The sequence below is a fragment of the Flavitalea flava genome, from assembly GCF_054461575.1.
Genome location: NZ_JBTLQH010000005.1, coordinates 173,015 through 230,685, shown reverse-complemented (window position 1 = coordinate 230,685; position 57,671 = coordinate 173,015). Strand labels below are relative to the sequence as shown.

The following is a 57,671-nucleotide window of genomic DNA, read 5'->3' as shown; positions in this document are numbered from 1 at the left end:
TCGTTGAAATTTTAATAACTTCCTGAAAATAAAAAAAGTCCCTGAAAATGGGACTTTTTTTCTATAACTGTGTATTTTTTTTCCCGACTATCCCGTCCCTTTTATTGGGTTTGGGTAGTCTTTCCGAGGGATTGCATTTTTTGAAGGGTAGGAGAAGGACTGCCTCCTTTTTGCTCTATGGTGATCGCAAAAGCCTGTGCTTTCTGTGTATTCTTCATCTGTAAAATAACCTTGTCCATATTTGCGTCAAAAACTCCCAGATCCTTCGGTTTGCCGTCGATCAGGGCCCATAGTTGATATTGCTGATCCGAAGGAAGTTTGGGCATATTCTTTACAACCAAAAAGACGTTCGACGAGGTGGAATCCCAATAAATATTCGCCGAAGACTTGGGAGCAACCTGGGTTCCGACCATATTGACCACCGTAACATTTGGATCTTTCACGATCTTTTGTTCGGCCACGATCTGTTTTAGGATGCTGTCAGTGGTATTCAGCTTTTCGCTGAGTGCTACATTGGCATTCTTTAATTCTTCGTTTTGTTTATTGGAACGATAGTTAAAATAGCCGACGATTACCAGAAGAATGACGGAAGCAGCGGCTAAGAACTGCAACAAGCCTGAGGACCGACGGGGGACATTTTCATTTTGCATGGTTATTGTTTTTGATGGATTTGAAGGAAGAGTTTGCCGGGATAGCTGATTTCCCAGGCCATCGATCATTTCAAAAATCCGATCCTTAACCATTGCAGGAGGGTTCTCCCCATTCTCCCTGGCAAATTTTTCAAGCTTTTGTTCCAGTTCCAGACGATCAGCTAAAATCTTGGGATCCTGGTTACTTAATTGCTCTTGTATTGCCTTTTCCGACTCATCGGCCATGCCGAATACGTAGAGTTCGTTGCTACCATCTGATATGTAATCCTGTTCGTTCAATTTATTGTAAGTGTTCTCTTAATTGCAATAACGCATTTCTTATGCGGGTTTTTACCGTACCAAGGGGAATGCCCTGCGAATTAGCAATTTCCTCATGCGTATAACCCTTAAAATAGGCCAGGTCAACCACGACCCGGTGTTCAGGCTTTAATTTTTCCAGCACCTTCTTCAGCCCTATATTATCTATATTAAGCTGAGTGGTTTGACTGACGATACTTTTATTATATACGGTGTCCGGCAATTCCTGGTTTTTTTGGGAATTCTGATAACTTTTTGACCGCAGTGTATCGATAGAGAGATTCCGGGCGATATTCAGCATCCAGGTGAATAAACGTCCCTTAGTCTGGTCATAGGTTTCGATCTTTCTCCAGATATTGATAAATACCTCTTGAAGGACATCGCTGGCAAGCTCAGTATTATCTGCAACGATCTGTTTGATAATGCTATAGAGCGCCCCTGCGTAATTGTCGTATAGGAAAGCGAAAGCCTGATTATCCCGTCTTTTCAAGGCCAGCACAAGTTCCTGTTCAGAATATGTTATAGGTATACCCAAGGTTTTTACTATATGGATCCTCTAAGTAAAGAAATAAAATGCGTTAAAACAAGTGCGACGGGTTGATTCAGATAGTTTGACTTAACGGGCTTGGGTCGTATCCCCGGTCAGGTCAAGGCACTTTATTAATGCACTATTTTGCTGTATGCAGCGGCATCCATCAGTTTATCCAGGTCAGCAGGATCGTTCAGGGTGACTTTTACCATCCATCCTTTGCCATAAGGATCGGAATTTATCAGATCAGGGGAGGCCGCGAGGTCCGGATTTACTTCCGTGATAGTGCCTGCAACAGGTAGAAAAAGATCGGATACGGTTTTTACAGCTTCTACAGATCCGAAAATTGTTTCTGCAGCCAGTGCTTTTCCGACTGTTTCGATCTCAACGTATACAATATCCCCCAACTCCTGTTGGGCAAACTCTGTGATGCCGATAATGGCCTCATTGCCTTTTTCCAGTTTTATCCATTCATGGTCCTTGGTATAGCGTAAATTTTCAGGGAAATTCATGGCATCTGTTTTTTGTGCTGCAAAGATTACAAAAATGGATTGAATTAGAACAAGACAACGGGATTTATTTACGGCTTATCAGCTTCATTTTCAGAATCCGGATATCTTTTAAAGGGCGATCGAATGGCGACCCGTCGGTAGGGGTGCCTGCAATAGAGTCGACTATCCCGATACCCTGCACAACTACCCCGAAAACCGTATAATTTCCATCCAGGTGAGGGTCCCCGCCAATGGTTTTGTAAACAGTCCGCCTTTCCATGGGAATTTTGCGGCCTTTTAAGCGGAAAGTCTCGACCGAATCCAATCCGGCATCCGTAAATACCCGTCCCTGAACAATATAGAACTGGCTTCCGCTGCTCTCCTTTTTGGGGTTAACTTCCTCCCCTTCCCTGGCGGCAGCCAGAACGCCCTTGTAGTGGAAAAGGGAGCTGCGGAATTCTGCCGGGATCGTGTAGGCAGGCCCCCCTTCTCCCAACGGAGTTCCCGCGGCTGAACGCTTACTATCCGGATCCCCTGACTGGATCATAAAACCCTTGATGACCCGATGGAATAAAACACTGTCGAAATAGCCTTTCTTTACCAGGAGCAGGAAATTATCCCGGTGCAGGGGAGTAGAGTCCGAAAGGCGGAGGATAAGGGTGCCCAGGGTCGTGGTCACTTCAATATCCTTAAAGCGGTCTTTTTTCCGTAATCCGTTGGACAGATGTGGGTTACAGGAGAAAATAAACGTGATTGCCAAACAGGCAAAGAACCATTTGATCATTTAAAAACCGGAGGTTTCGAAATATAATAAAATATGATCTTTCATAAAATCTTCCTGTTGTTTCATATCCATCTCCGGAAGAGCCTTTAGTTGCCTGAAATGGGGCCAGCCATCCTCATCGACACCAGCCAGTTCATAGTATCCGCTTTGGCGGAAAAGGGAACAAACGGCTATATGCATAAGATCCTGTTTCTGTTCTTTGGAAAACTTTGGACGAAGTTCTCCGAATTCCTGGATTCCGACCAGGAATAAAATGGCTTCCATATCGGGTTTTTTACCGAATCTTTCTACCAGCCTGGCTTCCAGGTTCCACCACCGCGTCTGCAGATCGTCTTGTGCTTGTTGCATGGCCCAAAGATAGCCTGAATCTAAAGATTATGGATATAAGAGAAAAGCAATCCCCCCGCAAAGTGGTTTGCAGGAACCAGGTGAGGGTCACCCTGCAGGGTATTTCCTTCGTTGGGATTATCGAAATTATAGGGTTGCAGGTATTTATTCGTTTTGCCATAGGACAACAGGAGACCGACACGGAGATTGAATTTCCTTTTTTTAAGGTTTGCGCCCAGCTGCATATGCCAGATATTCCAATTGGACGTATTGGCCTGGATACCATCGCTGCTTTTATAGAGGCTGGTGTCCGCATACGTAAAATCCGTTCTCAGGGAACAGTAACCCAGGACAGAAGACGTGAGCGGGAAATTGATCCCTACAGCGAAATTGACAAGGGATTTGTGGGCATCTTTAAATTTAAGGATGGCCGCGGTTGATTCATTATTATTTCCGGTATCGGGCCGGATAAAATATTCATTCCGGGGAGTCATGATATTATAGTCGCCGATCTTATCAAAATATTCTGCAGCAAAATAAATCTGCCCCCTGGCGTTATAATCATAGGCATAACCCAGCCCCAGGCTCAGCGGCGTTTTAAACCGGGCATTCACCCCGGTTTGCCGGGTGCTGGCCAGAAAGTTTGCAGACAAGCCCCCTATCAGCAATTTCAAATCGTTTATCACCTCATCCCCATAAATGATGCCTTTTCCATATACCCGGAGGATGGGTGCTGTTATGAGCAATCCAAGATGATGGCCGGAAGCGTTATAGGATAATCCTCCTTTGAATCGTATGCCTAAATGCGTATAGTTGGCCAGGTAAGTACCCTCGACGCTGGCTACCGGAGGGAAAATGGTATCCGTTCCCTGATTATACAATGCCCTTGAACTGAAGTTTTGATTATAATTTTGTACACGGACCTGGCCTTCCACCGTAAAGCCTGCTGAAAAGGCGGAGTTTAATTTAAAGCCAATGCTTAAAAGACCGGAGGTCTCGGTGATCTGATTGATTTGCGAAAACTGTCCGATATAATATTCGGAGCCCGGGCTGTAGGAATTATCGAGTACATTAAATTTTGCATCTTTCCGCTGCGTGGTCTGGAAACTGGAAACCGGATTCCGGAGCAGCGCATATCCTATCACAAATGGATGTTTCCCTTTAATGGCAATGCACCCTGCACCCATCAGGGGAATAATGCTGGCGCTGGTAGAGGAAAGATTCAGGCCGGTTCCTATCCCGTTCTTTATCGTGGTGGATTCAAATTGATATAAATTACCGGTGATCGATGCGCTGTTCCTATTGGTATAGGCAAGTAATGCGGGGTTAAAAAAAAAGACGCCGCTATCCCTGTTATAAGCAAGGACGGATCCGGGCGTCAGAAAACCTCCCGGTCCGTAATTGAAAGACCAGTAATTGGCGTCCTGCGCCTGCACTATTGCCGGATGAAAGAAAAAAGTCAGGGATAATGAAATACAGGTTAACGGAAGGAGTAAACGTATTTTCATAGATTGTATTTTTGGCTTCTGTAAATTACCCGGAATACAGCAAGGATTACCAAAAAATATAATTTTTTGTGCTGACATTTTTCAATAAATTATGCATACAAATAATTCAACATGACCCGACCGGTTTGCAGGGCTTTTTTTCTGTCTTTGAGTTTGCTCCATTTCTGTTTTTTGTTTCCGGGTTTTCTCCGGAAGGCAGCGTCCCAGGATCTGAGTTTCACGTTTCCCTCCCAATTACTTCCGGGAACCTCGACAGACAAGTCTATCGACATCACCCAGTTCAAAGGAGGTTTTTTTGTCACCTGGAAGGAAGCGGGGAACGAAGGAAAAGTGCATGTGTCCTATCTGGGCCGGCAATATGATACGTCCTCTTTCCATGCGGATGGAATGGTACAGAACGGCCAAACGCCGTTTGGCCCGGTACTGCGGGTGTTGAATAACAGGATCTATCTTTTCTGGATTGACCGGGATGGAGGAGTAAAATATGTGATCAACCGATCGGATACGGCCTTTGATCTTATGAACGTCCACTCCCTTGTCTTCACCGGAAATCCCAAACTGGCTTATGGGATCACTGCCGCACCCTTTAACGGTAAAATACTGCTGGCTTCTCATGGCGCGGACAAACAATCACTGGCCTTTGCCCTGGTTGAACCGGGCCCGGACGGTTTGATTCCCGAATCGGCACTTGCCTTTGTAGCAGGGAGAAAATCTTCGGATTATCCTTTTGTGGTCAGTTTGAATGATACGGTGGCAAGGTTCACCTGGAGGGGTTATAAGGAACAAGTTGTTTATTCCACGGATTATAATATTCAAACCGGTTCATGGTCCGTTTCTGTTCCGGTAGCTCAGGCAAGATCGAAGACGGCACCGGCCATTTACCAGATATGGAACGGAGAACGTTTGTTTTGTATCTGGAAAGGACCGGATAATGATAACAAACTTTATTATGGGACCGCTAAAACCCCCGCCATTCCTCAAACGGCCATAGCGTTACCCGGTTATTTTTCAACCACCCAGCCTGTGTCTATCTGCAATGTTGATGGCAATAAATTCATATTGGCTTTCACAGGCGGGAATGGGAATATGTACCTGAGTTATTTCACCAATTATAATCCGTCTTCCTGGATGAAGGATCTGCTCATGCCGTCCAAAAGTAATTATACCCTGCAGGATATCGTCATTCCAGGAGCGCACGATGCGGGTATGTCGGTGCTCAACGGGGTAGGAGGATCACAGAGTGGGACGATCAACGAATGTAATACGCTTACACAGAAACTGCCCGTCAAAGGACAATTGAATGCAGGTATACGGATGTTCGATCTGAGGGTGGGCACCTACAAGGATACCCTATACACGAAACATTGTTCTTCGGACTGCATGGCCGATGCGATCGGAGGGGGATACGGAGAAAAACTTGCCGGTATCCTGGACGCCATCCGGATTTTCCTTCAAAAGAACCAGGAGGAAATCGTCCTGCTGACCTTCAGCCATTTTTGTGAAAAAGAAACTCCGGTGAAGGATTTGGCAGATCTTATCCTGAAAAGCCTGGGAAATCCGATCGTTTATAAACGGAATGGGAAAGCGTTGGGAGAAATCCCCCTGCGGGATTTAGCGGGAAAAGTGATCGTCACTTTTGAGCATTATTCCCGCCCGGACGGACTAATCGATTCCTGTACCATCGGAGACCATAGCGATGCTTTTATTAATTTCAGGAGAGAGTATGCTGCCACAAATGAATTGGCAAAGTTCCTCTCCAGACAGGAATTGTTTTTCCGCGATCTGGGAGACGGAGTTCATAACAATGACCTGGTGCGGCTGGATTGGCAATTGACGCAGAGCGCCGATGAGGCGGCCATGACCTGCAATGATTTCCAGGATGAAAATGTCAATCCGCTGATCAGTGGCGCGATGTTGCTGACCAACGTGATCCGCAAACACCAGAGTATCATTAACCTGTCGCTTGACGGCAATAAATATTTGCCGGTAAAGCTCAATGAATGGATTGCCGGTGGGAAGATCAACAGGAAAAACAAACCAAACATTATATATGTGGATGCTGCAGGAGGATGGGTCACCGACTATTGTATCGGGCTGAATAATTCGGGTCTGTACAATAAGTGAGCTCCCTATATTTTTTCGGCTACAACAGCCGTTCCATAAGCCAGCACTTCGGTAACCCCATTCATCACTTCATTGGCATCATACCGCATATTGATAACGGCATTGGCTCCACGGTCGGAGGCATGCTGCATCATATACTGAAAGGCTTCTTCCCTGGTTTTTTCGCAGAGTTCCACGTAAATGGAGATCTGGCCTCCCAATAGGGTTTGCAGGCCGCCGGCGATATTTCCCAACAGGCTGCGGGATCGTACGGTGATACCCCGGACAACGCCCAGGTTCTTTGTAATCCGATAGCCTTCAAGGGCAGTGCTGGTGGTAATTAAGTTGGGGTCGATCATAATAAAGGGTTTTGTGTGAAATTAAGATTTTACCTTATTACCTTTGCCAAAAATCTGAAAGATGTTACAGGTGGCATTTATCCGTCAGCAGGTGGAGTTTGTTAAGGAAAGACTGGCCGTCCGGAATTTTAAGGAGATCGGTTTGGTCGATACGATAGTCGCGCTGGACGACCAGCGTAAGAAATTGCAATTGGAATCGGATACCAATTTGTCAGGGATAAATGCTCATTCCAAAGAGATCGGTCAATTGATGGCCAAGGGGCAGAAGGAGCAGGCGGAGGAAAAAAAGAGCATGGTCGCGGCATTAAAGACTGCATTGCAACCAATCGCGGCAAAATTGGCTGCTGTCGAACAGGAGTTGAACGAGACGCTGATCCGGCTTCCTAACTTACCAGCTGCGGCCGTACCGCCGGGAAAAACACCCGAAGATAATGTTACCGTCAGGGAAGGGGGGAGTAAACCGCAGCTTCCGGCAGGAGCCGTACCGCATTGGGACCTTGCGAAAAAATTCAACCTTATCGACTTTGACTTGGGTAATAAGATAACGGGCAGTGGTTTTCCCGTCTACATTAATAAAGGCGCGAAACTGCAACGGTCGATGATCCAGTACTTCCTCGATTATAATACGGCAGCGGGGTATATGGAGTTTCAGCCCCCATTGATGGTAAATGAAGCCTCGGCGCGTGGAACGGGCCAGTTGCCGGATAAGGAAGGCCAGATGTACTATGTCGGGGAGGACAACTTTTATTTGATCCCTACGGCGGAAGTACCGGTAACGAATATCTACCGGGATGAGATCCTGAAGGAAAATAGCCTCCCCATAAAGATGACAGCCTATACCCCTTGTTTCCGGAGAGAAGCCGGAAGTTATGGTAAGGACGTCCGCGGTTTGAACCGTCTTCATCAGTTCGATAAGGTGGAAGTGGTGCAATTGGTTCACCCGGAGAAGAGTTATGGCGTATTGGAAGAAATGGTGGAGCATGTAGAGAAATTATTGGTATCCCTGGAACTCCCTTATCGTATCCTGCGGCTTTGCGGCGGGGATATGGGTTTTACCTCTGCGATGACTTACGATTTTGAAGTATACAGCGCGGCACAGGAAAAATGGCTGGAAGTAAGTTCGGTGAGCAATTTCGAAGCCTTCCAAACCAATCGGATGAAGATCCGTTTCAAGGATGCAGGAGGAAAAACACAGCTGGTTCATTCCCTGAATGGCAGTTCCCTGGCGCTTCCCAGAATACTGGCCTGCCTGTTGGAAAATCATCAGACGGAAAATTCCATTGAATTACCCAAAGCATTACACGCTTATTTCGGAGCGGAACGTATTTAGTTCCTTTCCCGGTGCCGGTAATTATTTCCGAAGTACATTCGCGATTTTTAATGTGTTTTTAATGAGGCAGGAATGTCTCATTTTTTTTTACGCTCTTTATTTTCCTTTAACATAAATGTTTGTGAAACCACCTAACGGAGAGGTAGAATTGATTTTATTTTTTACATATTTACAGTAATCATTAACCTCAAATTTATTGTATGAAAAAAAACATTTACCTATTTTGCTTTTCTTTTATGGTAACCCTTTCGGCGGCAGCTCAAATAAAAAAAGGAGTAACCCTTTTAGGTGGCGATATTAATTTTAACAGTTCCAAAAGTAATTCCACAGACCCGGTTAACAACAGTACCTTTAAACAGACTGGCGGCGGCTTTTCTCCTTCTTTTGGTAAGGCTATTCAGGATAATTTAATTGCCGGCTTCGACCTGTCCTGGTCGGGTGTGAAAACCACCCAGGACCAGGGGGCTACTTCCTCTGTCGTTAAGTCGAACAATTATGGCGCTGGATTTTTTTTGCGGAAATATAAGACCCTGGGCAGCGGCTTTTCACTTTTTTTGCAGGGACGGCTTGGAGGGTATTATAATAAACAAAGTAATGAAGGCAGTACGCAGTTATATAATTCCGAAGGAAAGGGCTATACCATTAACCTTGGCTTTTATCCTGGGGTTGCCTATCTTTTGGGCAAACATGTTCAATTGGAAGCCGGCTTTCAGAATCTTGGCCTCATAGGATATACGCATTCGAAAACGACCGTGACATCCCCGGCAAACAATAGCATTTCCTCCTCAACTTCCGATAATTTTTCTCTGTCTTCCGGTTTTGGCAGCAGCCTCAATAATTTTACGGCGGGCTTGCGGTTTTTGCTGGATTAAACCTTCAGTAAGTATTCAGGTCCAAGCCACAAAATGTCCTGATGGGAGTACTTACCGATCAACAGAAAAATCAACATCTGCTTTGGCGGGCCGGTTTCGGGCCGGCTACCGGACAATTGAATGCTGCAGCGGCCTCCGGCCAGCGGGCCATTATGATGTCTTTATGGAAGGCTTCATCCCGGCCGGCAACTTACCTTGATGTAACCGGGGATACGGAGACAGGGCCGGCCATGGGAATGGTAAATACCGGTACTATGCAGGGGAAGGATGGGAAGTTATCGGATGAGGAGAAAAAACAACAACGCAAACAATCGCGGGAAGAAATTAAGCGGCTGAACCTGGCCTGGCTGAATGAAATGGTGAATACCGATGCACAGTTAAGGGAAAAGATGGCTTTATTCTGGCATGGCCATTTTGCTTCGCGCAATGAGAATATTTTATTTCAACAACTTTTACTGAACACGATCCGCCAGGGCGCACTTGGAAATTTCGGAGACCTTTTGAAAGGAGTCTCCAAGAGCGCCTCGATGATCAATTTTTTAAATAACAATCAGAACAGGAAGGATCATCCCAACGAGAATTTTGCCCGGGAAGTGATGGAATTATTCACGATGGGCAGGGGCAATTATACAGAACAGGATGTCAGGGAGGCCGCCAGGGCTTTTACAGGCTGGGGGGCGAATCCGGGGGGTGAGTTTGTTTTCCGCAAGGGGCAGCATGATAACGGGCAAAAAACACTGTTAGGGAAAACAGGCTATTTTGACGGGGATGATGTTTTGAATTTATTATTGGAGCAAAAACAAACGGCCCTGCATATCACAGGTAAGCTTTACCGTTACCTGGTTGATGAGCAGATCGATGAGGCCAGGGTGGCCTGGCTGGCTGACAGATGGTATCAGCATAATTACGATATCCAATCCCTCATTGAGGATATATTCCATAGCGACTGGTTCTATGACCCCCGGCATTACGGCAGCAGGATCAAATCGCCCGTCGACCTTCTCGTCGGGACACGTCGACTACTTCCTATGACAATAACGTATGAAGAGGTCCAATTGGTCATCCAGCGGTTATTAGGCCAGTTATTATTCTACCCCCCGAATGTTGCAGGTTGGCCTGGTGGGCTGGATTGGATCGACAGTTCTTCGCTGATGTTCCGTTTGAGCCTGCCGGTACTTATATATGGAGCCGAAGAGTTTCAACAGAAACCCCGGGATGATGACGATATGATGATGGGAAGAAAGGATCCCCCAAGGCACCAGATGATCAATGCGTCAATCGATTGGACGGCTTATTTAAAACGGTTCGAAAAGATCCCGGACGATAAGTTGTTCACTGCCATCAGCTCAGTGGTGCTTCAGGCCAAACCAGGAATGAGTGAGGCTGTTCTGAAAGAATATACGATCGCGGGCAACCGGGAGGATTATATTAAAACGGCTACCATCCGGCTGATGAGTACACCGGAATATCAACTATGCTAACATCGTAAACGTATGAATCGCAAAAAATTTCTTCAGGCCGGTTCGCTGGCGGCGACCTCCTTTCTTTTGCCAAAATTCCTGAAAGCATTTGAGGAACCGCTTGTTATTCCGGGCAACAAAGTATTGGTGGTGCTGCAGATGAACGGAGGCAATGACGGATTAAATACCGTGATCCCGGTTCGTAATGACCTTTATTACAAGGCCCGGCCAGGCTTGGGTATTTTAAAGGGTAACTCTCTTCTGGTTACGGAGGATGCCGGTTTGCATCCTGCCCTGGGCGGATTAAAAGGATTGTATGATGAAGGAAGTCTGGGTATCCTGCATAGTGTAGGGTATCCCAATCCGGATCGTTCGCATTTCCGGAGTATGGATATCTGGCAAACGGCCAGCGACAGCAGGCAATATTTATCTACTGGTTGGTTAGGGAGATACCTGGATGCTCAATGTAATCAATGCGAAAGGCCGACCCAGGTCCTGGAAATAGACGATGTGGTGAGCCTGGCTTTAAAAGGGGCACAGATCAAAGGAATGGCCTTAAAAGATCCCCGGCGGTTATATACGACCAGTCACGAAAAATATTTCAGGGAACTGGCTTCCGGACACCAGGCCGCTCCCCTTGACGGACATTTTGCAAATGTGGTTAAGCCTATTGATTATCTCTATAAAACGATAGCCGAAACGGTATCCAGCGCCGATTATATTTTCGAAAAGAGTAAAATACGACCCTCTCAGGCCAGCTATCCAAATACCGAAATTGGCAAAAATCTCCGGAACATTGCGTCACTGATTTTTTCCGATATCAATACCCGGGTATATTATCTTTCTCTGGGAAGTTTTGACACCCATGTGAACCAGGCTGCGCAGCAGCAACGGCTTTTTACGGAACTCAACGATGCAATAACGGCTTTTGCAGGAGATCTGAAGGCCAACCATAGGCTTGATGATACCCTGATGCTAACCTTTTCCGAATTTGGCCGCCGGGTGGCACAGAATGCGAGTGGGGGAACAGATCATGGCACTGCCAACACGATGTTCCTGATCGGCGGAGGATTACGCCAAAAAGGCCTGATCAATGGACTGCCGGATCTGAATGATCTGTCAGAAGGAGATCTTAAATACCAGGTTGATTTTAAGGATGTATACGCTACAGTTCTGAGTAAATGGTTGGGGGCCGACGATAAAGCCATTTTAGGCAGGCAGTCTGCTTACCTTGATTTTATTTAACCCCCTGTTCCGTTTACCAGCCTTGTTTAGCAATGCCGGCTTTAATAGCGGCAAGAGCTTTTTCTTCGCCTAAAAGAGTAGTCAGTTTGCTGCCTTTTCCGTCATGTCCCTGTGCCATATAGGCTCCTTTAGCAGTTTTCGTAATCACTGCATCCACGATAGGTACATTCTTCTCTTTCGTTTTTACGTTGTAAGCTGTGAGTGTTACAGTTGACATAATTAATTGATTTAATGCCTGCTATTGCAGAAATGGTTAGCACAAAACACTGTAATATTACAGATTTTGGCTGACTAAGTTTGAAAAATATTTTTGCCCTTCTCTTTTGCCCTCCCACTGGCGCCCCTGGGGCTTATACATCCAGTTTCGCATATTTTGCATGGGATTCGATAAATTCACGCCTTGGCGCTACCTCATCTCCCATTAACATGCTGAAAACGCGGTCGGCTTCAGCAGCACTTTCGATCGTTACGCGTTTCAGGGTCCGGGTATCGGGATTCATGGTCGTATCCCAAAGCTGGTTTGAATTCATTTCACCAAGCCCTTTATACCGCTGAATGTTTACACTGTCTTCTTTACCGCCGGACAATTTCTCTACCCAGGCTTTACGCTGTTCTTCATTCCAGGCATAAGCCTGTTCTTTCCCTTTTTTCACCAGATAGAGCGGCGGCTGCGCAATGTAGATATAACCCTGCTCTACCAATTCCTTCATATACCGGTAAATAAAGGTCAGGATCAGGGTGGCGATATGACTGCCATCCACATCGGCATCGGTCATGATAATGAGCTTATGATAACGCAGTTTGGCAATATTCAGCGCCTTGGGATCTTCGGTTGTTCCTACGGTTACCCCAAGGGCAGTGTACATATTCCGTATTTCCTCATTCTCATAAATCTTATGTTCCATGGCCTTTTCCACGTTCAGGATCTTACCTCTCAAAGGCAGGATAGCCTGGAAGCTGCGGTTCCGGCCTTGTTTGGCCGTACCACCTGCCGAGTCTCCTTCGACCAGGAACAGCTCGCAGCGGTCAGGGTCACGGTCCGAGCAATCGGCCAGTTTTCCAGGCAACCCGCCTCCGCTCAATACACTTTTACGTTGCACCAGTTCCCTGGCCTTTTTAGCGGCAGCGCGGGCCTGTGCGGCCAGGATAACTTTCTGGATAATGCTCTTGGCTTCGCGGGGATTCTCTTCCAGATAATCGTTCAGCGCCTTTGAAACGGTAGAGTCAACGACTCCGCTTACTTCATTGTTGCCTAACTTGGTCTTGGTCTGTCCTTCGAACTGAGGTTCCGGAACCTTTACCGAGATAATGGTACTCAGTCCTTCCCGGAAATCATCACCTTCGATCTCGACCTTGGCCCTTTCGAAAAGGCCCTGTTTGTCCCCATAGGATTTGAATACCCGGGTAAGCGCGCGACGGAAACCGGCCACATGGGTGCCGCCTTCTATCGTATTGATATTGTTGACATAGGAGTAGATATGCTCGCTATAGCTGTCATTATAGGTCAAGGCCACTTCGACGGCGACGTTTGTATTGTCGTCCTTACCTTCCACGAATATGACTTTTGGGAGGAGCGGGGTGCGGCCGGCATTCTTATCCAGCATTTCCACGAATTCGACGATCCCTCCTTCGCTGAAGAAGGTCTTGGAATAAGTTTCCCCATTGTCATCTTTTTCCCGCAGGTCTTTCAGAATGATCCGAACGCCCCGGTTGAGGAAGGACAGTTCACGCAGACGGCCTTCAAGGATCTCCTTATTGTATTCGGTCGTAATAAAGATCGAGGCATCGGGCCAGAAATGAATAGTAGTTCCGGTGGTCTCACTGGTACCAATTGTCCGGACCGGGTATTGAGGTACACCGATCTTATATTGTTGTTCGAAAAGTTTTCCTTCACGCCGCACAATGGCATGCAGATCGCTGCTAAGGGCGTTTACGCAACTTACCCCTACGCCATGCAGACCTCCGGAAACCTTATAGGTATTTTTGTCGAATTTACCTCCCGCGTGAAGCACAGTCATGACCACTTCCAATGCGCTCTTTTTCTCCTTTGACATGATACCGGTAGGTATCCCCCGCCCATCATCATCCACGCTGACGGAATTGTCTTCGAAAATGGTTACGAGAATGTTCTTACAATAGCCGGCGAGGGCTTCGTCAATGGAGTTATCCACAACTTCATATACCAGGTGATGCAGTCCTTTTACACCGATATCTCCGATGTACATGGCAGGACGTTTCCGGACGGCTTCCAACCCTTCCAGGACCTGGATACTATCTGCTCCATATCCATTGGTGGCGGGGTTAAGGATTTCCTCTGTTGTTTCACTCATATTTATACTGGGAATCTTGTAGTTAACAATAAATTAATAAGGTTGGCAAATGTACGAAAAATAAGGGTTTCCACCGGTTTTAATATCCCCATTTTCAGGTTAAATGTATGAAATCCGGGAATGCCTTTTTTGGTGATGAAAAGCACCCTGTAAACTACCGGGAAGAGCACCCTGAAATACATCTCAGGAAGTACCCCGGAATGGTTCGGAAATGCTTCGGAAATGCTTCGGAAATGGTCCCGGAAATGGTTCGGAAATGGTCCCGGAATATCTCCCTGACATTTCAAAAAAAGGGCTGGAAAATGGTCATGAAAAGAGAGATGGTTTTTTCTGTTTTTACCATGGTTGCCTGGTCAGGGTTTCGTCATCCTACTGTCATAATCTTCCAATCCTAAATCTCAGGGGCCATTATAGGCGTATTATTTTGATAAAATCGATGATTCATCTGTAAATTTGCCCCCTTATGTACGAGGCTCCGGATATATTGATGATGGCTTATAAGCAACCTGTTATGCAGGATCAGCTGCTTATGTTGCAGGAAAAAGACCGACAGATACCCGGATCCGTTCAGTACACCATCAAAAGGTATCAGAAACATCCCCAGTGGAATATGGACGATATGGGGATGATGGTTTACCATTATAAAAAACTTGAGCCGGCCGATAATTTCCTGGAACTCCGGTTTTGTGTGGCGGGTAATGTCTACTGCCGCAAAAAAGAGATCGAATGCGATACCTGTAAATTACAGGCTTCCCCTTCCTGTGCCGAACGGATCGAAACAGTAGACGTGCTGAGTTTCCGGTTCCTTCCGGTTCATTTATCCCAATTTGCAAAGCCCCGCAAGCCTGAAAACAGGTTAGAATACAGACAAGACAGCTCGCTCAGTGATAACCTCTTGAATTTCAGACATCCCTCTTCATTTACCAAAATCCTGTCGCTTTGCGGAAGGACCCGTATGCTGCTCGAAGCACTGCTGAATCATAGTTATACCGACAGCCTGGAGAATATTTATACCAATGCCCAATGCCAGATGCTCCTTCTGTACAGTCTTGAATGTATGGTAGGAGAAAAAGAGGTAGAAGGCTTTCAGTGTAAATTCCTGGCCAATGAAGCAGACCGCGACAAGATTGTCAAAGCCAGGGAAGTCCTTCTTCAGCATATTGGTGAACCCTTAACGATCAAGGAGCTTAGCCGTAAAGTGGCTATCAACGAATGTTACCTGAAAAAAGGCTTTAAAGAAATGTTCGGGACCACGATATTCGATTTCTATCAAAGCCAGCGAATGGAACACGCCCGTTATCTCCTTTATGAGAAGGGGCTGAGTGTTACCGAAGTTTCGGTCATGCTGGGCTATTCCTCTATCTCCCATTTTTCCACCGCATTTAAGAAACACACGGGTCTGAAGCCCTGCGAGCTTTTATTGCATTGATGCTACCCTGCATTCCCGGCTATTACTTCTTTCTGTAAAATTGAAAAGATCTGCAACGTTCAGTCTTAAAATAAGGTCAGCTTATAAACCTTGTTTATGAAAATGCACTTTCGTTTTTTGATTTTGGTCTGTCTGGTGGCCCTGAATTGTAAAAAAGAGAAGAACCACCTGGTTTTTTTGAAGGCGAGGCTGGTAGGCATACGGGATCTTAACTGTAAACTTCCGATTTTGGATTTTTCCGCAGATTCAATGTCGATACGACAAATTACCCATGTAAACACGAATACATTTATAGCCCTCAACCTGCCTGCCAGGGACTCGATACCAAATACTGAATTGAACGTAGCCGTAGCCGTCCCTGACTCCAGGGAGTTGGTAGCCTGTATTACTTTCGGGCCAAATTATCCGGAAATAGAGATAGTTGCCCTAGAATAACAGTAGCCTCAGGCTCTATTTTTTTGCCTTGTATCAAATAATTTTTTAGTTTTATAAGGAAACGAAATGAAGTTTACTTGTATAACCTTATTTTTACTCCTTAATAATAATTATCTGAAATGAATAAAGGCGATATTTATCAGTGGTATCAGGACCTGTTGGACCCTTCCCCTGTTTTAGTCCATGAAATTGCCCAATTGGAGGGAGATATCCTGATCCTGGGTGTAGGCGGAAAAATGGGTCCCGGAATGGCCAGGTTGGCGAGGCAGGCTGTACAAAAGGCCGGCGTTAATAAAAGAGTAATCGGCGTTTCCCGGTTTTCAGAACCTGGATTACAGGAAGAACTGAATAAGGCCGGTATCGAAACGATTGTTGCGGATCTGTTGAACGAAGATCAGCTTCAGGGGTTACCGGAAGTAAAAAATGTGATCTATCTGGCCGGTACTAAATTCGGGACAACGGGTAAGGAATCATTCACCTGGGCGATGAATGCCTATTTGCCCGGCCGGGTTGCGGAGAAATATAAGGACTCCCGTATCGTAGTCTTTTCAACAGGCAATGTCTACCCATTATCCCCTGTAGTCCAGGGCGGTGTTACGGAAGCTTACCCTCCCGGGCCAGTCGGAGAATATGCCCAGTCCTGCCTTGGCAGAGAACGCATCTTTCAGCACTTCTCCGCTAAATATAATACACCTCTGTTGATCTACCGGTTGAACTATGCCAATGATGTCAGTTATGGAGTGCTGCTGGAGATAGCCAGATCCGTGAGAGAAGGCAGACCTGTTGACCTCGGTATGGGACAGGTGAATGTGATCTGGCAGGGGGATGCGAATGAAATGGCCCTGAGGGCCCTTCTCCATTGCCAGGTCCCGGCTAAGCTGTTAAATATTACTGGTCCGGAAACGGTTTCCGTGCGGTGGCTGTCGGAAGAATTCGGGCGGCTATTTGGGAAAACACCTGTCCTGTCTGGCGAAGAACAGCCAACTGCCTTGTTGAGCAATGCTGCAGAGTCATTTCGTCTTTTCGGTTACCCGGGAGTGTCATTAAAACAAATGATGGAATTGATCGTGGAATGGACAAACCAGGGAGGAGCGATCAAGAACAAACCAACACATTTCCAGGAAAGGAAAGGCCAGTTCTAACTTTTAAAATAACCCTACTAAAGAAAATGCCATCAACAGGACTACATTCCACAGGAAAATCTTCCGGCGTTTACGAATTATTACAGGCAGGTACGGTGATACCGGCGCACCCGTTGGCTTTGCGGGAGGATTTACAAATAGACGAGGCCAGGCAGCGCGCCCTGACCCGTTATTATCTCTCTTCCGGAGCAGGGGGGGTGGCTGTTGGCGTACATACGACACAGTTTGAGATCAGGAAACCGGAGATCGGTCTTTTGGAGCCTGTGCTGAAGCTGGCTGCGGAGGAGATTGAAAAGGCCGGCTTGAATCGCCCCTTCATAAAAGTGGCGGGGATTTGCGGGCCGACGGACCAGGCTCTGGGCGAAGCCAGGTTGGCGGTACGGTATAAATATGACCTGGGTTTGGTAAGTATGGGAGGACTGGCGCATTATTCTGAAACCCAATTGATTCAACGGGTAGAAGCGATTGCAGAGATCATACCTGTATTTGGATTTTATCTGCAACCAGCTGTTGGCGGTAGAGTATTGAGCTATGAATTCTGGAAAGCATTTGCTGACATTCCTAATGTGAGGGCCATAAAAGTGGCGGCCTTCAACAGATACCAGACCCTGGATGTAGTGCGGGCGGTTTGCCATTCGGACCGGGCTGATGAAATAACACTCTATACCGGGAATGACGATAATATAGTTGCGGATCTGCTGACTCCCTACCGGTTTTCAGTGAAAGGAAGAATAGTGGAAAAAAGATTTGCAGGTGGGTTGCTTGGGCATTGGGCTGTATGGACCAGGAGTGCCGTAGATCTTTTACAGGAAATCAAACAATGCCAAGATAATAATAAATGCCTCCAAAATAATAATGGGGATATAGAGGGATTGCTTGCGAAGGGCATCGAAATAACGGATATGAATGCGGTCCTGTTCGATGTGAACAACACTTTCCGCGGTTGCATTGCAGGAATTCACGAGGTTTTGCGCCGCCAGGGTTTACTGGAAGGAATATGGTGCCTGAATCCGGAGGAAAAACTCTCTCCGGGCCAGATGGAAGAGATCGACAGAATTTATTTATCCTATCCCCAATACCTGGACAAAAAATAAAGTAGTTTCCCTAAAAACTGCCTGTTAATGAAAAATTGTAGATGGTTGAAAAGTAGGCTGCTGTTTATAATAACCGCTATCCTTCTTCCTGTTCTTTGTTTTTCGCAGCGGGAACAGAAATCTGGCCGGAAACAGGGCAGCCGGCCATCCTTACGAAGGTTTTATTTTACCGGGCCTGCCCAGGGAACGTCCTACCATATTACCTATTATGCAAAGGATAACATGGTCACGCAGGGTCAGCTGGATAGTGTGCTGGATAAAATAGACAGCTCGCTGTCCATTTACAAACCCTATTCCCTGATCAGCCGTTTTAATAATGCGGTTTCGGGGGTTTTCATGGACGAACATTTGCGAACGGTTGTGCAAAGATCCCTGGAAATCTATAAAGAGAGCGGCGGGATTTCCGATATAACGGTATACCCTATCGTAAACGCATGGGGATTCGGCCCCGACAGGTTGACCAATCCCCCGGATTCGGCGGCAATAAGGGCTATGTTGCTTTGCGTAGGATCCGAAAAAATCCATGTGGAGGGAAATTGGCTCCGCAAAGATCTTCCCTGTGTCAAACTGGATGTAAATGGGATCGCTCAGGGATATAGTGTGGATGTGATCGCAGTTTTTCTGGAAAAAAACGGTATCCGGAATTACCTCGTTGAAGTGGGCGGGGAATTGCGTACCCGGGGGAGAAAATATCCGGGAGCACTCCGCATGAAAATCGGGATAGAAAGTCCTGCCGTTGATCAGTTGGGCAGTGATCAGCCCATTCTGAAAAGGATCATCCAACCAAAGGGCGGTGCCATTACTACTTCGGGTAACTATAGGAAATTTCATCAGGCCGGGGGAAAGACCATTTCACATTTAATGGATCCTCATACGGGTTATCCTCTTTTCAACGAACTGATCAGTGTTACCATTTGGGCGAAGGATGGCATCACTGCCGACGGTTATGACAATGCGCTGATGGGAATGGGCTTAAAGAGTGCCCTGCTCTTTTTAAAGAGGCATACGGAAATGGAAGCCTACTTCATTTATAAAAATGATGGCGGGGTGGTTTCGGATACGGCGACTGCCGGGTTCTATAAAATAATGGAAAAATGAAAAAAACAGGTATTCTTTTTTTGTTGCTGGCCGGGATCGGCTGCAGACAAAATCCCTACCGTCTGGAAGAGGTAACGAACCCGGTTTATAAACCAAACACCATTTTCCTTTCGCAGGAAAATACGTCCCTGCCAAAATTTGATTCGCTTCGGATTAAATACCAGCTGGACACGGTCGTTAAAAAAGAGACGAATGAACTAAGAAGGATATTGCTGCTGAGAGAATGGATCAGGAGAACAATTAAGATCGATAACAACCGGCCCGATTATAGCGGGCAGGGGCATCCTGGATTTATTTTAGATACGGCGTTGAAAGGAGAGGGCTTTCATTGCGGTCATTTTATGGTTGTGCAGAATGCCGTTATGAATGCATTTGGATATGTCACCCGGTGCATAGGGGCGGGGCCGGGAGATCCGGGTTTTCCTGACCAGCATCATGGGATCAACGAGATATGGCTTAACAGTTATCACAAATGGTTTCTGTCGGATGCCAAGTACAACCATCATTTTGAAAAAGAAGGTATCCCCTTATCGGCCCTGGAGGTACGTGCTGCTTATCTGAAGAATAAGGCTTCGGATATTCAGATGGTGAAAGGCCCTGACAGAATAGCGGTGGACAGCGAGCAGGAGCAGGGATGGTCAAAGGAATCTTTCGCCAGAACATTTAGCTGGGTGGAATGGGAACAGCATGGCGACCGGTTCTCCATTTGGCCAAAGACCAGTTCCGCTATTCTCTTTTACCGGGATGATTATTCCGGGAACCGCAAATGGATATGGGATGGGAAGCCGCATTGGGCCTATAATACCCAATATCTTATCTATGTGGATTCTGCATCGGCCATCGAATGGACGCCCAATACGATAAGGAGCCAGGTGGTGATCGGTGGCGGAAGGGCTAAAATTTCTTTATACTCGGAAACACCGAATTTCAACGAATACCAAATGAAAGACCTCGCGAAAGGAGCATGGGAAACATCCAAACCCCTCATTGATCTGCCTCTGGAGAAGGAGCGTTACGAACTGGTCTTTCGGGCCGTTAACCGGGAGGGGGTTACCGGGCCGGAACACAGGATCGTTATCTCGCGATGAGACCCGTTCCACATATTTTCAGATTTCTGCCAAAATAACTTCAGACTTTCGCCAAAATAACCCTGAATAATAAGCATTTGAAGTATTAAAATGTTTCAAATAGTTATTTATTTGAAAAATAGTACTATTTTAGCCCAATTTTAATAGCAGATTGAAAGGTTTTGAAATTTATTTTTTCAGGGCTCTAAATACATATCTATGAAGGTTGTTTTTGCCGGTATTTTTTTCCTGGTCATTCTTTGCCGGGTTTCTCCGTCTTTGAGCCAAAATTCCCTGATACAGGAAAGTGATTTATCAAAGGCTGGCGTTCACCTGATTCCATATCCCAGGGAAGTAAAACTGGAGGGTCCGGATTTTAGGCTGGAAGGGGCGATTACTATAGTAATGGATAAAAACGCCACCGAAAATGACTTGTTTGCCGCCAAACAGCTTACAGATTATTTAAACAAGGATCTGGGTATAATAACCGGTTTCCGCAATGCTCCTGCCGGCAAATCCATCATCCTGAGCAGGAAAGGAACTGATAAAAGAACGGGGGAGGAAGGATATACCTTAAGTGCAGGACAGGACCGGCTGATCTTAAGGGCTGCCGGGGAAGCCGGGCTTTTTTATGGTGTACAGACCATCCTTCAGCTTATTCAGAAAGACGTATCGGATACCACTGCCAATCAAAGTGTTTCCATTGGTCCTGCCGCATTTATAAAAGGATTGAAGATAGCCGACTGGCCCGATACAAAGACAAGGGCCGTACATTATGATACGAAACATCACCAGGATACCCGTGCGTTTGTAGAAGGATTTATCCGCGATATGGCCCGGGTAAAAGTGAATATGCTGGTATGGGAGTGGGAGGATAAATTCGAATACCCGAGTCATCCGGAAATTGGCGCTCCCGGAGCCTTTACGATGAAGGAAATGCAGGAACTCACCTATTATGCACGGAAATATCATATTCAAATCGTTCCATTGGTGCAGGGGCTCGGGCATGTCAGCTTTCTTTTAAAATGGCCGCAATATGCAGGTCTGCGGGAAATCCCGGCATCGAATTTTGAATTTTGCCCCTTGAAGGATGGCGCCTACCAGCTGCTCTTCGATCTTTGGGCGGATGCGATCAAGGCAACACCGGGATCGGAATATATCCATATCGGATCAGATGAAACCTTTGAATTGGGATTATGCCCGCAGTGCAGCCAAAAAGCAAAAGAGATCGGGAAGAGCGGTCTGTACCATTTATTTGTCGGCAAATCCGCGAAACATCTCCAGGAAGCAGGGCGAAAGGTGATGGTTTGGGAAAAGCCGATGGGCTGGGAGGTGAGTAATAAGGAAGACGTTAACAGTAGCCGGGAGCCGGCCAAAAAGGTCATACCACAAAAGGGAATTATCCTGACGGAGGAGTATACCTATGAGACGCCTGAGCTTGACTATGCAAAAAAAGCAAGGGCCCTGGGATACCCTGTATTTGCCTATGACCCCAATCCGGGTATCGAACAATTATTCCTTCCTTACTTTTTTCGTAAAGATGACAGCGGGAGAAAAATAACCGGAAGTCTTGAAAATTCATTTACCTATCTGACTTCACATTTGGGCAAAGGAGTGTACGACGGTATGATCCGTACCTCCTGGGATGATTCCGGTTTGCCGGTGCAGGCCTGGATGCTGACTTTTATCGTATCGGCCGCCTATTCCTGGAATTCATCCGCTCCCTCGCTGTCTGAATTTACAGAAACCTTTTTTAAATATCGTTACGGCCCCGGGGTCGTGGAGGCAGGCGAGCTGTTCCGGCTCCTGAACGAAGGCGCCTATTTTTATATGGAAAGTTTTGAACGGAAAGTTTGGGCCTGGGGAGAGATTGGGAAGACCCACCTGCCCGATCTGCCAAGAGGCGATGCATTGGAATATGATCCTTTCTGGAATACCCAATATGCGCAGCAGGTAAAAACGGCCCGGTTTTTCCTGGAAAGAATGAACAACGGAATTGCCATCGCGGATAAAAACCTGGGTTTGAATACCAGGAACAGGGAGGATATGGAAATCTTTAAAACTACCCTTGAATTGATCCGCCATACGGCTCTCACCTGGCTGGATCTGTCGGCCCTGGAGCTGGAAATAAAAAGCGCCCATAACCAACAATTCCTCAGTCACGAAAAGGCTTATGAGCACCTGGAAAAAGCGGAGAAGATCGTACAACAGCAATTGGCGAGAAGAGAAAAAGTCTTTAATGAACTGGTAACCGTCTGGCAGCGAACGGAACTTCCCAAAGGGCTGTCCACGGATAAGAAAAAATATTTTTTCGAGCAGGATCGGGCGCGTCATTTTGCCAACCGCGCACCAGACATGTCTTATCTGATCATTAATGAGCAGCAACTGGATCTGGAAGGCTATCTTTTAAAATTGCAACTGTATAAAGATTTTTATAAACAGCGGTTTTTAGCCCGGCAGTAATTCACAAATTAACATTGCACAGCCTAAAATAGAAAAAAATCATGAACACCACCCGGAGAGACTTTGTAAAAAATGTATCCCTGGCTACTGCCGGAATGACCATGCTGGATCCCCTGCGCACTTTTGCCGGAGGGAAGAATGAAAAGAAAATAAAATTGGCCGTCATCGGTACCGGTTTGAGAGGACAGGCTCACTTGGCCATGGCGCTCCGACGAAGTGATGTGGAGATCGTGGCCATCTGTGATGTCGACAACCGTATGTTGCAAATGAGCAGGGATCTGATCCAAAAATCCGGCAAAACCATGCCAAAGATCTTTACCGGAGAACAATACGCTTATCGTAAACTACTGGATGAAAAGATGGTGGAGGCCGTCATCATTGCAACGCCATGGGAATGGCACAAACCAATGATCATGGATGCCCTGGCTGCAGGGATAAAATATATAGCTACCGAGGTCATCCTGGGTATCACGCTGGAAGATCATTGGGATATCGTAAAAGCAACGGAAGCAAACCGGGCAAATGTCATGATGCTGGAGAATGCCTGTTATCGCAGGGATACCCTGGCTGTACTGAATATGATCCGTCAGGGCCTGTTCGGGGAAATTATCCATTTGCAGGGCGGTTACCAGCACGATTTACGTGGTGTGAAATTCAATGACGGTATCACGCCCTATAACAGCGGGGCGGAATTTGGAGAGCAAGGATTTTCGGAGGCGAAATGGAGGACCAATCACTCCGTACACCGTAACGGAGACCTGTATCCGACACATGGCCTGGGACCGATTGCCATGATGATCGATATAAACCGGGGGAATCGTTTTGAATCTTTATGTTCATTTTCAACCAAAACAAGAGGTCTTCACAATTATATCGTTAAAAAAGGTGGTGCGGACCATCCCAATACCAAAGTAGGGTTCAGGCTGGGGGATATCGTGACGACCCAGTTAAAATGTGCGAATGGGGAAACGATCCTCCTGCAACACGATACGAATCTCCCCCGTCCCTATTCGCTTGGTTTTCGTGTGCAGGGAACGAACGGGATCTGGATGAACCTGAACAATGGCATTTTCATAGAAGGGCAAAGCGTTTATGATCACGAACACTGGGACAATGCACAAACCTGGTTTGATAAATATGACCATCCCCTGTGGAAAAGGTGGGGCCGGGAGGCCAGCGGGGCGGGGCATGAAGGGATCGATTATTTTGTTCTCCACGCATTTGTCGAATCGGTTAAAAGAAACGCGCCCACCCCTATGGACGTCTATGATGCTGCAGCCTGGAGTGCCGTCGTGCCGCTGAGTGAAAGCTCCATCGAATTGGGTAATGCCACCGTCGAATTCCCTGACTTTACAGGGGGCAAATGGATGAGCCGGAAAAACGACTTTTCCCTTTCAGATGAATATTGAGCATCCTGACCACTGAGAATATAATTTATAATCCCTACCTCCGCAAATTCGTACTATATTAAAACAGGGATGCTCACCGGAGCATCCCTTTATTTCCTTTTCCTTTCCTTCTCTTCTTATCTATTAGTCCTTCTTATCCTTTAGCTTTTCAACACAGCTTTTCATTTTTAGGAGAGTTTTGTCACCTTATCCTGGCAAAACAAGTCAGAAAAACAACGAATTATAGGGTTATTGACAAAAAAATAACCCTGTTAACCATGAAATTTAAAGAAAATAAGCTAAAAACTTTTTTGGTTGGAATAAAAATAAACACTTACTTTTATAAATAAGGAAACGAAACCAAAACACTTTTTAAATCTTTCATATCATTGCAATAGGAACTCTATAGAACAAAAAACCGCCAAAACGAAGACTAATGAAAATTAAGCTGCTTTTAAAACAAATTCCGATCTGCTTTGCCTTGATCCTCTATGCCTGTTATGCAGAAGGTCAGGGTAATCTTGTATCCGGAACGATCCGGTCCGAAGGAGATGGAACTCCTTTGGCAGGTGTCTCTGTTATGATTCAGGGTACGCAGACAGGTACCGTAACGGATGTGAAAGGGAAATTTTCCCTATCCGTCCAGGGAAAGAATGTTATCCTGGTTTTTTCTACCGTAGGGTATCAATCCCTGTCCTTCAGTATAGGTAACCGGTCGGCTATTTCGGTTAGCCTGGTTAAGGATGCCAACAAGTTATCGGAAGTGGTCGTCACTGCCTTTGGTATCGAAAAAAATAAAAAAGCATTGGGTTATTCCACCCAGGTCATCGACGGTTCCAAATTGACGGAAGCCAGGGAATCCAATGTCGTGAACTCCCTGAAGGGCCGTGTTGCCGGTCTTCATGTAAACCCTTCCAGCGGTGGGGTGGGCGGTTCGAGTTTTGTGGTGATAAGAGGCAACAGTTCCCTGACAGGGAACAGCCAGCCTTTATATGTGGTCGATGGTGTTCCCATCGATAACCAAACGCTGGATGCCGCTACGGTGGCTTCGGGCAGGGATTATGGCGATGGTATCGGAAATATAAATCCCGACGATATTGAGAATGTCACGGTCCTTAAAGGACCTGCGGCAGCCTCTTTGTACGGCGCCCGTGGATCGAACGGCGTCATCCTGATCACCACCAAAAAAGGGAAAAAAGGAAAAGGCGCCGGCGTGGATTATAATTCCAACGCCACTTTTGAAAAGCCGAATGTTATACCGGCCCGTCAAAGTACATGGGGCGGGGGATATGATGGAAATTACAGCTCTCTGGGCACGACAACGATCAATGGTCAGACCTATTCCTCCTGGCCGAGCTGGTTGGTTGACGATTGGGGCGGTAAGCTGGATGGCAGACAGATCGTTATTGAACGGTTCCCTGAATTAGGACCTGTTGCCTACACGGCGCAGCCTGAAGATAATATCAAAAAATTCTTCAATACCGGTTCAACCCTGAACAATACCGTTGGCGTATCGGGTGGGGATGAAAAGACCACCTATCGTTTCTCTGCTGCTGATATGCACAATTGGGGGATCATACCCAAGACCAAACTGGAAAGACAAACGATTACCCTGCGGGTCAGCTCCAATGTAACCAGCCGGTTGTCAGTGGACGGAAAGATCAATTATATCAGGCAAGCGGGAAAGAACCGGCCTCAGAATAATTCCTATTCTCAAAATCCGATGACGGGTCTGAACCTCCTTCCACGTTTTATAGATATCGATTGGTTGAAAAACTATAAGAACGAGAGCGGGGGACAGAATACCGTAGTTTCCAACAACCCATACTGGGTCATCAACGAGTTAATCGGGAACGACAGCAGGGACCGTATCATCGGGTTTCTTTCTGCAAAATATAAACTGACAGATTGGTTGAGTTTGCAGGCCAGGAGCGGAACGGACTTTTATACAGACACCCGTTTTAACCGGATCAATCAATACACCAACGGCCTTAACGGCGTAGTGGAAAATTATCAGTTCCATGTAAGGGAAGACAACAGTGATCTGTTGCTTTCCGGAGCCGGAAGACTGGCAAGCAAAATCACCGGATCTTTTTCTTTGGGTGCTAATCACCTGAACAGAAGCCAGCAGGTCCTCGGGAACTATGGCTCTAATTTAAATGTCCCCGGTCTGTATTATATCGGCAATACCCAAAATATATCTCCCCGGCAATATTCGATACGCAAACAGATGAATTCGGCGTACTTCGCGGGTGAGCTTGTCTATAATAATTATCTCTACCTGGACGTGACGGGAAGGAATGACTGGTCCTCTACACTGGGCACCAATAATCTTTCCTTTTTCTATCCCTCCATCAGCTCCAGCTTCGTATTTTCGGAAGCATTCAATCTGAATAAGGATATTCTTTCTTTTGGCAAATTGCGGGCTTCCTATGCGGAAGCGGGCAATGATGCCAGTCCTTATCAGACCCTGGCTGGTTACGACGTTAGCAGCAGCACTACCTTTAACGGACAGCCTTTTGGTAATATCCGGAGCGATATTCCGCTGACCAATCTTAAGAATGAGTTGAAGCGTTCTTATGAATTCGGTACGGAACTTCGTTTCCTGAATAACCGTTTGGGCATCGATTTCACCTACTATAATGCCTCTACGACCAATCAGATCCTGCCGGTGGAAATCTCCGCTACTACAGGTTATTCCACCCGGCTGATCAATGCGGGAGAAATCCAGAACAAGGGTATTGAACTGTTCGTGAATGGCACACCGCTCAAAACCAGGGATTTCCGTTGGGATATCACCTTGAATTTCTCCAACAATAAATCGAAAGTGGTTTCGCTGGCGCCAGGTATTACAGCCCTTACTTTATTGGATCCGGGTTATGGAGCCAGCATCCAGGCCAGGACCGGCGAGGCGTTCGGAAATATTGTTGGTTTTCCTTTCAAACGGAATGCAAACGGAGATATCCTGCTGACCAGCGAAGGAAAGTATCAGCGAGGCGACGACCTGGTGGTATTGGGCAAGATCCAGCCGGATTTCCTGGCCGGGCTGACCAATACGTTCACTTATAAAGGTTTTGCCCTAAGCGCATTGATCGATGTAAGGAAAGGCGGTCAGATCCTGTCTTACTCCAAGTTAAATCAGATGGCCAAGGGAACCGGGAAATTTACGGAGAAGAGAGATAACCTCGTAGCCAATGGCGTGATCGAAACTACACCAGGACATTTTGAAAAAAATACATTGGTGATCGGTGCTTCTGATTATTATGCAGGCGCAGGTCCCTGGAACGACATCGGGGAAAGCCAGGTGATCAATGCGGATTATGTGGCATTGCGTGAAGCGACGCTGAGTTATAGCCTGGGGGCCTTATTAAAAAATAATAAGATCTTCAAAGACGTGCGGCTTTCTATCGTAGGCAGGAATTTATTTTACCTGCAAAGGGATCCGCAATTCAAATTGATGGGGATCAGTCCTGAAACAGCATTTAGCGCAACAACCGCCGCACAGGGCTACGAGGCCGTCAGCATGCCGACTACGCGGAGCGTTGGTATAAATCTGTCCGTTGCCTTCTGATAAAAAAAGACCTAACCAAAGAGCGATATGAATCGTAAGATCCATCTGGCCCGAAAAAAATAAAACAGTAACAGATGAAATCAACAATAAAAATATTAAGATCCGGAGCTTTAGCCTTTGCCCTGTTCGCGGGCGGCGCCTGCACCAAAAATTTCCAGGAAATAAATACGGATCCCACCCTGGTGACAAGTGATATCATTAAGCCGTCTATGTTATTTACGGCCGTTTTGAAAAACTCCATATTCAGCACGTATAACACCGGGATCATTACGGAGTACTCCGGGTATTACAGTAATCAGGGATCGGGGGTTATCTTTCAGAATTCCAACTGGTCCGAACCTTTTAATTCCATTTATAAGGATTACCTGATCAACACGGCTGAAGTGATCCGCCTGACAGCCGACGATCCCAAACTGGTCAATGAACATGCCAGTGCAAGGATCTGGAAAGTGTGGCTTTTCCAGCAATTGACGGATACCTATGGTGATGTTCCTTATTTTGAGGCCACACAGAATGTAAAAAATGTAATCAACCAACCCAAATACGACTCGCAGAAAGATATCTATACGGATATGTTCAAGGAGTTGAAGGAAGCCGTTGCTCAACTGGATGCTGACCCTACCCTGCCTTCTTTTGGCAATGCCGATCTGTTATTTACCGGAAAGACGGACCAATGGAAGAGATTTGGCAATTCCCTGCGGTTGAGACTTGCGCTAAGAGTATCGAATGTCGATGCGGCCATGGCTAAGCAGAATATTCTGGATGTAATAAGTCAGCCCTTGCTGGATGACAATTCATTGAATGCCCTGCTTACTACCATCGATGGTTCCAATACCAACAACAGGAATCCCCTTTTCGATGACCCTAACAATCCATATCCGTTATGGGCATCTTTTACTACCACGGACAATCTGCAGAACCTGAATGACCCGAGGTTAACCATTTTTTCTTCTCCTGCCGCAGATGGTGTGTCAGGCTACCGGGGAAGACCAATCGCCATGGGTTCTACTCAGGGAGGTTATACGGAAACCACAACGGCCATTTTGCCCTATTTTTTCCGCGCGGCGGTTCATGATATTATTGTCATGAATGCTGCTGAAGTATCCTTTCTCAGGGCAGAAGCGGCCCTGAATAATTTATCTTCCGAGGATGCCAACCAGTTATACCGTCAGGGTATTACCCAATCACTGGCTCAATATAATGCCGATCCCGGTGCTTCTGCTGCTTATCTGGCTTCCCCTGCCGCTACGCTTAGCGGAACGCAGGAAGAACAGCTGGAACAGATCATCGTTCAGAAATGGCTGGGCAATTATTATGAAAGTACGGAAGCATGGGCTGAGTTCAGAAGGACGGGCTATCCCAGGATCTGGACCGGAAACGATCTGGGTAGCACGAATGGGCAGATTCCGCGCAGGTTAACCTACCCCCTGGATGAGCAAACCAAAAATGAAACGAATGTAAAGGCTGCATCCGCCCTTCTTTCGAAAGGGGATAGTTATATGAGCCGGATCTGGTGGGATGTAAAACCGGGATTGCCTTTCCTTCATCCTTTACAAGGAACGTTTCCCATCAATTAAGACAATATAACGATAACAAAAAGATACCGATCAGGATAGGTAACCGGCTTAAGATCCGTTAGCTATCCTGATTTTTTTTACCCTTTTTCTCAAATGCATACCATATGAAAGGTAAATTATCTGCCATCCTTTTGAGTAGTACTCTTCTTTTTTTCTGCAAAAGTAATATCAGCAATACAGGCAATCCTCCTGTGGACCTGCCTCCGGTCCCTCTTTCCAACCGATATCCGAACGATGAGGGTATCGGGAAAGATCCTGATGTCCTGTATGTGGAGAAATTCAGTGATGGATTGGCCACCGTCCTCGGCCGGTACAACGATGTAAGGAATGGCGCCGGCATGTCCCTGGACAGCGATATTCCGGAAGGAAGCAAGGTGGCGAATTCCATAAAAATGACCAATATCGGGGAGCAGAACGATGGCGGTCATTTATTCAAACAATTCAAGCCGGGTTTCGACAGTACGGTTTATATCCGGTACTATGTAAAATATCCCCTGATCTCCAAAGGGTATATCCATCATGAATCCGTTTGGTTCGGGGGTTATAACCCTTCGGTTGATTATACGGACCCCCGGGCGGGTTTCTGCGGTTTGGGTGACAAAAGGCTGTCTGTTGCCTATGAGCCGGTAACCGTGCCTGGCATGGATACCTACCTGTATTGGGGTGATGTTAAAAGTTGGAACGGCGGTGCCAGCTGTTATGGAAATGATATGGTGAATGGTAGCCCGACTGCCAGGGATCTTACCTGGGATCAGTGGATGTGTATCGAAGTAATGGTCAGACTGAACAACCCGGTGAACGCCTATAACGGAGAGCTGCGTGTTTGGCAGGACGGTGTGGAGGTCGGGCATTGGGGCCCCGGTTATCCGAATGGGCACTGGGCTACGGACTCCTGGTTCAATAATCCTTCCGATCCTCCGTTCCCGGGTTTCCGTTGGAGAACAGATGCCAATCTGAATATCAATTATATCTGGATTGAATTTTATGATGACAAAAGCCCGGCCGGTGTTTCCCATTATATAAAATATGCCAACCTGGTAATGGCCAGAAAGTATATCGGACCGATAAAAAAATAATCCTTCACTTCCAATAACCCTTCACTTCCAATGATACGATCGTCTGGAAATTTGCTCCTGTTTGCTGCGGGTGTCACTGCTGCAGGTCTTTTTACGGCTGGCTGTAAAAACGCGTTTAGCGAACCCGCTCCGGCCGGCCCTGGCAGAGAAATTGTTCCGATTGCCAGCCTGTATCCGCAGGATAAGGGAATTGAAAAAAATCCTGAGGTGCTGTATACGGAAAAGTTCAACGACGGGGCAATAAATATTTTCAGCCGTTACCAGGATATAACCAACAGGGAAGGGATGTCACTGGACGGCGATGTACCCGAAGGGAGTCCGGAAAAGGCATCCTTAAAGATTACTAATACGGGAGGGAAGAATGATGGCGGACATCTGTATAAAAGATTCAGCCCTGATTTTGACAGCACGATTTATCTCCGGTATTATGTAAAATATCCGCTGATCTCCAAAGGGTATATCCATCATGAATCCGTCCGCATGGGAGGATATCTTCCTGCAGTCGATTATTCCATTGGGAGTGCCGGCACCTGTGGATTAGGCGATAGCAGGCTTTCGGTATCCTATGAACCAAATCACCATGGACCAGGCATGGATACCTACCTGTATTGGGGTGAAATGCGCAGCTGGAATGGGGGGAGCAGTTGTTATGGAAATATTATGGTGAATGGCAGCCCTTCTGCCAGAAATCTTGAATGGGACAAGTGGATATGTATGGAAGTAATGGTTAAGCTGAATAACCCGGCAACGGCATCCAACGGGGAATTAAAAGTATGGCAGGATGGCGTTGAAGTCGGTCATTGGGGCCCCGGATTCCCCCATGGTCATTGGGCTGCGGATGCATGGGTCAACAATCCAACGGATCCCGCCTTTGCCGGTTTCCGTTGGAGGAGCGTTCCGGGCCTGAAGATAAACTGGATCAAATTCGAATTTTACGATGACACAACTCCGGCGGGAGAATCACATTATATAAAATTCGCTCACCTGGTAATGGCCAAAAAATACATCGGCCCGATAAAAAAGTAGAGTGAACAGAAACTATAACTCCTTAATATAAAGATTGGCAAACTGGAAGGTATTGTTACTGGCGTGATCGTCCTGCAAAGCGATGGCGCCCTTTTGTGGAATACCGGGGAGCAAGGCATTTTGAACGACGGTCACATTATTTAAAACAACGGTTACCCTTTCTCCTTTCAGGGTGATGATAAAGCGGTTCCATTCACCGGGAGGTTTATCCGCTTTTATTTTTGGCGTGACCGCTGCACGAACGGCAGCTGGAAGGGTTTTATCCACCCGGTAGCCATAGATCTCACCGGATCCGATATACCGGTTGCCGATATTTACCTGACTCTTTGAATCGCCTCTTAAATATATTCCGGTATCTCCGGCATAAGGGACTTCCACTTCTTCCGGGCTGCAATCCGGGTTAAGCGCATTGTCTCCGTTTGGGAGAATTACCGGGCTTTTTGCCAATTCAGGTTTTCGGGTGAGCCTTACGTCTGCGATCAGGATAAAATCCGCATATTGATTTTTACTCCAGAGACTTTTATCTTTTTCTTCACTTTTTCCATCATAATCTAGCCTCCAGTCGAGCGGGGTCCAATGGCCGCGATGGCCGGGTTTGAGATCCCATTTTGCAAGGCCGGTTCCATCGTAAAGGGATTGGAAGCCTTCTTTATCCAACAACGCTGCGGGAATAGGTTGCCCGGGCGGGGGAAGCGCAATGTTTTTTTCATTTTTCAATTTTCTGATAAAATTTATCAGCAACCAGCGTGCCGTGTCGGTGAGCATCCGCCTGTAAGAGGGCATCCGGCCCCTTCCTTCCGTTAGTTTCCAGAATAAGGCTCCATCTTTCTGTTTTTGAATTACCGGATCTGCAAACGGTTTTGGTTTGGGGTTGAGCCCGGGAGCGGCCATGCCATCTCCCATGCCGGTCTTTCCGTGACAGTCTGCACACATCTTCAGGTAGAGCTGCCCGGTTTCTTCAATCGGAGCTGTATTGTTTTTCCCGATACTGTTTTTCACAGGATTCACCAGTTTATTTGCTTCCGCAGGTGCCTTCCATTTTGGTATGGATTGCCCGAACCCTTTTGAAAAGGGAAAAGACAAGAAAATACCGGCCAGGATCAACCGGTAAACAGGATTGACTTTATCAAACATAAAAGACGATCTGAGGGTTAAGATTCAATTTATATAGCGGGGGATTTTCCGGGATCCGGCACGGGATAATTACCCTCCTTATCCGGCATGGCAGGAGGATTTGCATCCCAGGCAAATTTTTCCGGCAACAGGCTTAGTTCGGATTTGAAAGCATCTTCCCATTCCACCATTTTACCTGAATGAGCGGCCATACGTCCAAGTATGACGGTCATTGTGCTCATGGCACCCCATTCCGTATCATTCAGCGGCGTATTATTGCGGATAGCGGCAAACAGCTGATCGTGTTCGATCTGGTAGGCGCTGTCTGCATCCTGGTTCTTATTCCTCCAGATCGGATCGCCGTTCAGATCCCGGATGCCTTTCTGTAAGCTGGCAGTGCCCTTCGTTCCCTGGAAATAGGCCCCTCCTTTATTCCAGGTTCCGCTTATATGACGGATCTGGCTGTTAAGTTTGGTGCCGTCGGCGTATTCATACTCAATAAAAAAATGATCAAAAATATCACCGTGGCCGGGCCCGTTTAAAGAAGACCGTCCTCCTATTCCCTGTGCACGGACAGGATATGATCCTTTCGCCCAGTTGACGACATCGGTATTATGGATCTGCAAACCGGCAGGAGAACCGGCCCAAAGCCAGTTGAAATACCGCCAGTTGCGTAACTGATATTCCATTTCCGTCTGGCCTGGTTCCCTGGGTACATTTTTAACCGGACCGATCAGGTAATAATCCGTCGCCGAAACGATGTTACCGATCTCGCCCGCTTTGATCCTGCGGACCATTTCAATATAACCCGGGTCATAACGGTTTTGCAGCCCGACGACTACTTTCAGGTTTTTCTTCGTAGCCTCTTCTCCGGTAGCTAATATCTTCCGGATACCGGGCGCGTCGCAGGCCAGTGGTTTTTCCATGAAGACATGTTTTCCTGCCTTAATACAGGCTTCAAAATGGATAGGCCGGAAGGTTGGGGGAGTGACTAAAAGGACTACGTCTGCCAGCGCGATCGCCATTTGATAGGCATCAAAACCAACGAATTTATTTTTTTCGGGAACCTGGATGGCGCCTTTGATATTCTCCACCCTCAACAGCGTGGCATATGTCTCGTCCAGTTTGTCCCGGAATACATCCGCCATAGCCACCAGGATAATGTTTTCTTTGGTGCTGAGGGCATTTACCGCAGCTCCGGCACCCCGGCTTCCACATCCGATCAGGGCAATTTTCAGTGGCTCCTTAGCGCTAAGTAAAGCGTCTGAAGGGAATGTTTCTGTCCTGAATGCATCTGCCGTGAAGGGTAGTGAGGCTCCCAGAAGCGTGCTGCCAATAAGCGCGGCCGAACCCTTTAGGAAATCACGCCGGGGAGTAAGTGGGTTTTCCGGTTTGTTGGTATTTTCTTTCATAAAAGATTATTTTAAGATCAACCTGTTTTTAGACGGTAGGCTCACTCAAAAATAAAGGTTCCAAACTTGTCATACTCATGAAAATTCCCGCTGTTCAGATTCCAGGACCATAGATTCTCGCCCTTATCATAATCGATCCGGTACAAATTCCCTTTCCACCGGGTGCCCGGTTTGGGAGGGGATACGACGGGATTCATAAGAGGTTGCAGCAGTTCAAAAGGGATAAAAAAAGATGCGGTCCAATCCCGGACCGGTTTTCCTCCGCTGTTTCCCAGCAGGGTAATGGTATGGCGGGTTTTGCGCCCTTCCTCGTAGTGGAAGGGGATCCAGCTGTTTAGTTTTCCGTTAGCATTATAAATAAAGATCGGTAATTCATGATCGAGTGGTGACAATTCGTATTCCAGGTAAGCCGGCCGCCTTTCATCCGGCTGTAGGAAAACTTCAATGACGTCCTCCTTCCAGAGATCCTGAAAGTCTTTCTGAAAAGTAGCGGTTATTTTTTTATCCTCACAGGTATAGAGGCAATAAAGACCGCTGTCGGAATACAATAATTTGACTTTTGTGGAATACGGATCACCGGAAGGACTGCGATTGGGAATCGTGACCCAATCGGTTTTTTTCCAGTGATCATCGCTGCCGGCGCCGGAGAGAGCGAAGTCGCCCGTTTTCCGGATTACCAGGGAATTTTCTTCCTTCTCCGAAGAAAGGGTAGCAGAACCGGGATACCATTTTTCCGCATTTTTCCGGTAGATCTTATCGACTACCTCCCTGGGAAGATGCAGCGCCTGGAACTTTCCTTCCACCAGGGGAACCTCCATCGTCTCCTCCGAAGTAAAGAATTTCCAGTCACTGAACCGGGTGGCGTGTACGGTATTCATGATAACAGAGGAATCCATGCTGTCGTCCACCATAAAATCAGTGGCATATAAAAGACGGTCCTGGTATTTGATAAAAAAATCATAGACTTTTTTATGATCCCTTGCCGTTTGATATTGCAGATGGGAAATACGTTCGGCCATATCGACGGCCATGTTTGGAAATTTATCGAGCCGTTTGGCCAGTTCGTCCACATTCCATTCCAGACTTCCCAGGTGTGCACCTACAAAACGAAGACCCGGATGTTTTTCCAGCATATGATCCCTTGCGCGGATCTGGTCTTCATAGGAGGGGAATTCCGGATGCAGGAACATATGAAATTCTGGATGGCCCGTATAATAGTCCCGGTCATTCTTTACGATCATATCTTTTAGCGGTAGCCAGCAGTCCTTCGGTTCCCCCAGATGCCCGGTGAGGGTCTTATGCTGTTGCTCGATAAAAGAAAAGACGGTATCCAGCCTGGGGTCATCGATCATAATGAAACGACCCTTTTTATCCTTGAATTCCATGCCGATGTTTTTCCAGACTTTTACGCCGATGGCTCCGCTATCGAAGGATTCCTTTAAATAGGAAAGTGTTTGGGACTGCCAGTCTGCACTATCCCACCGGTTGATGGTAAAACTGGTGGACCAGGAGAACCTCTCGGGAAAAGAGTGTAAATGCTTCGTAGTATATTGTCTTTGCTGTTCCAGCGGCGGGTAGTCCGGGGCATTGACATTCAGATCCACCAGTTTGAAATTATCTTTTTGAGATCCGGTAATAAAAAAAGGCTTATACGTATTGACATGTACATGCACGTCGAATTTTTCTACTTTGTCAAAATCAGAAAGCGTGTAATATGTTTCGGCGGTTGCTGATGATTTTGGTTTTTCCGTGCAGTATTGTCCGGTTATCAGGATAACCAGACTAAGGGGTAGTAAAATTCGGTTGAAGGTCATCGGGTTCGTTTTTTAAAATGCTTAATTTTTCTTTGACCAGACTGGTAACGGCCTCGATGGCCGGGGGGAAAACCAGTCGAAGATCGATTTCATGGCTATTGACCAGGCAATCTTTAAGCGTGGAAATAAATATATTCTTTATTTCGGTAGCAAGATTGATTTTGCATATTCCTCTTTTTATGGCTGCTCTGAGACTGGCGGCAGGAATTCCGGATCCTCCATGCAGGACAAGGGCTGCGTCTGTCGCTGCGTGGATTTGCACCAGTCTTTCCAGGTCCAGCCTGGGTTCTTCGGTATAGAATCCATGTGCGGACCCAATAGCCACGGCTAAGGCATCCACCCCGGTCTGCTCGACAAAATAACGGGCTTCCTCAGGTTCCGTAAATCCGACCTTCTCGGTCGATTGACCCAGCTTGGCTATATAACCCAGTTCTGCTTCCACATTTGCGCCGTATCTGGCAGCGAGATCCACTACCTTCCTGGTAAGAAGGATATTTTCTTCCATGCTTTTTTCACTGGCGTCGATCATAACGGAGTCGAAACCGGCCTCCAGACATTTATATACCAGATCATAGGAAACAGAATGGTCCAGGTGAATCCATCCTTCTACGTTATATTCCTTCAGGGCTGCCCTTGCCATCTTAACGGCCACGGGCAGTTTCATATAATCGATCGAACTCCGGGTAAGCTGAAGAATGATCGGCTGATTCATGTCAGAAGCAGCCTGCAGAACACCCCGCAGAGTTTCGTAATTATAAAAATTGGTGGCCAGGAGCGAAGATCCTTTACGTTGAAATTCTTTCAGTTTACGGCTCAGGCTGCTCTTGCGGATATCCAAATCGTTCTTTAGCATTTTTGAGGGTGGTTTTTAGATTGGTGAAGGCGGCGGTTCCACCGGCTTCGGTGGTAGACAGGGCGCCGATCAGGTTGCCGAATTCCTGGCAGGTCTCCAATGGGGCGTCTCTTATGAATTGATGAATAAAACCGGCATTAAAGCTGTCTCCTGCTCCTATCGCATCGACCACCCGGTCATTGAGGAAAGCAGGTTTATGAATAGTTTTTCCATTATGTACGGCTAGCGAACCCTGGTTGCCCAATTTGACCACGATGGTATGGGCATAATCCTTAACCCGGTCCAGGGCGGCTTCCAATGTTTTTTTTCCGGTTAGAAACAGAAGTTCGTTCTCGTTGGGAAGGAAAACATCCACAAAGGGAAGGATATGCTCAAAATCCATTTCCCAGGTTTCGAGAGGATCCCATTGGGTATCGAAAGAAGTGGTCAGACCTGCTTTTTTGGCTGCCTGAAAAAGAGCTGCCGTATGCGGTTTCAGACCGGGCTGTAAAAAGTAGGAAGAGAAATGCAAATGGCGGGCCTGGTGCCACTGCTCCTGGTTGATATCCTCAGGGGTCAGGTGATCCATGGCTCCGGGATGAGTGATCATGGCTCTGTCTTCGTCAAAATTCAGGACAACCGTAGCCCCGGTATTAAAGGCTTCGCTTTGAATGATGTTGTCCGTATTCACTCCTTTTCGTTGCAGGCTTAATAATACCAGGTCTCCAAAAATATCTTTACCGATCTTTCCGGTAAAGGCAACGTTAGTACCCAAACTGCTGAGGTTACTGGCAAAAATGGCGGATGAACTGCCGAGGGTCAGCGTCATTTGCCGGGCCAGTACTTCCTTTCCTATTGAAGGAAAAGATCCGATCTGATTCAAAATAAAATCGACATTGAGTTCGCCGACAACGATTACGTCTGTTTTTTTCATATCAGGCAGATTACAACCGGGGTAAGGGGAAAAAGGGGTAAATGTTAACGCCTTCCACCACACGGGTGATCGTTCCGTTCTCGGAAGGATTATCCGGTTTTAATCCCAAATGTAAAGATTTATAGAACCCCAGGATCTGGGCAGGTAACACATAACAGACCGGCAGGAATTCTTCGTCGATAGTAGTTCGGTCCGACAATTCCTGACCCGGCCGGCCGGATAAATTTATCGAGAGGTCCAGCTTCAGGTCCTGCCCCGGATCTTCCGGGGTTTCAAAAACGCCGATTCGGAAGAGCCCTTTTTCTCCGGCATTAATAGCCCTGACCAAATCGGTTTCATATTGATGGGCATACCGGTTATTGGAAAACAGGTAAACGAGCAGGGTGGAAGGGTCGATCACGGCCTTAGGACCATGTCTGAAACCCAGAAAAGAGTCGAATTTGCAGATCACCTTTCCATTGGTCAGTTCCTGCAATTTCAGGTCGGATTCATTGGCGGCTCCCTGAAGAGGGCCTGATCCCAGAAAGATCGCCCGTTGAAAATCCAGGCTGGCAATATCTTTTAATTTGTCTGCATAGTTTTCCAGGATAGTTTCGCCATAGGCGGCCAGACGTTCCACCTGTGTTCTTAGTTCGGGGACGGAGCCTATACGGGAGATCAGGAGCCCTGCTAGCAACATGGCTGTAAAACTACCCGTCATGGCAAGGCTTTGGTCATCTGCTTCTTCGGGTAAGAGGAAAACAAAGGTATTGTTATGCGCTAGTTCGTGGACCAGCCTGCCTTCCGGATTACAGGTAATGATGAGATGATAGACCTTTTTACAAAATTGATGGGCCAGATTAACCGTAGCCACACTTTCGGGACTGTTCCCGGACCTGGCAAAAGAAACCAGCAAGGTAGTCTCTCCGGTGAAATACAGATCGGGGTGGGAAAGCAGGTCGGTGGTGGCGATTGCCTTCGTCCTTTTGTGCGTGTTTTTTTGAAAAGGGGCCTGCAGGATATTTCCAATAAAAGCCGATGTTCCGGCCCCTGTCAGAATAACTTCCAGATCTTCCTGTTGATAAGCCTCCTCTAAAAAAGCCTGGATCGCGGACTGCCTGCCGGAGATCAGGTCCCAGGTTTGCAACCAGAGGCGGGGTTGTTGGGAAATCTCTTTTGCAGTATGTTTTCCACCTATAGCATCAAGTTTCGAAAGATTAAATCCCAGCGGTTTTTCGGTATACTTATCCCTGATTATCCTGGATCCTGTTATTTCGGACATAACACAATGTTTTGTTTCGTTTCGATTGGTGAAATCAAAATTAACTATTTCCTTTCAAATATTTTTTATTTATTTTTGTTTCCATATCTTTAGGGGCATAATTCGAAAAAATTAAAGGTTATATCGAATAATAAGACGCAAATGGACTTGTTTTGCGTTTCCGGAGACCAAAAGCCAATTCCCCCTGTTTCGTAAGTAAATGATCGGTTTTCCCGGATTTATCTTATTTTTCGAAAAACTTTAAAACTATGATAGAGTCGGACAAAAAATCAACCGTACAGCGGCGGGTGTTAATTATAGAAAGGTTGAATGCGGAGGGGCAGGTTGATGTGATTTCCTTAAGTAAGGCACTGAAAGTTAGCGAAGTGACCATTCGTAATGATCTGACCAGGCTTGAACAAAAAAACATGCTGATCCGGGCGAGGGGCGGGGCCATAAAAGTAGATCGTGTAGGTATTGACTTTGCCCTTTCGGATAAGAACAAACAGCAATTCGAAGAGAAAAAAAGGATTGGCAAAGCGGCGGCTGATCTTATAGAGGATGGAGATACCATTATCCTGGATTCCGGGACGACCACGATGGAGATTGCGAAAAACCTTTCGGATGTAGCCGATTTAACCGTGATCACCAACGCTTTGAATGTAGCGAATCAGTTGGCTGAACACCAAAAGGCGAATATTATTATTCCGGGTGGTTTCCTGAGAAAAAATTCCCTGTCACTGGTTGGCGCTACTGCGGAGGAAAGTTTTAAAAATTATTTTTGCGATAAATTATTCCTTGCGGTGGATGGGCTTAGCACCTCCCATGGCCTGTCAACGCCCAATGTCGAAGAAGCGCATTTGAACCGGATCATGATGGAGATTTCCAAGCAGGTCATTGTGGTGGCCGATTCCAGTAAATTCCACAAAAGAAGTTTTGCCTTTATTGCTCCGATCACAGAAATAGATATCGTGGTAACCGATAAAGGCATCTCGGCAGAGGATCAGAAGAAACTGGAGAATGCCGGAGTCAGAGTAATTGTCGTGTAAGATACAGTGATAGGTTGCGGCAAAAAGCGCAGCAAATGTCCGCAATAAACCATTGTTAAATACATGATAGGAACTGCTAAAGCAAAGCCCTGGCTGCTAATGGTCATGGTAACGACCATTTTTTGGGGCATCTGGGGCGCCTTTATAGAAATCCCGGAAAAAGCAGGCTTCCCTGCCACTCTTGGTTATATTGTATGGGCCCTTACTATGGTACCTTGTGCAATTCTTGCCCTAAAGGTCATAGGCTGGAAACTGGAGGTAGATAAAAGATCGGTCCTGTATGGTTGTCTGGTAGGGCTTACCGGAGCCGGGGGGCAGTTGATCCTCTTCCAGGCCATGCGTAGCGGCCCTGCCTACATTGTTTTTCCCGTTATTTCCCTTTTTCCTGTGATCACCATCTTTCTGTCGGCGGGTTTTCTGAAAGAAACGACAACACGTAAAAGCTGGATAGGGATCGGGGTCGCTTTGATTTCTATTCTTCTGCTTTCTTATCAACGGCCTGATCACACGAATATCAGGGGATATCAATGGCTGGCCCTATCCATCATCGTTTTTCTCATGTGGGGGATCCAGGCTTTTATCATGAAGTTCTCCAATGAAACCATGAAGGCGGAAAGTATTTTCTTTTATATGACGGTCTCTGCGATATTGCTTATCCCCGTTGCCTGGCTGATGACTGATTTTTCCAAACCAATCAATTGGGGGATCAGGGGGCCCTGGCTGGCGGCCCTGATACATATCCTGAATTCAATCGGAGCACTCACGCTGGTTTACGCGCTGCGTTACGGAAAGGCGATCATCGTGGTCCCGGTCACATCCCTGGCCCCGGTGATCACCATTGTCATATCGCTGATCATCTATGGCATCTTCCCCAACCCGGTCGTACTGACCGGTTTATTCCTGGCGGTATTTGCCATTTATTTACTGGCGGAATGATGTTTTACCCGCACAGGTGAGAACAAAAACATTATCTTGAATCAATTTAATTGCCATAACATATGTCCGGAAATTTTCTTACAAAACTGATCAGGTTCCTCCCATTTTTCCTGCTGCTCCCGATCTTAAGTTTTTTGAAGCAGCCACATAAGGAGGATTTTTCTTTGTATACGGAGACCATCCCCGGCACGAAGATCAGTTTTCAAATGGTGGCCATTCCTGCGGGAGAGGGCTCCATGGGAAGTCCGGCAACGGAAAAAGGGCATGAGGAAACTGAAGGACCGGTGCACCAGGTGGAGCTGGATGCTTTCTGGATGGCAGAACATGAAATAACCTGGGATGAATTCGAACTCTTTGTTTACCCCGAATTGGACAAACAATCCAAAAAAACAAAAGATCCGAAAACGCAGAAGAACACACAGGTCGATGCGATCACCAGCCCAACCGCTCCGTTTGTGGATATGAGTTTCGGAATGGGAAAGAATGGTTATCCTGCGGTGAATATGACACAATACGCGGCTTTAGCCTATTGCAAATGGCTTACCTCCAAAACAGGGCATTTTTACCGGTTACCTACGGAAGCAGAATGGGAATATGCCTGCAGGGCAGGGGCTTCGACGGCCTTTTCTTTTGGCGACGATCCTTCCCAATTGACCGAATATGCCTGGTACAGCAAGAACAGCAGCGAGAAATATCATAAGGTTGGAACAAAAAAGCCCAATAAATGGGGTCTTTTCGATATGCATGGAAATGTGGCCGAATGGACACTGGATCAGTATTTGCCTAATTTCTACGAAGTATTCCGCGAAAAAAAGGCCGTGAACCCCTGTGCTTTTCCCACAAAATTATATCCGGTTTCCGTTCGCGGTGGCTCCTGGGACGATGACCCGGAAAGTCTGCGTTCGGCTGCCAGAAGAGGCTCCAGCCCAAAATGGAAACAACGCGATCCTCAGATCCCGAAAAGCAACTGGTGGAATACCGATGCCTCATTTGTCGGTTTTCGAATCGTACGGCCGCTTAAACAACCTTCTCCCGCAGAAATAGAAAAATACTTTGCCAAACCCATAGAAGACCTTTAATGACAACAAATGATAATAAAGCCGCCGGACAGAAACGTACTATAACGGATCAGCTGCGTTCATTGGGGCCGGGAATTATTACCGCAGCCCTTGTTTTCGGACCGAGCAAAATAACCATTACATCCAAACTGGGTGCGGAATATGGGTTCTCCTTATTGTGGATCGTGGTATTTACCATTTTTTTTATGATGGTCTTTACCTCCATGGCAGCGAGGATAGGCATTGCCAATGATCGATCTCTGCTGGGCGTGATCAGGGAAAAATGGGGGAAAAAGGCTTCCGTAGCCCTTGGGTTCGGCGTTTTTCTGGTGACGGCATCTTTTCAGGCCGGCAATTCCATTGGAATAGGTATTTCCTTATCCGAACTGACGCATACCCCGCCGGTGCGATGGATCGTTATTTTTAATTTTATCGGGATCTGTCTGCTTTTCTTCAGGGCCTTTTATAAAGTGCTGGAAAAAATAATGATACTCCTGATTGGTCTCATGCTGACTGCATTCGTTACCACCCTGATCCTGGTAAAGCCTCCGGTATCCGGTCTTGCCTCTGGTTTGATCCCTTCGGTCCCTCCCGGAAGTTCAGGGCTTGGAATTGCCTTTGTCGCTTCCTGTTTTTCCATCGTAGGGGCCTTCTATCAATCCTACCTGGTGCAGGAAAGGAGACGGGTGAATCCCAGGGTCCGTCAAAGCGGCAATGATAGTTTTCCCGGAATTATTGTATTAGGTATTATGAGTGCTATCGTCCTGACCTGTGCAGCAACCGTATTGTATCCAAAGGGGATCCGGGTCACCAGTGCCACGGATATGGCTAAAGCTTTGGAGCCTCTTTTTGGAAAATATGCATCCGTGCTGTTCTTGTGTGGTTTGTTCGGAGCCTCCTTTTCTGCCCTGATCGGGAATGCTTCGGTCGGAGGAACATTACTGGGTGATGCCCTGGGCTATGGCGGGCAGTTGAATGCGAAATCCGTCCGTTATCTGATCGCTCTTATTATGATCATCGGCGCCACAGTTGCGATTGTTTTTGGAAAACTTCCCCTGGAATTATTGATCTTTGCCCAGCGTGTCACTATATTTATCGTCCCGTTCATTGGAATAGCCATGTATTCGGTAGCTAATGATTCCGGGCGTATGGGAACGCTGACGAATTCCAGGACCGCTAAAATATCCGGCGCTCTTGGCCTGGCTGTTATCATTGTTTTGGCATTGATGAGTGTCAGGGATATGATCTTTAAATGACAGACAAATATTTTTCTGATGGGAACAAATCAAAATGGAGCAGATCAAAGGCAAGCAGATCAAAAGAGAACAGAACAACAGGGAGCAGATCAAAAGCATACAGATACGAACGGGCATTCCATAAAAGAAGAGATACGCCGCATGGCGGGTAGTATTCATGAACAGGTTATCCATAACCGGAGACATTTGCATGCAAATCCTGAATTGTCATTTTTGGAATACCAAACATCGGCCTTCGTAAAGAAACGTTTGGACGACCTGGGGATATCCTGGAAAGGTCTGGCGGATACAGGAATTGTAGGGGTGCTGAAAGGTGATCTGCCTTCCGACCAGGTTATTGCTTTACGCGCAGATATGGATGCTTTGCCTATTGCCGAAAAAAATGAAGTAAATTATGTCTCCCTGAACCCGGGCGTCATGCATGCCTGCGGACATGATGCGCATACCGCTTCTCTTTTGGGAACGGCAGGTATCCTGCAGTCCCTTAAAAGTAAATTCGGAGGGACGGTGAAATTTATCTTCCAGCCCGGCGAGGAAAAAATTCCCGGCGGTGCCAACATGATGATCAAAGAAGGCGTGTTGGAAAGTCCCCGGCCCTTAGCGGTTATCGGGCAGCATGTCATGCCTTCGATGGAAACCGGAAAGATCGGTATCCGTAAAGGGATGTTCATGGCCTCCGTAGATGAATTGTATGTCACCGTATACGGAAAAGGAGGGCATGGAGCCCAGCCCCAGACCAATATCGATCCCGTATTGATCGCTTCCCATATCATTGTGGCTTTGCAACAAATTGTAAGCCGGTCGGCCAATCCGATGATTCCCACCGTACTGTCCTTTGGCAAAGTAATAGCCGATGGAGCCACCAATATCATACCTCCTCTGATAACCCTCGATGGAACCTTCCGCACCCTGGACGAAGAATGGAGAGGTAAGGCGCATATAAAAATGAAAGAAATGGCCGAAGGGATTGCCGCCAGTATGGGAGGAGGTTGTGAATTTACTATCGTCCGCGGTTATCCATTCCTGATCAACGAAGAAAAACTCACAGAGCAAATTCGTTCCCATGCAGAAGAATATATGGGCAAAGAAAATGTGCTCGATCAGGATATCTGGATGGCTTCAGAAGACTTTGCCTATTATTCCCAGGTTACGGATGCCTGCTTTTATTTGCTGGGTAGCGGAAACATTGAAAAACAAATAACCTCTTCCCTCCATACGCCTACATTCGATATCGACGAAACTGCCCTTGCCTTAAGCACGGGATTAATGGCTTACCTGGCCATTAAAAGATTGGGGAATTAACCATCCGAATGTTTTTATAGGCTTTACCACCCCTTTTGTCTCCCTAAAATTATTTGATTTAGGCGGAGATACTTCCTAATTTCGCACATTAATTAAATTCACTATGAGAAAACACCTATTGGCAATTACTCTTTTTGCACTCTCTCTTATTGTCACCCAATGTAAAAGCGGTTTGGTGACCATGTCCAACAGTTGTTATAAAGCTATAGATGAGGGGCAGACCCAGAACAAATCCGGTAATTATGCGGCTGCTCTGGATAATTTCAACATGGTCCTGCAAAAATGCGATGCCTACGATGCAAAGGAAAAGGGATTTGCAGGAAAGGCTGCCGCGTTGAACGGTATGGGGCAATACAGCGATGCCCTGGCTGCGGCCAATGAAGGATTGAAGATTAACAAAACAAGTATTGCCAATTTATTCGAGCGGGCGGGCGCTGAGTTAAAACTCGGCATGAGCGCAGAGGCAAAGGCTGATCTGAATACGATTACGGACCTTACGCAAAAGAATCAGAATGTAGCGCAAAGGGCAACCATTTATGCAAAAATGGCGGAGATCGATACGCGGAATCAAATGTATAACGAAGCGTTATCTAATATCCAACAGGCTATTAATTTAGACAATTCCAATCTTGATTTTTATATGCAGCGTGGAGATATTAATACGGTTGCCGGTAATTATCCGGAGGCTATCCGTAATTATGACGAGGCTATAACAAAAGGAAGAACGGATCTTTCACCCTGGAAATCTAAGGTGGCTACGCTGATAAAGATGAACCAACAAAAGTATGGTACGAATAGTGCGGACGTACTGGCGAAGAAAATGAACAGTTCGGAAAAACAAACCTTATGCAGCAGTATACGGGAAGCACAGGGCAAGGGTTTGAAGGATATGACTATCGATCTGACCCAGGCGGCCTTATGTAAATAACAGCCTGAAGTATACCTGTATTACCCTATGAAACAATAATAGACGCAAAAATGTTAACCTATAATAATCTCCTGAAAAACACTAAAAAAAGAAATATGATTTGGATTAAAAGAGGAATCTTCATACCGGTAATCATTGGCTTTATCCTGTCCGGCGTAACCGGCTGTAAAAGCATGAATAAAACACAGAAAGGAACGGCTATTGGCGCCGGTGCCGGTGCTGCTGCCGGAGCATTGATCGGAGGAGGGAAAAATTCTGTGCTGGGTGCGCTGATCGGTGCTGCTGTAGGTGGTGGCGCAGGTTACCTGATCGGCCACAAAATGGATAAGCAGGCTCAGGAGATCAAACAGGCGGTCCCGGATGCAAACGTGGAAAGAGTAGGGGAAGGGATCAATATGACCTTTAATTCAGGATTGTTATTCACCATTAATTCCAGCATGCTCAGCGAAGCCGCAAAGACAAGCCTGGAAAAGGTTGCTTCTGTATTCGTGAAATATCCGGAAACCAATCTCCTTATCGAAGGGCATACGGACGATACAGGATCTCCCTCCTTTAATATGGATCTCTCTAAAAAAAGGGCTTATGCCGTAAGTAGTTTTTTACAGACAAAAGGGGTAAGCACGGGTCGGATGGATATAAAATGGTATGGCGAAACACAGCCCAAATACCCAAATACAAGCGAAGCGAACCGTGTTCTCAACCGCAGGGTGGAAGTGGCTATTACCGCTAATGATCAGATGAAGGAGGATGCAAAGAAGGGCACCCTTCAGCCATAAACAGCCATAAACAAACCCCAATGGAAGTATCGGCTATCGCATAAAAAAATCAGGTCAAACGACCTGATTTTTTTATGCGATAGCATTCCAATCGATTAGTCTTTCAATTCTTTCAGACTTTCCCTGACCGCCCTGATCGTTTCATCGAGATCTTCTTTGGTTAGCGCGTTATTCAGAAACCAGCTTTCAAAGGCGGAAGGGGGCAAATAGACACCCCGCCTTAGCAAGGCATGAAAGAATTGTTTGAAACGCTCATTGTTGGCGGCGGAGGCCGAGGCAAAATCCGTAACTGGATATTCGCTGAAATGAACGCTGATCATGGAACCCAATTGATTGATCTGGTAGGGTAGACCCCAGGCCCGTAAAGTATCGTTCAATCCGTCGCGGAGATAAATCGTTTTTTCTTCCAGTTCTTTATAGACAGACGGATTCTCTTTTAGATGGGTAAGCAAGGTATAACCGGCGATCATGGCAATTGGATTTCCACTGAGGGTTCCGGCCTGGTATACATTACCCAATGGGGATATATGCTCCATAATCTCTTTTTTTCCGCCGAAAGCACCGACAGGCATACCACCCCCGATCACTTTACCATAGGTGAGCAGATCTGCGCGGATGCCTAGTCTTTCCTGTGCACCGCCAGGGGCAAGCCGGAATCCTGTCATCACTTCGTCCAGAACAAACACGATCCCTTCTATATCACAAATTGCCCGCAGGCCTTCCAGAAAGCCCGGAGCCGGAAGGATACAACCCATATTCCCGGCAACAGGTTCGACAATGATCGCAGCGATCTCTCCGGGATGTCCGTTAACGAGTTTTTTCACGGCACCCAGGTCATTATAAGCGGCCGTAAGCGTATCCTGTGCAACGCCCGGCGTAACCCCGGGTACGGTCTGAATATTAAAAGTGGCCAATCCGCTTCCGGCTTTTACCAGGAAAGGGTCGGCATGGCCATGATAGTGACCTTCGAATTTAATGATCTTATTGCGTCCTGTATAACCCCGTGCAAGACGAATGGCACTCATACAGGCTTCCGTCCCGCTGCTCACCATTCTGATCAGATCGACGTTTGGAGTCATACTGCGGATAAGTTCCGCCATTTCAACTTCCAGTTCCGTAGGAGCTCCGTAGGAAGTGGAGTAACCCGCGTAATCCCGGATGGCTTTTACACCGGGTTCCCAGGCGTGCCCAAGGATCATCGGTCCCCAGGAAGCGATATAATCGATATACCGGTTGCCATCGGCATCATAAAGGTAAGGGCCAAACGCTTTTTGGATAAAAATAGGAGTGCCCCCCACGCTTTTGAAGGCTCGTACAGGGGAATTAACACCGCCGGGAATGCTCTGCTGCGCCCTTTCGAATAATTGCTGACTCTTTTTGATGGAATAACTCATGGCTTTCGGTAAATATGAACCTCGTTTAATGAATTGGCAAAGATGGTGAATAAGGGTTTAATCTTTCAGATTCAGGCCGTCAATAATTTGGCGGCGTCCTTGGCAAAATAGGTGGCGATAAGGTCAGCCCCTGCTCTTTTAAAGGAAGTAAGCGTTTCAAGAATAGCTTTTTCTTCATTGATCCAGCCCATTTTCGCGGCAGCCTTGATCATGGCATATTCCCCGCTGATATTATAGACACTGACCGGTACCGTTACAGCATTTTTTATTTCCCGGACTATATCCAGGTAAGGAAGACCGGGTTTGACCATAACGATATCTGCTCCTTCCTCTACATCCATGATGGCCTCCTTGATGGCTTCCAGACGGTTGGCATAATCCATCTGGTAGGTTTTTTTATCGCCGAAGCCGGGTGCTGAATCAAGTGCATCCCGGAATGGACCATAGAAACAGGAGGCGTATTTTGCGCTATAGGCCATAATCCCGGTCCTGGTAAGATTATTTTCCTCCAGGGCCTGACGGATCGCGCCGATGCGGCCATCCATCATATCGCTCGGTGCAACCCAGTCGGCGCCGGCTTCTACGTGACTGATGCTCATTTTTACCAGGGCATCCACCGTGGGATCATTGACGATCTCTCCTTTATCTACGATACCATCATGGCCATAAGAGGAATAAGGATCGAGTGCAACATCGGTCATGACAACCATTTCCGGAACAGCTTCCTTAATCGCCCTGATACTTCTTTGCATAAGGCCATTGGGGTTCCAGGCTTCTTTTCCCGTATTATCCTTTAATTCGTCTTTGCATTTGATGAAGAGCAGAACGCATTTAATACCCAGGCTCCATAGTTCTTTTACTTCTATTACCGTGCCGTCGATGCTTCTCCGGTAATAGCCGGGCATGGAAGGGATCTCCAGCGTTATTCCCTTGCCTTCGTCGATAAAAAGAGGAACGATAAAATCATTCGGAGTCAGCACGGTCTCGGCAACCATGGAACGGATGGCTGGCGTTTGACGTAAGATGCGGTTGCGACGTTGGAGATACATATAAGATTATATAAGGTTTAAAGATTCTCGATTGTTATTCCCCTTTAGCTGTTTTTATAACTCCCCCTTCAGGCAACCGAGAGAATCGAAGGTAATCGAGCAAAGCGACCATAGAAGCCTTGCGAAGATTACGAGCGGAGCTCAGCAAGTTCTGAACAGTGTTCAGAACGAAGCTCTGGGGGGTACCCAATCTCTCGGATGCAGACAGGCATCCAACAGTTCGGCTTCCGGCGACCCTTCGGCCGGTTGATGATTATAACTCCATCTGGCCCGGGGAGGAAGGCTCATCAGGATGCTTTCCGTCCTTCCATTTGTTTTAAGACCGAACAGGGTTCCCCGATCATGGACCAGGTTAAACTCCACATAACGGCCTCTTCTTATTTCCTGCCATTCCGTCTCCCGCTCTCCAAAAGAAAGATCCTTTCTTTTCCCGACAATGGGCAGATAGGCCGTGAGGAAAGCATTGGCGTTGACTTGTTGAAAGTAAAGTAATTTTTCTGCTTCCTCTTCATCTGCCGGGCGAAGATGATCATAAAAGACACCGCCGATACCCCGCATTTCGTCACCCCTGTGCGTGTTGACAAAATAGGCGTCGCAGGTTTTTTTGTAGAGTGGATATTTTTCTTCTCCGAATTGATCCAGGGCGTTCTTAAAGGTTTGATGAAAATGCCGGGCATCCTCCTCAAAAAGATAATATGGAGTAAGATCTGAGCCACCTCCGAACCACCGGTCGATCACGTTACCATCTTTGTCATATACTTCAAAATAACGCCAGTTGGCATGAGTGGTCGGGACATAGGGATTTAACGGATGAAGTACCAGGGACAGTCCACCGGCAAACCATTTGTGTCCATCGATCTTTAATTGGGTGCGCATGGCATCGGTTACCTCTCCCCATACAACCGAAGTGTTGACACCCCCTTTCTCGAAAACATTTCCATTGGTTATTGTTTTGGTAACGCCACCTCCTCCGCCTTCCCTTTGCCATTCGTCTTTTGCAAAGACAGCTTTGCCATCCACGGATTCCAGGGCATAACAAATACGGTCCTGCAGTCCATAGATGAAGGTAATCCATGCTGTACGGAAAGTGTAGGTATGGGTCTTATAAAGCAATTTTGCAGGTTGATCCATAATGTTCATCCTATTTTGATTTACAAACTAAGGCAAAGGTATGAGCACGTTACTTCCTCTGGTAATTTTTAACCGTATCCACAAAGGCCCTGGCGTGATCCACCGGCACATTGGGCAGGATACCATGTCCCAGGTTCGCGATATGGGAATGCCCTTCAAACGCCTCCAACATGGTCTTTACTTCCTTCTCTATCACCGGTATGGGCGACAATAATTTAGCGGGGTCGAAATTTCCCTGCAAGGTGACCTTGGGCCCTGCCAGTTGTCTGGCCAGCTCCGGACGGATACACCAGTCGATCCCCAGTCCGTGTGCGCCGGTGGCGGCCATTCCTTCCAAAGAATGCCAGGCACCTTTCGCAAATACAATAGTAAGTACTTCGTCTTTGAGGGCAGTTACGATCTGCCGGATATAACGGAGGGAAAGCCATTCAAAATCATCCGGCCCGAGCAAACCGCCCCAGGAATCGAAAATTTGTACGACATCCGCCCCGGCCTTTGCCTGTCCTTTGAGGTAAGCAATAGTCGTATCGGTGATCATTTGTAATAAAAGGTGGGCGGTTTCCGGTTGGGTATAACAAAACTCCTTTGCCTCATCGAAGGTCTTCGAACCCTTGCCTTGGACCATATAACATAAAAGGGTCCAGGGCGCTCCGGCAAAACCGATCAGGGGTACGCGGCCATCCAATGTCTTTTTGGTCAGGCGAAGCGCATCGAAAACATATCCCAGCTTTTCTTCCACATCCGGCAGGATCAGTCGGTCGAGGTCTTTAGGCTGTTTGACCGGGTCAGGTAAAAAAGGGCCTTTGCCTTCTACCATTTGCACTTCAAGGCCCATAGCCTGGGGAACGACCAGTATATCGGAAAAGATGATCGCTGCGTCTACTCCTACCTGTTCTATAGGCTGAATAGTGATTTCCGTGGCTAATTCCGGAGTCTGGCAGCGTTCGAAGAACGAATACTTTTCGCGCAGCTTAATATAATCCGGCAGATAACGCCCGGCCTGACGCATCATCCAAACAGGCGGCCTTTCCGTCGTTTCTCCCCGTAAAGTCCTTAATAACAGATCGTTCTTCAGTGTGCTCATAGCTTATTTCGTATATATATTATCGTTACTATTTGTCTTTTTCCGCCCCCCCTTCAGGGGGCCGGGGGGTATAATGATCGATTACCTGCCGGATCAACGCCTCCTTTTCAGGTGATGCGCTGATGATCGTTTGATTCGTGTTATAGGACCGGATAGCCTCGGCCGTAGTTTGCCCGATGGCGAACAACAGGGTAGTCGCTGGTATCGCATTTGCCGAAAAAAAACTATGTACGGCGCTGGGACTAAAAAAAACGATCCCGTCATAGTTACTGTCCAGCCTTTGCGGGGTTCGGATTGTCTTATACACTACCAGTTCATGGACCGTAATCGATTCCTGCCGGAGTTTTTCCGGCAATTCATCCCTTCTCTGATCGCCACAGAAAAAAAAGATCTCCTTGCCGGTTTGGTCTTTTAAACTGGTAATGATCGTATCGGCCAGTGACCTGGCAGAATCGGCAGTTCCAGCGATCCGGTCTTCACCGAAATAATTTCGGACCAGTTGCTGCGTCGCATGACCGATGCAAAAGATTTTCCAGGGTATCGAAGTCATTTCACTGGTCTTAACGGAAGCCTGCAGTCCAAGCTGCCGGGTTATCGCTTCCACCGCATTCATACTGGTGAATACGGCAAGCAGCGGCTGGCAGGAAAGCTCCCTGATCCTTTGGGTCAGGGCGGAATCATGAAGAGGCTCGGTTTCGATAAAGGACAGGATATCCAGGACTATTCCTGCCTGCGCTGCCCCTGCAGTAATAAGGTCATCCAATGGCCTTGTCGATAATATGCGAATTTTATTTTTCTGCATGACGTATACTGTCTGCTATTTCATTTCCACCTTTTTCAAGCAGCTCTTCAGCAGCCGATCTTCCCAGGTCCGCTATTATGTCAAGGGGGAGTATTTTTTCCACCTCCACTTTCCGGCTTCCATCCAGGGAGAGGATCTGCCCTCTGAAAAAGATCTCCCCTTCCTCTAATTCCGCCAGGGCACTGATAGGAGTAGTACAGCCTCCCATCAACGTCCGTAAAAAATCCCTTTCGATCTTGGTACAAAGCGCTGTATCGGGATCGTTCAAAAGACGGCAGGCTTCATCGGTTGAGTCATCTTCTTCCCGGCAAACGACCATGATAGCGCCCTGGGCAGGAGCGGGCAGCATCCAGTCCAGGATAATGCTTTTTTCAGGGCGCAGATGTATTCGTTCCAGACCGGCCTGGGCAAAGATCGCTCCATCCCAGTTTTCCGAATCCAGTTTTTTGAGACGGGTATTGACATTTCCCCGTAGATTATGCATTTGGTGAAGAGGAAATTTATGAAGCCATTGTGCTTTGCGGCGAACGCTGCTGGTTGCGATATGGGCGACGACCTCTTTTTGACGGAGGAAACCGGGTTCGGTTTTATAAACAAGCAGATCGGAGACCGGACCCCTCTTCAGCACAGCAGCTTGTTTCAGACCACGGGGCAATTGGGTAGGGACATCTTTCATGGAATGAACGGCGATATCGATGGTGTGGTTCAGGAGTGCGTTGTCCAGGCTTCGGGTAAAAATTCCCTGCACCCCCATTTCATACAAAGGTGTTTGCAGATCCAGATCGCCTTCACTTTTTATCCTGACCAGCTCCGAATTTATTCCATGGCTTTCCAGTTGCTCTTTTACCTGCGTAGCCTGCCAGACAGCCAGCTGGCTTTCTCTTGTCCCTATCCGGATCGGTTTTTCCATGTAATAGTAATACTTAGTTTGTTCCAGTGGCAATATACTCATTGATTGCCTCTATGTACTGGCAGCCACCCTGATTATGCTGGCGCATTTTGGTAGCCATTCCGTTTATTACCCGTTGGATGTGTTCATCCGAATTGCTTTTGGATGGGAAAGGCTCGCCGGATAGCCGGCTATAAAGGGGACATGAATGTAATTCTTTTAATTTTGTTTTAGCAGCCTTTAACACCGGGACGTGTTTGCGCATTTCATGCCATTCCATAAATTCGATGGTATGACTGTCAATGATTCCCCGGGCTTTTGGAACCTCTCTTTCTCTTTTTTGCAGGGTTTCGTCTTTCAGTTTGGAGAGTTCATCCACATTTACCAGTGTGATATTGGATAATTCACCGGCAGATTTTTCCACATTACAGGGGATTGACAAATCGATGATGAGTTTAACTCCTTTGTTTTCCAGATGCTTATGTAACAGGGTGGGCTGCTCTGCATTTGTAGCGACCAGGATAATATCGGCTGCTGCCGCATGGGTAGCCAATTGGTCCAGAGGCGCATAAGAAATGCCCATTTCATCCGCAAGGCTGATCGCTTTTTCTTCCGAACGGTTGATCAGTGTGATCTCCCTGGTATTCAGATAATCCACCAAATTCCTGCAGGTATTGCGTCCGATCTTACCGGTCCCGATCAGCAGGATCTTTTTCCCGGTGATATCTTTTATTTTTTCTTTAATGAATTGAATGGCGGCAAAAGAGACCGAAACAGTACCGCCGCTTAGTGCAGTCTGGTTCTTGATCGACTTGGAGGATTGTAACACACAATTTGCCAGTCTTTCGGTAAATGGCCCGATGAAATTACGTTCCCGGGCAAAATTCACGGCCTGTTTGAGCTGACCTACGATCTCGTAATCGCCAAGGATCTGGGAATCCAGACCCGCTGCCACCTGAAAAAGATGTTCGATGGCGGCAGGGCCATTTTTAATATAGGCTAATTCAGTAAATGTTTCGGCATTTCCCGTTGTTTGGGTGCAAAGCAGATCTATTAGTTGAGAGGCATGTTCGGCCCAGCCATAGATCTCGGTCCTGTTACAGGTAGAAACGATAAATAATTCGTTCAGATGATAAGAAGGAGCAAGGGTAAGCAGTTTTTCATATTGCTCGGTACTGATGGCAAATTGCCCCCTGATAGCTGCGTCGGTTTTCTTATAATTGATGCCTGCAATGAAAAATCCTGATATGTCAGAAGCCTTATTCACCATTATTCGCCATTAGTTAGACTGCTTGTGGAATAGTTACGCAAAAGTACTTGTCAGAGTTTCTATTACATACATCTTTCTGTCATTAGACTGTCATTTATGAGGTTGACTATTATCATACATGGTCCTAACCTGACTCCTGGCCGGAAAATCCATTTTTCAGGATCTTCGTCAGCCTTAAAAAAACCATTTCAGGCTAAAACCCGTTTGTTGCAATAATGTGACAATTATCTGAATTTTTCGGGTGGCCATGGGCTATCTTTGCAAATTATTTTTCTATGGCACAATCAGGCAAAAGGGCGATCCTGCTAATGAACCTGGGATCACCGGATTCCACTTCCACCCCGGACGTGAGAAGGTATTTGATGGAATTTCTGATGGATGGCAGGGTCATTGATTACCCTTATCTTTTTCGTAAAATATTAGTCGGAGGTCTTATCGTTCCTTTTAGGGCCGCCAAATCTGCCGAGGCCTATCAGACCATCTGGACGAAAGAGGGCTCTCCGCTGGTGGTACTGACCCGCCAACTACAAGAGGCATTACAGAAGCAAGTAACGGAACCGGTAGAAATTGCCATGCGTTATGGTAATCCTTCCATGGAAGAAGCCTATGAACGACTGGTAAAAAAAATGCCGGATCTTGAGGAAATCCTTGCCATTCCGCTTTACCCTCATTATGCCATGGCTTCTTTTGAGACGGCGGTTGAACATGCCAAAGAAATACACCGTCGTAAAAAGTATTCCTTCCGCTTGAATTTTATTAACCCTTTTTATAAGGAACCGGCTTATCTGAAAGCATTGAGCGAACGCATCAGACCCTACCTGGCACAGCCATACGATCATATTTTGTTTAGTTATCATGGGGTGCCTGCCCGTCATATTAAAAAAAGCGATGTGACTGGAAATCATTGCCTGCAATCGGCCGGATGTTGCGAACAGGCATCACCGGCACATGACCATTGTTACCGGCACCAGTGTTTTACCACGACTAAGGAAATCGTTCGTATGCTAAATATCCCTGCGGACAAATACAGTAATTCCTTTCAGTCGCGGTTGGGTAAAGGCTGGCTGGAACCCTTTACGGATATCCGTTTGGAGGAAATGCCAGAGGAAGGGATAAAAAAATTACTGATCCTTTGCCCCGCTTTTGTCAGTGATTGCCTGGAGACCCTCGAGGAGATCGCCATGCGTGGAAAAGAAACCTTTATGCAGGCAGGGGGGGAGGAATATACCATGATCCCCTGTCTGAATACGGATCCGCTCTGGGTGGAGGCTCTTGCCGGGTGGATAAAAGCCTGATCCAAGTCCGAATACCATTTTCATGTATAACTATATCAAGGCCCTTCACATTGTCTTCGTCATAACCTGGTTCAGCGGGTTATTCTATATTGTCCGTCTTTTTATTTATAATGCAGAAGCTGCGGAAAAGCCGGAACCGGAGAGAACCATTCTTCAAAACCAGTTTGCCGTGATGATTCCCAGGCTTTGGTGGGGGATCACCTGGCCCTCTGCCATATTAACCCTGATTTTTGGTCCGTGGATGCTGATCCTGATGGGCAGTATTCCTGTATGGCTTTGGATCAAACTCTGTTTTGTACTGGGTCTGTATATTTATCACCTTTCCCTGCATTATATCTTCCGTCAGCAAATGAAAGGGGTATTCCGGTATTCCTCCCAGCAATTACGGATCTGGAACGAGGTGGCCACTATTTTTTTAGTGGCGATCGTAATGCTGGCAACCGTAAAAGAAGGGATGAGCTGGGCTTGGGGATTGCTGGGCCTCTTCCTTTTTGTGATCCTGTTAATGAGTGCCATAAAGATCTACAAGGCCCTAAGGAAAAAATGAGGGTATAAAGAGTTAACCGGGGCCGTAAAATTTTAAAAATGGAAAACCCTCCCGACTAGTAAGGTCGGGAGGGTTTTTTATCCGGGGTAAAAAAGGTGGTTTTTAGGAACTGGAATGTTGGATGATCTTTCAGGAATTGCGATGAACGGGCCTGGTGTTTGCTTGACGATCGGGTTCTTCTAAAGGTAATATCAGAGATTAAAAACGGGAAGGTTACGGATCTTCAACGAATATCTTAACGAATAACTCAAGGAATAAGGAACGAATTGCTCAACGAATAAGGGAAATGAGAAATAAGGGGCTAGCGGCAGGAGGGTAAGTTAAAAGTAAGGGGAGTAGGAATACCCCCCTTTTTAACCCCTAAACCCTAAACCGTAGAAAAACTTAATTTTTTCTTATATGAAAAAGGCGTGTTGGCGCCTTTTGGATAATCATCTTTTCTGAAGAGTAATTAACCACAAATTATGCCAAAGCTAAATATTGTGGATAACTACTAACCTGAACCTATTCGTAAAAAGATGTTCAAGGAGCTTTTAGCAAAGCTTTAACAAGTTAAGATTTTTCTTCATGGATAGTTTGATTTTTTTTAAAATTATTCAGGTAACGGTACCTGTTAACGGTTAAAGGTTACGGTTACAGGATTTTGAGGCTTTTAGGGTCCGGCCCTTGACCTTATTACTGTTCTCAGAAATTCCCCGTAACTTTGCAGCCCTTTTCCACCTTCGATTTTATCCGGAAAACACGGATTTTCGGATGCAAACTTTTTTATTATCAGCTATGTCGAATAAGTACAAGGAATATCAGCAATTGAACCTCCCTGCTATAAGCCAGGAAATACTGGCCAAATGGGAGAGCGGCCGTGCTTTTGAAAAGAGTGTTGAATTACGGGAAGGTGCAGAGCCTTTTGTGTTTTATGAAGGACCTCCCAGTGCCAATGGAATGCCTGGTATTCACCATGTGATCAGTCGTACCCTTAAGGACCTGGTATGTCGGTATAAGACGATGAAAGGGTTCCAGGTCAAACGAAAAGGCGGTTGGGATACCCATGGCCTTCCGGTAGAATTGGGTGTTGAAAAAATGCTGGGGATCACCAAGGAAGATATTGGCAGGAAGATCTCGGTAGCCGACTATAATGAAGCTTGCCGGCGCGAGGTTTTGAAATATAAAGATAAATGGGACGATCTGACCCGTAAAATGGGCTATTGGGTGGATCTGAAGGATCCTTATATCACCTTTGACAATAAATATATTGAAACCCTCTGGTGGATTTTGGGACAGTTATATAAAAAGGGGTTATTGTATGAAAGTGTAAGCATACAGCCTTATTCCCCGGCTGCAGGGACCGGGTTGAGTTCGCATGAATTAAATCAGCCGGGTACCTACAAGGATGTAAAAGACACCTCTGCAGTAGCGATGTTCAGGGCTGTCCTTACTGAACACAGCGAATTCCTCTTTAAAGAGGCTGCAGGCGGGGAAGTTTTTTTTATAGCCTGGACGACCACCCCCTGGACCCTGCCCTCCAATCTGGGTCTGACGGTAGGGCCGAATATCGATTATGTATTGGTAAAAACATTCAATCCTTATACGCATTTACCTGTCAATGTAGTGTTAGCCAAGGCTTTACTGGGAAAATATTTCAAACCCGAAGGAGAGAACGGAGATTTTGGGGGGTATAAAGAAGGGGATAAGGTACTACCCTGGCAGGTCCTTTCTTCCTTTAAGGGGGAACAAATTGTAGATTGCCGGTATGAACAGCTTTTGCCTTATGAGGCAAATAACAAAGAAGTATCGGGCGGAGACCCCTTCCGGTTAATTCCCGGCGATTTTGTGACTACCGAGGATGGTACGGGGATCGTACATACGGCTCCTGCCTTTGGCGCGGATGACTTCAGGGTTGGGAAAAAATTTA

General features: G+C 46.7%; 50 protein-coding genes (1 of these 50 cut by a window edge). 28 read left to right on the top strand and 22 right to left on the bottom strand.

Features of this window, described 5'->3' with window-relative positions:
• Positions 1 to 101 precede the first annotated feature (101 nt).
• The 6 genes from ACX0G9_RS07935 to ACX0G9_RS07910 form a co-directional block, all read right to left on the bottom strand.
• Entirely contained in the window at positions 102 to 929 is an 828-nt protein-coding gene (locus ACX0G9_RS07935; RefSeq protein WP_459064339.1) for an anti-sigma factor, read from the bottom strand.
• A 1-nt stretch (position 930) separates the two neighbouring features.
• Positions 931 to 1,482: an RNA polymerase sigma factor gene (locus ACX0G9_RS07930; protein ID WP_459064338.1), complete on the bottom strand. Its 552-nt coding sequence runs from the start codon at positions 1,480 to 1,482 to the stop codon at positions 931 to 933.
• A 125-nt stretch (positions 1,483 to 1,607) separates the two neighbouring features.
• Positions 1,608 to 1,988, bottom strand: a complete 381-nt coding sequence (gene gcvH, locus ACX0G9_RS07925) for a glycine cleavage system protein GcvH (RefSeq protein ID WP_459064337.1) — start codon at positions 1,986 to 1,988, stop codon at positions 1,608 to 1,610.
• A gap of 64 nt (positions 1,989 to 2,052) precedes the next feature.
• The gene (locus ACX0G9_RS07920) at positions 2,053 to 2,751 is read right to left on the bottom strand and encodes a peptidylprolyl isomerase (protein WP_459064336.1); all 699 of its coding nucleotides are present in this window, start codon (positions 2,749 to 2,751) and stop codon (positions 2,053 to 2,055) included.
• Positions 2,752 to 3,099, bottom strand: coding sequence for a hypothetical protein (locus tag ACX0G9_RS07915; RefSeq protein ID WP_459064335.1), 348 nt, complete (start codon positions 3,097 to 3,099; stop codon positions 2,752 to 2,754).
• A 20-nt stretch (positions 3,100 to 3,119) separates the two neighbouring features.
• On the bottom strand, positions 3,120 to 4,586 hold the full coding sequence (locus ACX0G9_RS07910; RefSeq protein ID WP_459064334.1) for a hypothetical protein: 1,467 nt from the start codon (positions 4,584 to 4,586) through the stop codon (positions 3,120 to 3,122).
• A 111-nt stretch (positions 4,587 to 4,697) separates the two neighbouring features.
• Between ACX0G9_RS07910 and ACX0G9_RS07905 the strand changes: the two genes are divergently transcribed.
• A complete protein-coding gene (locus ACX0G9_RS07905) occupies positions 4,698 to 6,710 on the top strand; it encodes a PI-PLC domain-containing protein (protein ID WP_459064333.1) in 2,013 nt (670 codons plus the stop codon).
• A gap of 5 nt (positions 6,711 to 6,715) precedes the next feature.
• Here ACX0G9_RS07905 and ACX0G9_RS07900 read toward each other — a convergent pair whose 3' ends face one another.
• Positions 6,716 to 7,048: a YbjQ family protein gene (locus tag ACX0G9_RS07900; protein WP_459064332.1), complete on the bottom strand. Its 333-nt coding sequence runs from the start codon at positions 7,046 to 7,048 to the stop codon at positions 6,716 to 6,718.
• 61 nt (positions 7,049 to 7,109) lie between these two features.
• Here ACX0G9_RS07900 and serS point away from each other — a divergent pair, with 61 nt between their 5' ends.
• The 4 genes from serS (at position 7,110) to ACX0G9_RS07880 (ending at position 11,955) form a co-directional block, all read left to right on the top strand.
• Positions 7,110 to 8,378 (top strand): serine--tRNA ligase, encoded by a 1,269-nt coding sequence (serS, locus tag ACX0G9_RS07895; protein ID WP_459064331.1) that lies wholly within the window; start codon positions 7,110 to 7,112, stop codon positions 8,376 to 8,378.
• A gap of 200 nt (positions 8,379 to 8,578) precedes the next feature.
• Complete coding sequence (locus tag ACX0G9_RS07890; RefSeq protein WP_459064330.1) at positions 8,579 to 9,250, top strand: hypothetical protein; 672 nt, start codon at positions 8,579 to 8,581, stop codon at positions 9,248 to 9,250.
• Between the two features lie 41 nt (positions 9,251 to 9,291).
• The gene (locus tag ACX0G9_RS07885; RefSeq protein WP_459064329.1) at positions 9,292 to 10,731 is read left to right on the top strand and encodes a DUF1800 domain-containing protein; all 1,440 of its coding nucleotides are present in this window, start codon (positions 9,292 to 9,294) and stop codon (positions 10,729 to 10,731) included.
• A 12-nt stretch (positions 10,732 to 10,743) separates the two neighbouring features.
• On the top strand, positions 10,744 to 11,955 hold the full coding sequence (locus ACX0G9_RS07880; protein WP_459064328.1) for a DUF1501 domain-containing protein: 1,212 nt from the start codon (positions 10,744 to 10,746) through the stop codon (positions 11,953 to 11,955).
• 13 nt (positions 11,956 to 11,968) lie between these two features.
• Here the strand turns inward: ACX0G9_RS07880 and ACX0G9_RS07875 are convergent, their stop codons facing one another.
• Positions 11,969 to 12,172 (bottom strand): hypothetical protein, encoded by a 204-nt coding sequence (locus ACX0G9_RS07875; RefSeq protein ID WP_459064327.1) that lies wholly within the window; start codon positions 12,170 to 12,172, stop codon positions 11,969 to 11,971.
• A 133-nt stretch (positions 12,173 to 12,305) separates the two neighbouring features.
• A complete protein-coding gene (gyrB, locus tag ACX0G9_RS07870) occupies positions 12,306 to 14,285 on the bottom strand; it encodes a DNA topoisomerase (ATP-hydrolyzing) subunit B (RefSeq protein ID WP_459064326.1) in 1,980 nt (659 codons plus the stop codon).
• Between the two features lie 107 nt (positions 14,286 to 14,392).
• Between gyrB and ACX0G9_RS07865 the strand changes: the two genes are divergently transcribed.
• From ACX0G9_RS07865 to ACX0G9_RS07805, 13 genes are all read left to right on the top strand, one after another.
• Positions 14,393 to 14,680 carry a hypothetical protein gene (locus tag ACX0G9_RS07865; RefSeq protein ID WP_459064325.1) on the top strand — a complete coding sequence of 96 codons (288 nt, stop codon included), beginning with the start codon at positions 14,393 to 14,395 and terminating at the stop codon, positions 14,678 to 14,680.
• 68 nt (positions 14,681 to 14,748) lie between these two features.
• Positions 14,749 to 15,714, top strand: a complete 966-nt coding sequence (locus ACX0G9_RS07860) for a helix-turn-helix domain-containing protein (RefSeq protein WP_459064324.1) — start codon at positions 14,749 to 14,751, stop codon at positions 15,712 to 15,714.
• 96 nt (positions 15,715 to 15,810) lie between these two features.
• Entirely contained in the window at positions 15,811 to 16,149 is a 339-nt protein-coding gene (locus ACX0G9_RS07855; protein WP_459064323.1) for a hypothetical protein, read from the top strand.
• Positions 16,150 to 16,268: 119 nt separating this feature from the next.
• Positions 16,269 to 17,291, top strand: a complete 1,023-nt coding sequence (locus tag ACX0G9_RS07850) for an NAD-dependent epimerase/dehydratase family protein (protein WP_459064322.1) — start codon at positions 16,269 to 16,271, stop codon at positions 17,289 to 17,291.
• Between the two features lie 26 nt (positions 17,292 to 17,317).
• Positions 17,318 to 18,385 carry a dihydrodipicolinate synthase family protein gene (locus ACX0G9_RS07845; protein ID WP_459064321.1) on the top strand — a complete coding sequence of 356 codons (1,068 nt, stop codon included), beginning with the start codon at positions 17,318 to 17,320 and terminating at the stop codon, positions 18,383 to 18,385.
• Between the two features lie 45 nt (positions 18,386 to 18,430).
• Positions 18,431 to 19,483, top strand: coding sequence for an FAD:protein FMN transferase (locus ACX0G9_RS07840; RefSeq protein ID WP_459064320.1), 1,053 nt, complete (start codon positions 18,431 to 18,433; stop codon positions 19,481 to 19,483).
• Entirely contained in the window at positions 19,480 to 20,571 is a 1,092-nt protein-coding gene (locus tag ACX0G9_RS07835) for a transglutaminase domain-containing protein (RefSeq protein WP_459064319.1), read from the top strand. The genes ACX0G9_RS07840 and ACX0G9_RS07835 overlap by 4 nt, the downstream gene beginning before the upstream one ends.
• A 198-nt stretch (positions 20,572 to 20,769) precedes the next feature.
• The gene (locus ACX0G9_RS07830; RefSeq protein WP_459064318.1) at positions 20,770 to 23,013 is read left to right on the top strand and encodes a beta-N-acetylhexosaminidase; all 2,244 of its coding nucleotides are present in this window, start codon (positions 20,770 to 20,772) and stop codon (positions 23,011 to 23,013) included.
• A gap of 41 nt (positions 23,014 to 23,054) precedes the next feature.
• The gene (locus ACX0G9_RS07825; protein WP_459064317.1) at positions 23,055 to 24,422 is read left to right on the top strand and encodes a Gfo/Idh/MocA family protein; all 1,368 of its coding nucleotides are present in this window, start codon (positions 23,055 to 23,057) and stop codon (positions 24,420 to 24,422) included.
• A gap of 415 nt (positions 24,423 to 24,837) precedes the next feature.
• Positions 24,838 to 27,972, top strand: a complete 3,135-nt coding sequence (locus ACX0G9_RS07820) for a SusC/RagA family TonB-linked outer membrane protein (protein ID WP_459064316.1) — start codon at positions 24,838 to 24,840, stop codon at positions 27,970 to 27,972.
• Between the two features lie 74 nt (positions 27,973 to 28,046).
• Positions 28,047 to 29,549: a SusD/RagB family nutrient-binding outer membrane lipoprotein gene (locus ACX0G9_RS07815; RefSeq protein ID WP_459064315.1), complete on the top strand. Its 1,503-nt coding sequence runs from the start codon at positions 28,047 to 28,049 to the stop codon at positions 29,547 to 29,549.
• 104 nt (positions 29,550 to 29,653) lie between these two features.
• Positions 29,654 to 30,625 carry a hypothetical protein gene (locus tag ACX0G9_RS07810; protein ID WP_459064314.1) on the top strand — a complete coding sequence of 324 codons (972 nt, stop codon included), beginning with the start codon at positions 29,654 to 29,656 and terminating at the stop codon, positions 30,623 to 30,625.
• Between the two features lie 30 nt (positions 30,626 to 30,655).
• The gene (locus ACX0G9_RS07805) at positions 30,656 to 31,651 is read left to right on the top strand and encodes a hypothetical protein (RefSeq protein WP_459064313.1); all 996 of its coding nucleotides are present in this window, start codon (positions 30,656 to 30,658) and stop codon (positions 31,649 to 31,651) included.
• Positions 31,652 to 31,663: 12 nt separating this feature from the next.
• Here ACX0G9_RS07805 and ACX0G9_RS07800 read toward each other — a convergent pair whose 3' ends face one another.
• The 6 genes from ACX0G9_RS07800 to ACX0G9_RS07775 are packed head-to-tail and all read right to left on the bottom strand — an operon-like array spanning position 31,664 to position 39,017.
• Positions 31,664 to 32,785 carry a family 16 glycoside hydrolase gene (locus ACX0G9_RS07800; RefSeq protein WP_459064312.1) on the bottom strand — a complete coding sequence of 374 codons (1,122 nt, stop codon included), beginning with the start codon at positions 32,783 to 32,785 and terminating at the stop codon, positions 31,664 to 31,666.
• 29 nt (positions 32,786 to 32,814) lie between these two features.
• A complete protein-coding gene (locus tag ACX0G9_RS07795) occupies positions 32,815 to 34,176 on the bottom strand; it encodes a Gfo/Idh/MocA family oxidoreductase (RefSeq protein WP_459064311.1) in 1,362 nt (453 codons plus the stop codon).
• Between the two features lie 41 nt (positions 34,177 to 34,217).
• A complete protein-coding gene (locus ACX0G9_RS07790; protein WP_459064310.1) occupies positions 34,218 to 35,990 on the bottom strand; it encodes an amidohydrolase family protein in 1,773 nt (590 codons plus the stop codon).
• Positions 35,959 to 36,843 (bottom strand): class II fructose-bisphosphate aldolase, encoded by an 885-nt coding sequence (locus ACX0G9_RS07785; RefSeq protein WP_459064309.1) that lies wholly within the window; start codon positions 36,841 to 36,843, stop codon positions 35,959 to 35,961. Before ACX0G9_RS07785 ends, ACX0G9_RS07790 begins: the two co-directional genes overlap by 32 nt.
• Positions 36,797 to 37,756, bottom strand: coding sequence for a carbohydrate kinase family protein (locus tag ACX0G9_RS07780; RefSeq protein ID WP_459064308.1), 960 nt, complete (start codon positions 37,754 to 37,756; stop codon positions 36,797 to 36,799). Before ACX0G9_RS07780 ends, ACX0G9_RS07785 begins: the two co-directional genes overlap by 47 nt.
• Before the next feature lie 10 nt (positions 37,757 to 37,766).
• The gene (locus tag ACX0G9_RS07775) at positions 37,767 to 39,017 is read right to left on the bottom strand and encodes an SIS domain-containing protein (protein ID WP_459064307.1); all 1,251 of its coding nucleotides are present in this window, start codon (positions 39,015 to 39,017) and stop codon (positions 37,767 to 37,769) included.
• Positions 39,018 to 39,265: 248 nt separating this feature from the next.
• On the opposite strand from ACX0G9_RS07775, the gene agaR reads away from it, so the two are divergent.
• From agaR to ACX0G9_RS07740, 7 genes are all read left to right on the top strand, one after another.
• On the top strand, positions 39,266 to 40,045 hold the full coding sequence (gene agaR / locus ACX0G9_RS07770) for a transcriptional repressor AgaR (protein ID WP_459064306.1): 780 nt from the start codon (positions 39,266 to 39,268) through the stop codon (positions 40,043 to 40,045).
• 63 nt (positions 40,046 to 40,108) lie between these two features.
• Positions 40,109 to 40,981, top strand: coding sequence for an EamA family transporter (locus ACX0G9_RS07765; RefSeq protein WP_459064305.1), 873 nt, complete (start codon positions 40,109 to 40,111; stop codon positions 40,979 to 40,981).
• 62 nt (positions 40,982 to 41,043) lie between these two features.
• Positions 41,044 to 42,060 (top strand): formylglycine-generating enzyme family protein, encoded by a 1,017-nt coding sequence (locus tag ACX0G9_RS07760; RefSeq protein ID WP_459064304.1) that lies wholly within the window; start codon positions 41,044 to 41,046, stop codon positions 42,058 to 42,060.
• Entirely contained in the window at positions 42,060 to 43,295 is a 1,236-nt protein-coding gene (locus ACX0G9_RS07755) for an Nramp family divalent metal transporter (protein WP_459064303.1), read from the top strand. Before ACX0G9_RS07760 ends, ACX0G9_RS07755 begins: the two co-directional genes overlap by 1 nt.
• Before the next feature lie 18 nt (positions 43,296 to 43,313).
• On the top strand, positions 43,314 to 44,597 hold the full coding sequence (locus tag ACX0G9_RS07750; protein WP_459064302.1) for a M20 metallopeptidase family protein: 1,284 nt from the start codon (positions 43,314 to 43,316) through the stop codon (positions 44,595 to 44,597).
• A 103-nt stretch (positions 44,598 to 44,700) separates the two neighbouring features.
• Positions 44,701 to 45,525 (top strand): tetratricopeptide repeat protein, encoded by an 825-nt coding sequence (locus ACX0G9_RS07745; protein WP_459064301.1) that lies wholly within the window; start codon positions 44,701 to 44,703, stop codon positions 45,523 to 45,525.
• Between the two features lie 95 nt (positions 45,526 to 45,620).
• Positions 45,621 to 46,301 (top strand): OmpA family protein, encoded by a 681-nt coding sequence (locus ACX0G9_RS07740; protein ID WP_459064300.1) that lies wholly within the window; start codon positions 45,621 to 45,623, stop codon positions 46,299 to 46,301.
• A 95-nt stretch (positions 46,302 to 46,396) separates the two neighbouring features.
• Here the strand turns inward: ACX0G9_RS07740 and hemL are convergent, their stop codons facing one another.
• The 7 genes from hemL to hemA all read right to left on the bottom strand — a co-directional run bounded on the left by hemL (position 46,397) and on the right by hemA (position 53,920).
• Entirely contained in the window at positions 46,397 to 47,695 is a 1,299-nt protein-coding gene (hemL, locus tag ACX0G9_RS07735; RefSeq protein WP_459064299.1) for a glutamate-1-semialdehyde 2,1-aminomutase, read from the bottom strand.
• A gap of 71 nt (positions 47,696 to 47,766) precedes the next feature.
• Positions 47,767 to 48,744, bottom strand: coding sequence for a porphobilinogen synthase (gene hemB / locus ACX0G9_RS07730; RefSeq protein WP_459064298.1), 978 nt, complete (start codon positions 48,742 to 48,744; stop codon positions 47,767 to 47,769).
• Positions 48,745 to 48,906: 162 nt separating this feature from the next.
• On the bottom strand, positions 48,907 to 49,884 hold the full coding sequence (gene hemF / locus ACX0G9_RS07725) for an oxygen-dependent coproporphyrinogen oxidase (RefSeq protein WP_459064297.1): 978 nt from the start codon (positions 49,882 to 49,884) through the stop codon (positions 48,907 to 48,909).
• Positions 49,885 to 49,924: 40 nt separating this feature from the next.
• Entirely contained in the window at positions 49,925 to 50,959 is a 1,035-nt protein-coding gene (gene hemE / locus ACX0G9_RS07720; RefSeq protein ID WP_459064296.1) for a uroporphyrinogen decarboxylase, read from the bottom strand.
• A gap of 28 nt (positions 50,960 to 50,987) precedes the next feature.
• Positions 50,988 to 51,761 carry a uroporphyrinogen-III synthase gene (locus ACX0G9_RS07715; protein ID WP_459064295.1) on the bottom strand — a complete coding sequence of 258 codons (774 nt, stop codon included), beginning with the start codon at positions 51,759 to 51,761 and terminating at the stop codon, positions 50,988 to 50,990.
• Positions 51,748 to 52,671, bottom strand: coding sequence for a hydroxymethylbilane synthase (hemC, locus tag ACX0G9_RS07710; protein ID WP_459064294.1), 924 nt, complete (start codon positions 52,669 to 52,671; stop codon positions 51,748 to 51,750). The genes ACX0G9_RS07715 and hemC overlap by 14 nt, the downstream gene beginning before the upstream one ends.
• A gap of 13 nt (positions 52,672 to 52,684) precedes the next feature.
• Positions 52,685 to 53,920 carry a glutamyl-tRNA reductase gene (hemA, locus tag ACX0G9_RS07705; RefSeq protein WP_459064293.1) on the bottom strand — a complete coding sequence of 412 codons (1,236 nt, stop codon included), beginning with the start codon at positions 53,918 to 53,920 and terminating at the stop codon, positions 52,685 to 52,687.
• Positions 53,921 to 54,195: 275 nt separating this feature from the next.
• Here hemA and hemH point away from each other — a divergent pair, with 275 nt between their 5' ends.
• The 3 genes from hemH to ileS form a co-directional block, all read left to right on the top strand.
• Complete coding sequence (gene hemH, locus ACX0G9_RS07700; protein ID WP_459064292.1) at positions 54,196 to 55,215, top strand: ferrochelatase; 1,020 nt, start codon at positions 54,196 to 54,198, stop codon at positions 55,213 to 55,215.
• Positions 55,216 to 55,237: 22 nt separating this feature from the next.
• Positions 55,238 to 55,762, top strand: coding sequence for a CopD family protein (locus ACX0G9_RS07695; protein WP_459064291.1), 525 nt, complete (start codon positions 55,238 to 55,240; stop codon positions 55,760 to 55,762).
• A 777-nt stretch (positions 55,763 to 56,539) separates the two neighbouring features.
• Positions 56,540 to 57,671, top strand: partial view of an isoleucine--tRNA ligase gene (gene ileS / locus ACX0G9_RS07690; protein ID WP_459064357.1) — the 5' end (the start) only. 2,312 nt of this gene lie beyond the right edge of the window; 1,132 of the gene's 3,444 nt are visible here — the first part of the coding sequence; the start codon lies at positions 56,540 to 56,542; its stop codon lies off the right edge, out of view.

Bases quoted from the DNA above. Each gene is read 5' to 3' on its own strand.
- gcvH (WP_459064337.1), bottom strand. From the start codon at position 1,988: ATGAATTTCCCTGAAAATTTACGCTATACCAAGGACCATGAATGGATA.
- ACX0G9_RS07920 (WP_459064336.1), bottom strand. From the start codon at position 2,751: ATGATCAAATGGTTCTTTGCCTGTTTGGCAATCACGTTTATTTTCTCC.
- ACX0G9_RS07915 (WP_459064335.1), bottom strand. From the start codon at position 3,099: ATGCAACAAGCACAAGACGATCTGCAGACGCGGTGGTGGAACCTGGAA.
- ACX0G9_RS07910 (WP_459064334.1), bottom strand. From the start codon at position 4,586: ATGAAAATACGTTTACTCCTTCCGTTAACCTGTATTTCATTATCCCTG.
- ACX0G9_RS07905 (WP_459064333.1), top strand. From the start codon at position 4,698: ATGACCCGACCGGTTTGCAGGGCTTTTTTTCTGTCTTTGAGTTTGCTC.
- ACX0G9_RS07900 (WP_459064332.1), bottom strand. From the start codon at position 7,048: ATGATCGACCCCAACTTAATTACCACCAGCACTGCCCTTGAAGGCTAT.
- serS (WP_459064331.1), top strand. From the start codon at position 7,110: ATGTTACAGGTGGCATTTATCCGTCAGCAGGTGGAGTTTGTTAAGGAA.
- ACX0G9_RS07890 (WP_459064330.1), top strand. From the start codon at position 8,579: ATGAAAAAAAACATTTACCTATTTTGCTTTTCTTTTATGGTAACCCTT.
- ACX0G9_RS07885 (WP_459064329.1), top strand. From the start codon at position 9,292: ATGGGAGTACTTACCGATCAACAGAAAAATCAACATCTGCTTTGGCGG.
- ACX0G9_RS07880 (WP_459064328.1), top strand. From the start codon at position 10,744: ATGAATCGCAAAAAATTTCTTCAGGCCGGTTCGCTGGCGGCGACCTCC.
- ACX0G9_RS07875 (WP_459064327.1), bottom strand. From the start codon at position 12,172: ATGTCAACTGTAACACTCACAGCTTACAACGTAAAAACGAAAGAGAAG.
- gyrB (WP_459064326.1), bottom strand. From the start codon at position 14,285: ATGAGTGAAACAACAGAGGAAATCCTTAACCCCGCCACCAATGGATAT.
- ACX0G9_RS07865 (WP_459064325.1), top strand. From the start codon at position 14,393: ATGAAATCCGGGAATGCCTTTTTTGGTGATGAAAAGCACCCTGTAAAC.
- ACX0G9_RS07860 (WP_459064324.1), top strand. From the start codon at position 14,749: ATGTACGAGGCTCCGGATATATTGATGATGGCTTATAAGCAACCTGTT.
- ACX0G9_RS07855 (WP_459064323.1), top strand. From the start codon at position 15,811: ATGAAAATGCACTTTCGTTTTTTGATTTTGGTCTGTCTGGTGGCCCTG.
- ACX0G9_RS07850 (WP_459064322.1), top strand. From the start codon at position 16,269: ATGAATAAAGGCGATATTTATCAGTGGTATCAGGACCTGTTGGACCCT.
- ACX0G9_RS07845 (WP_459064321.1), top strand. From the start codon at position 17,318: ATGCCATCAACAGGACTACATTCCACAGGAAAATCTTCCGGCGTTTAC.
- ACX0G9_RS07835 (WP_459064319.1), top strand. From the start codon at position 19,480: ATGAAAAAAACAGGTATTCTTTTTTTGTTGCTGGCCGGGATCGGCTGC.
- ACX0G9_RS07830 (WP_459064318.1), top strand. From the start codon at position 20,770: ATGAAGGTTGTTTTTGCCGGTATTTTTTTCCTGGTCATTCTTTGCCGG.
- ACX0G9_RS07825 (WP_459064317.1), top strand. From the start codon at position 23,055: ATGAACACCACCCGGAGAGACTTTGTAAAAAATGTATCCCTGGCTACT.
- ACX0G9_RS07820 (WP_459064316.1), top strand. From the start codon at position 24,838: ATGAAAATTAAGCTGCTTTTAAAACAAATTCCGATCTGCTTTGCCTTG.
- ACX0G9_RS07815 (WP_459064315.1), top strand. From the start codon at position 28,047: ATGAAATCAACAATAAAAATATTAAGATCCGGAGCTTTAGCCTTTGCC.
- ACX0G9_RS07810 (WP_459064314.1), top strand. From the start codon at position 29,654: ATGAAAGGTAAATTATCTGCCATCCTTTTGAGTAGTACTCTTCTTTTT.
- ACX0G9_RS07805 (WP_459064313.1), top strand. From the start codon at position 30,656: ATGATACGATCGTCTGGAAATTTGCTCCTGTTTGCTGCGGGTGTCACT.
- ACX0G9_RS07800 (WP_459064312.1), bottom strand. From the start codon at position 32,785: ATGTTTGATAAAGTCAATCCTGTTTACCGGTTGATCCTGGCCGGTATT.
- ACX0G9_RS07795 (WP_459064311.1), bottom strand. From the start codon at position 34,176: ATGAAAGAAAATACCAACAAACCGGAAAACCCACTTACTCCCCGGCGT.
- ACX0G9_RS07790 (WP_459064310.1), bottom strand. From the start codon at position 35,990: ATGACCTTCAACCGAATTTTACTACCCCTTAGTCTGGTTATCCTGATA.
- ACX0G9_RS07785 (WP_459064309.1), bottom strand. From the start codon at position 36,843: ATGCTAAAGAACGATTTGGATATCCGCAAGAGCAGCCTGAGCCGTAAA.
- ACX0G9_RS07780 (WP_459064308.1), bottom strand. From the start codon at position 37,756: ATGAAAAAAACAGACGTAATCGTTGTCGGCGAACTCAATGTCGATTTT.
- ACX0G9_RS07775 (WP_459064307.1), bottom strand. From the start codon at position 39,017: ATGTCCGAAATAACAGGATCCAGGATAATCAGGGATAAGTATACCGAA.
- agaR (WP_459064306.1), top strand. From the start codon at position 39,266: ATGATAGAGTCGGACAAAAAATCAACCGTACAGCGGCGGGTGTTAATT.
- ACX0G9_RS07765 (WP_459064305.1), top strand. From the start codon at position 40,109: ATGATAGGAACTGCTAAAGCAAAGCCCTGGCTGCTAATGGTCATGGTA.
- ACX0G9_RS07760 (WP_459064304.1), top strand. From the start codon at position 41,044: ATGTCCGGAAATTTTCTTACAAAACTGATCAGGTTCCTCCCATTTTTC.
- ACX0G9_RS07755 (WP_459064303.1), top strand. From the start codon at position 42,060: ATGACAACAAATGATAATAAAGCCGCCGGACAGAAACGTACTATAACG.
- ACX0G9_RS07750 (WP_459064302.1), top strand. From the start codon at position 43,314: ATGGGAACAAATCAAAATGGAGCAGATCAAAGGCAAGCAGATCAAAAG.
- ACX0G9_RS07745 (WP_459064301.1), top strand. From the start codon at position 44,701: ATGAGAAAACACCTATTGGCAATTACTCTTTTTGCACTCTCTCTTATT.
- ACX0G9_RS07740 (WP_459064300.1), top strand. From the start codon at position 45,621: ATGATTTGGATTAAAAGAGGAATCTTCATACCGGTAATCATTGGCTTT.
- hemL (WP_459064299.1), bottom strand. From the start codon at position 47,695: ATGAGTTATTCCATCAAAAAGAGTCAGCAATTATTCGAAAGGGCGCAG.
- hemB (WP_459064298.1), bottom strand. From the start codon at position 48,744: ATGTATCTCCAACGTCGCAACCGCATCTTACGTCAAACGCCAGCCATC.
- hemF (WP_459064297.1), bottom strand. From the start codon at position 49,884: ATGAACATTATGGATCAACCTGCAAAATTGCTTTATAAGACCCATACC.
- hemE (WP_459064296.1), bottom strand. From the start codon at position 50,959: ATGAGCACACTGAAGAACGATCTGTTATTAAGGACTTTACGGGGAGAA.
- ACX0G9_RS07715 (WP_459064295.1), bottom strand. From the start codon at position 51,761: ATGCAGAAAAATAAAATTCGCATATTATCGACAAGGCCATTGGATGAC.
- hemC (WP_459064294.1), bottom strand. From the start codon at position 52,671: ATGGAAAAACCGATCCGGATAGGGACAAGAGAAAGCCAGCTGGCTGTC.
- hemA (WP_459064293.1), bottom strand. From the start codon at position 53,920: ATGGTGAATAAGGCTTCTGACATATCAGGATTTTTCATTGCAGGCATC.
- hemH (WP_459064292.1), top strand. From the start codon at position 54,196: ATGGCACAATCAGGCAAAAGGGCGATCCTGCTAATGAACCTGGGATCA.
- ACX0G9_RS07695 (WP_459064291.1), top strand. From the start codon at position 55,238: ATGTATAACTATATCAAGGCCCTTCACATTGTCTTCGTCATAACCTGG.